This window comes from Streptomyces sp. NPDC006711 (assembly GCF_042869775.1).
In the GTDB taxonomy this organism is placed as follows: domain Bacteria; phylum Actinomycetota; class Actinomycetes; order Streptomycetales; family Streptomycetaceae; genus Streptomyces.
Window position 1 is genome coordinate 595,669 of the sequence record NZ_JBIAGO010000003.1, and the last position, 50,984, is coordinate 646,652.

The following is a 50,984-nucleotide window of genomic DNA, read 5'->3' on the forward strand; positions in this document are numbered from 1 at the left end:
CGGCACGCCCAGATCCAGGTGCAGCACGAGATCCGCGCCGTACGCGTGGCCCTCCAGACCAGCCGCGCCGAACTGCCCACGCTCGGAGTGGCCCCGGCCGTCATCGAGAACACCATCAGGATGTACGCGATGGAGCTCGAACAGCTCGGCCGTCTCGCCCGGGGTGTGCGGCTCATCATGGAGGCGCTGATGGACGACGGCGCCCCCGCGCGCAGATCGCCCGCACAGCGCAGGTGACGCACCGGCCGGTGCGGGTAGCGCCCCGGCCGGTGCGGGCGCGGCCGGTGACCCCGGTGCGGGCGCGGCCGGTGGCCCCGGTGCGGGCGCGGCCGGTGGCCCCGGTGCGGGCGCGGCCGGTGGCCCCGGTCACGACATGCGATCCCTCCGGGCGCGTGCGAGCGTGGAGGTGGCTCTACCCACATGCCCACCAGGGGGCGACCAGCATGAGCAAGAAGCAGACCCGTCAGAACCGGGGAGCGCGCACCGGCGGCCACGACCGCGGTGCCACCACCACCGACGCCGCCGAGCAGGCGAAGAACCCCGCCCAGCCCGAGCGCACGCACCCGCTGTCCGAGGCCTCCCACAAGCAGCCACGGAAGTTCGGGCACAACTAGGCGCACCATCAGGTGAGTTGACCGAAGCGACCGCTCGTCGGCGCTCACCCCCGCACCCGTTCGCGGTTTCGCGACACCACCCCGCAGGCACGCGGGTGGTGTCGCGAAACCGCCGGAAAGGGGCTGCCTGGCCCTGCTGGAGTGGAGCGACACCTTGTGTTGCCCCCACCCAGGACGGGACTCATGCCCACAGCGACCGCCACTTCCGCTCCCCCGGATCTCGCCGCCCCCGCGCCCCGCTCACCGCTCGTCTCCTGGCTTGCCGTGCTGTCGCTGATGCTGGGACTCTTCTCGATCGTCACCAGCGAGATCCTTCCCGTCGGCCTGCTCACCGAGATCGGGTCCAGCTTCACCATCTCCGACGGCATGGCCGGCCTGATGATGACCCTGCCCGGCCTGCTCGCCGCCGCGTCCGCGCCACTGGTCACCGCGGCCACCGGGCGCGTCGACCGGAGGCTGATGCTCGGCGCGTTCGTGCTGCTGCTCGCGCTGGCCGACTTCCTGACAGCGGCCGCGACCAGCTACTGGGTCATGCTGGTCGCCCGGGTCATGGTCGGCGTCACCATCGGTGGCTTCTGGTCGATCGGCGCGGGCCTCGCCGGCCGGCTCGTGCCCCCGCGGTCGGTGGCGAGGGCCACCTCGGTGATCTTCGCGGCGGTCCCGCTCGGCTCGGTGCTCGGGGTGCCCGCGGGCACCTTCATCGGCGACCTCGCGGGCTGGCGTACGGCGTTCCTCGTCATGGGGTTCTTCACGCTGGCCGTCCTGGTCCTGCTGCTCCTGGTGGTCCCCCCGCTGCCCGCCCCGCGCGCCACCCGCCTGCGCGTCCTCGCCACCATGCTGAAGCGTGTGAACACCCGCTTCGCCCTGCTGACCACCTTCCTCATCGTCCTCGCGCACTTCGCCACCTACACCTATGTGACGCCCTTCCTCGAGCGGGTGACCCAGGTGGGCGCCGGACTCATCACCGTCCACCTGCTCGTCTACGGAGTGGCGGGCATCGCCGGGAACTTCGTCGGCGGGGCGTACGCGCCCCGTCACCCACGTGCCACCTTCGCGGCGGCCGCCGCGACGATCGCCTGCGCCACCCTGCTGCTCCCGGTGCTGGGGCGGTGGGACGTGGGGGCGGTGGTCCTTCTGCTGGTCTGGGGCGCCGGATACGGGGCCGTGCCCGTGTGCTCGGGGACCTGGTTCGCGAAGGCCGCTCCCGACGCCCCGGAGGCGTCCTACGTCCTGTTCACCGCGTCGTTCCAGGCCACCTTCTCCCTCGGGGCGCTGCTCGGTGGTGTCGTGGTGGACCACTCCTCGCCCTCGACGGTCATGGCGGCGGGCGGCGCGGTCGCCCTGCTCGCGGTGCCGGCGATCTGGTCCCATCGCGCGAGCACGGTGTCGTGGCCCGAGTCCTGAGACCGGACCCGGGCTCCGCCATCGTCCCCAACGCCACGGTCAGAACACGGAGTTGGCGACCCAGTGGTTGAGCAGTGCGGCGTCCCCCGAAGTCTCGACGGCGTCCGCCGTGAGGTCGAGGCGGCCGTACAGGAACAGCAGCAGATCGGCGGCGGACGCCTGGACCGTGGCGTCCGCCGGGCGCGTGTCCTGGCCGTCGGCGGGGTGGGGTTCGAGCCCGAATCCGTCGGGGCGCAGCCGGATCAGCCAGTCCCCCGCCCGGTCGAGGCAACGGAACCGGATGGCGGTGTCCTGGCCGCGCAGTTCGGCGGTCCTGGGCGCGAAGGACGCCGCGAAGGGCAGATTGACGAGGAATTCGTCCACCCCGTCCGCCGCGAGGGCCGCGTCGATCTCCGGCCGCACGCCGAGGGCGAGTTCCGCGTCGACGCGGTGCACCAGTGTCTCGAACAGCATCCGCCGGATCCAGAACCGGGCGTGGGGATCGGCGCCCCACACCCACATCGAGGCGTCCGGATCGGTGTCGGCGAAGACACCGGCGGCCACCCGCGAGCTCGCGGTAAGCCAGGCGGGGTAGCCGTCGTCGCTGGTCGGCAGGTCGAGTTCCGTGTCACGGCTGCGGGGCCGTTCCTGGACGAGTCCGGCGAGCAGCCCGGAGAACATGCGCTGGACGCTTCCGGTGTGCCGGATCAGATCGACGAGGGTCCAGCCAGGACAGCTCGGCACCGGCGTCGCCAGGTCCGCGCCCGCCACGGCGCTCACCAGGCGGTCGGTCTCCGTCATCACCGCGGCGCGGTGGACCGCCGCGTCGGCCGCCGCCCCTCGCGGGTGCCCCGCCGTGCGCCTGTGCTCGCTCATCTCGCTGCCCATGTCCATGCCCCTGTCCTCGTGTCCGTGCGTCGGCCGCACAGGTTTGCTTCGCGCTCGCGGGCGCCCGCCCTGTGCCGGGCGCCCGGGATCAGTCTGCGCCGGGGGATGCCATGCGGTGCACGCGGGTGGCTCGCGGGGGCGGTGGGGCGCGCCCGCTCGGCCACGCCGGGCCGACGGGACGGGCCGCGCGGTGTATGCAGGTGGGATGGATCCCAAGGCACCGCGTGTGGCACAGCTCCGTTCCCTGGCGCCCCGGCACGCGGTGATGGCGGTGCCGTTCGCGATGATCGCACTGGTCACCGTGGGCGACCTGCTGGCCCCGCCCGATGTGCACCTCGGCCCGTTCCTCGCCGCGGCCCCCGCCGTCACGGCGTCCTTCGCGGGCCCCCGGGCCACGGCCCTGATCGGGGCCGTCGCCGTCCTCGCGCAGGTGATCGTCTCGATGGTGCGCGGCAGCGTCACCGACCTCAACCACACGTTCCAGATCATCACGCTGGTCCTGATCTCGGTGTGCGTGACCGTCTTCGCCCATCTGCGTGAGGTGCACGAGAAGGAGCTGGTGCAGTTGCGTTCGGTGGCCGAGGCCGCCCAGCAGGTGGTGCTGCGGCCCCTGCGCGAACGGCTGGGGCCGCTGCGGGTGGCGAGCGTGTATCTGGCGGCGGCCGCCGAGGCCCGGATCGGCGGGGACCTGTACGCCGCAGCCCGCACCGCCGGTGGCACCCGGCTCATCATCGGAGACGTACGCGGCAAGGGGCTCGAAGCGGTCGGGGACGCGGCGCTCGTGCTGGGCGCCTTCCGGGCCTCCGCCCACCAGGAGGCCGACCTGCCCTCGCTGGCCGCCTACCTCGAACGGGCGGTCGCGCCCGGCCTTGAAGGCGTCCGGGCGCCGCACCCCGGCCCCGAGCCAGGACCCGGATCCGACGGTGACGCGCCCGCCGACTCCTACGCCGATGATCCGGGCGAGTCCTTCATCACCGCGGCCCTGCTCGACATCCCCGACTCCGGCCGTGCGCTCTCGCTCGTCAACTGCGGCCACCCGCCGCCGCTGCTGTTGCGCGGTGGCCGTGTGATCTCCCTCGATGTGGACCTGCCGGCGCCTCCGCTGGGTCTCGTGGAGTTCGCGGCGACCCGGCTCGGCGCGCAGAGCTTCCCGTTCGAGCCGGGCGACATCCTGCTCCTCTATACGGACGGCGTCCTCGAAGCCCGCGACGAGCGCGGTGTCTTCTACCCCCTGACCGAACGGGCGGCCGCGTGGCGGGGCGCCGGCCCCCGCGCCCTGCTGAGTTACCTGCGCGACGACCTTCTGGCACACGCGCCCACCGGGGCCCTCGGTGACGATGCCGCGATGGTGGCGGTCGAACGCCTCCCCCCAATCATCTGATGGTGCGTCAGAGACGGGCGTCCAGGAACTCCTTGAGAGCCGACCGGTCCATCGCTCCCGCCTCGATGCCCGTCGCCTCCCCGTCCTCGATCAGGACCACGGTGGGCGCGCCCGTGACACCGTAACGCCGTACGGGTTCGGGGCACCGCGCCATGTCGGCCTTGACCACGGTCAGCCGCCCCGCGTACTCGTCGGCGACGCCGCTCACGACCGCGTCCATCGCCCTGCACGCATCGACGGCCTTCGGCCAGGTGCCGAAGAAGTACGCGAGCACCGGGCCGCCGGCCAGATTCAGGATGAAGGAGAACTCCTCGTTCTCCCGTGCTTGGTGAACCCTGCTGGCCATGGTGCTCCTCGTCATTGCGGTCGCGCTGCGGCACCCATCATGACCCGCGCACGGCCGCGACCGGCGGGCACCCCGGGCCCGCGCGGCAGCCGGCCGTTCGCGTCGGTGCGCGGCCGCCGGGGGCGCGGGGCGGATACTGACGGCGCTGCGTCCGCCGCGCGTCCAAGGAGCCGGTCATGGTCCTGCCTCATCCGCTCAGCGAAACCCCCGCACGCGCCGTCACGCGCCGGGCGGTGCTGCTCGGCACGGCGGCCTGGTGCGCGGGTACCGCCGCCTGTTCCGGCGGAGCCATGCGTGCCTCGTCCGCCCCGTCGGCTTCGTCCGCCGCGTCCCCGTTCACCTCGCCCTCGTCCGCGTCCGGCTCCCGGGCGCCGGCCGCGAGCCCTCGTACGGCGCTGCCGCCGGCCGTGGCGTGGCGGCCCGGCGCAGGGGAGATCGAGCCCGCCGCCAAAGTCGCCGCCGTCCGGCTCGTCGAAGCGCTCGGGACGTGGCCTGCGGGGCAGGGCGGGGAGCGTGCGGCGGCGGGCCGGGCCGCCCGCCTGGGGATCCCCGAGGCCACGGCGTCCGAACTCGCCGCCCAGGCAGGGTCGTTGCGGCCGCCGGCCGACGCGGCGGTCGTCCGGGTGATCGACGCCCAGTACGGCGGGATCCTGCCCGACACGGCGAGTGTGCTGGTGGTCTGTGACCAGCCGGCCCTGACCGGAGGCGCGGTCCGGCCGGGTGGCACCACCGTCGACGTGCGCCTCAGCCGCACCGCCGACGGCTGGCGCGTCACCGCCCTGCACCCGGCGGCGCCGGGACCGGCCGTCGCTTTGAGCGCGGCGGCGCGCGACGTCCTGGCCCAGTCCCGGATCGAGCTGCCGCCCGCATCCGCCGCCGACATCCGAAGCGGCGCCGTGCACGACAGTGTGCTGCGGGCCATGCTCCACCTCGCGGGCTCCTACCGGCTGTCGGTCAGCGTCGTACGCTCGGGGCACCCCCTCGACGTGTTCGGCACCGACCGCCCGAGCGACCATCCGCGTGGCCGCGCCTTCGACGTATGGCGCGTCAACGGCCGCCCCGTCGTCGATCCCGCCACCTCGCGCGCCCTGATCACCGGCTTCATGCGGGCCGCGGCGGCGGCCGGGTCGTACAACGTGGGCGGCCCCGTCCAGCTCACCGGCGGCGCCACGGCGAACCAGTTCTTCAGCGACGACACCCACCACGACCACGTGCACGTGGGTTTCACCTCCTGACCTCACCACACGGCCACGGGCGCCCCCGCGTGGCTGACGGGCACGGTGTGGGTCACCCACCCGGTGTCCGTACGCAGGTGCAGCAGGAAGGACGTCGGTTCCGCCAGGTAGTGGGGCACCCCGCCGCGCAGCGCGAGACCGCTGTGCAGGTGGGTGCTGGGCGCGACGGCCAGGACGGTGCCGGCGAAGGCGGTGGTCACGGCGCGGTGCACATGGCCCGCCAGCACCCGTACGACCCGTGGATGACGTGCCACCACGGCGGCCAGCTCCTCGCCGTCGGCCAGCCGCATCCCGTCGAGGAAGGGGATCCCGACGGGCAGGGGCGGATGGTGCAGACAGACGAGCGCGGGGACATCCGGGCGGCGCTCAAGTACCGTGTCCAGCCAGGTGAGTTGGGCCTCGCCCAGCCGGCCGCCGGGCGAGCCGGGCGCCGTCGAGTCGGCGACGACGACGGTGAGGCCCGGGTGCTCCACCACGTAGCGCGTCTCGTGTGCGGCGCCGGGGGAGCCGAGGAAGGCAGTGCCCTCGAAGACCTCGCGCAGCGCCCGCGGATCGTCGTGGTTGCCCGCGACCAGATGCAGCGGCAGGGGGAACCCGGTGAGCAGGGCGCGCAGCGCCGCATACTCCTCGGCCCTGCCCCGGTCGGCGAGGTCGCCGGTGACGACCACGGCGTCCGGGGGCGGATCGAGTGTGAGGACACGGCCCAGCGCGCGGCTCAGCGCCTCGGCGGGCGGGCCGGCCAGCGGGCCTGTCGTGATGTGCGGGTCACTGAGATGAGCGATGGCCGAAGTCATTCCCGTACGCTGCGCCGCCGCGCCCCGCGCCACACCCGGTCACGCTGAGGGCGTAGGCGCCTCCCGTTCACTCGCCGGCGAACAACGACCGCAGGTGCTTGCCGTTGACCAGGGCGACCACGGCGAGCAGGAGCACTCCGCAGACCGCCTGTTCGGTCTTCAGCCACAGGGGGAACGCGCCGGGCAGGGCGATGATCGCGGCGATGGCCACAACCATGACGCCGGAGAGGATCCTCAGTCTGCGGTACGCCGAGCGCGAGCCGGCCGCCGCCCGCGTGACGCACAGATAAGTCACCACAGCGCTGAGGACGACGATGGAGGCGCGCACCCACACGGCCAAGTTCACCGCCGCCGAGTCGTCGCGCAGCAGGACGACGGCCCCCAGGGTGAGGACGCTGAGCGCGAGATAGCCCCCGACGAGCAGCCGCGCGCCCCGGAACGCCGCCCGGGTGCGGGGATGGTCCAGGTGCTCCGTGCGGACGCGGGCGGCTTGGGGGTGCGAGCTTGGGGCGGCGGTCATGGCGGGGTCCCTTCCTGTGCTGCCCGGCACCGGGCCGACGACGCGAAGCGGCGCGTGCGGGCGGACGCGGGGCTCCGGCCGGCCGGGGGCCGCACGTGGCACCGGCCACGGGGCCGCCCACCGGCCGGGGGCGTTGTCGGCGGCCGCCGTGCGCGGCCTTTTCCCAGGATCCGATCCGCGCGCCCCGCGTTCATCGCCCGGGCGGACGAGCCCTGGCGGGCCCTTCCTTCAGGGGCTCCTGCGGGCCGTCCCGTAGGGGCCGCGCGCGGGGGCCTCAGGGCAGGGGCCGACCGGCGGCCCCTTCCGCCGCCACGCTTGTGCCACCTCGGGGTGACGGCCCGCGAGGTTGCGCGCGTTCAGACCATCGCGACGGTCAGCAGGAACGCCGAGTCCTCCAGCGCCTCCACTGTGTGGGGCGCGCCCGGCACGGCCAGCAGATCACCGTCGCGGCCCTCCCAGCTGTCCCCGTCCGTGACCAGCCGGATACGGCCCCAGCACACCAGGAGCGTCGCCTCGCCCCCGATCACGTGTTCACTGAGCGAGCTCCCTTCGGTCAGGGCCATGACCGTCTGCCGCAGTACGCGTTCGTGGCCGCCGATGACGGTGGACGCGCTGCGCCCCGCGCCCGAGTCCCGGGCGGCCGTCAGCTGAGCGCGGGCGATCGCTTCCAGGGAGAACTTCTCCATGCCTTGGTCCCACTTCCTTGGGTGAGGGGCGCCGCCGGTCCCGGGGGCGCCGGCCCCGGGGCGTACGCCGTCACGTACAGGCCGACCCTGGCAGAACCGCGCGGCGGCGGCACGCCAGGACGCGCCGAAACGGGCGCGGGCCCCCGGTCCGGACGGGCCGTCAGGCGGACGGCACGCCGAGCCCTCGTACCAGCGCCGTCGTCGTGCTCTTGATCACCGCTTCGTCCGTGGCGGCGACGGGGGCGGTGTGGTTGGTGTAGATCGCGATGATCACGGGGTGCCCGGACGGGGGCCAGGCGATGGCGATGTCGTTGGCGGACCCGTAGGAGTCACTGGTGCCGGTCTTGTCGCCGACCGTCCAGTCCTCGGGCAGCCCGGCCCTGATGCGGGCGTCGCCCGTGGTGGTGGCACGCAGCCACGACGTGAGTTGGGCGCGGTCCTCGGGGACCAGGGCCCGGGTGAGGGAGACCCTGGCGAGGTCGCGGCCCATGGCCGAGGGGGTCGTGGTGTCGCGCCGCTCCCCGGGCTCCCAGCGGTTCAACTCCGGCTCCCAGCGGTCGAGGCGGGAGAACGGATCGCGCAGCGACCGGTAGTAGCGGGTGAGGCCGTCGGGTCCGTCGATCTGACGGAGCAACAGGTTTCCGGCCGTGTTGTCGCTCCGGGTGATGGCCGCGTGGCAGAGGCCGGCGACGGTCATCCCCTGCTCGCCCCTGCCCTCGGTGAGCGGGGAGTTGTCGACCTCGTCGGCCTTGGTCCAGTGGACGACCTTGTCCATGAGCCCCGGCTCCACGTGTCGCGCCCGGTCCAGGACGGCGGCGCACACCATGGCCTTGAACGTGGACAGGGCGGGGAACCGCTCGTCGCCCCGGTAGGAGAGGGTCCGGCCGGTGGCGGTGTCGAGGGCGAAGGCGCCGATGCGTACGTGATGGTCCGCCTCCAACTGCCCGATGGTGTCGGCCACTTGCCCGCCGTGCGTGGCGGGCGGGACCGCGGCCGCGAAGGTGTGGGCGGGCGCCGTGGCGGGGGCCTCGGCCGCCTGCGCCGTGGAGACGCCGGTGGTGGTGAGCACCAGGAGGGCGAGCAGTGCCGCAGGCCCCTTCGTGCGGGAGCGGCGCGGGAGGGCGGGGTGTTTCGTGTGGTCTCGCATGGCTCAAGCACAACAGCCGGGCACCGTCGCCGTCCAAGAGCCGTCCGGGCAACGCGGCCATAGCGATCCGCCTATCGCCGCTGGTTTCGCGGGTGTGCAGGGGCGCCGAAAAGGCTCGTCCTCGCCTCGCCGCCACGGCGCGCCCGGGCGGCCACGCGCACTACTGTCTCCGGCCCGGGCCGCCGTATGGTGAGTCGTCACCCATGTCCGGGCAGAGGGGAATCGATGGTGCGCAGGACCAGGATCATCCGGCACGCCGCCCTGGCGGCGGCCACCCTGCTGGTGTCGGCGGGGCTCGGGTCGGCGGCTTTCGCGGCGTCCCCGGCGGACCCGAACCCGGACGCGGAGCGGCTGAGCGCCTATTGGACCGCCGCGCGCCTGACGGCGGCGGTGCCCGACGAGGAGCGCGGAGGCGGCGGGCCGTCGGCGCGGGGCGACACGACCACCGTGGACGGTCCTCGGCCCGGGGAGTTCATTCCGCCGAGCAGCAGTTTCGACGGCATCCCGCAGGCCGGCACGTTCTTCTGGACCGACGACTCCGGTACGGGGCGTACGTGCAGCGGCTCGGTGGTCCGCAGCCCCGGCCACGACCTGGTCCTCAGCGCGGGGCACTGCCTCAAGGGGTACGCCGGCGCCTCGCCGCGCCGCCACCTCGCCTTCGTGCCGCAGTACCACGACGGCCTCAAGCCGTTCGGCGTCTTCCCCGTGCGGGACAACGGCGTGTACGTCCCGCAGGAGTACTACGACCGGGGTGAACACGCGGGCGCCGCCTACGACTTCGGGTTCGCGCTCACCGAACCCAATGAGGAGGGCGAGCCGCTGGAGGACGCCACCGGCGCGGTCGAGTTGCTCACCGGAACGGGGTACGCGCACACCCCGGTGCGGATGATCGGGTACCCCGGCGGCGCCCAGAAACCGCTGGAGTGCCTGAGCCGGACCACCAAGTGGGTCAGCGACGACCCGGCCGACCCGGGCACGTTCTCGCGCATCACCTGCGACGGTTTCGTGGGCGGCACCAGCGGCGGCCCCATGCTGGTGCCGTGGCACGGCGAGTGGGGAGTGGTCGGGGTGATCGGCGGCTACCACACCGGCGGCAACACGCCCCAGGTCTCCTACAGCGCGTACTTCGGCGACGCGACGCGGGCCCTGTACGAGGCCGCCGCCGTCGGGGCTCCCCCGGCCGGTCCCGGCTCCTCCTGACGGCCCCGGGGCTTCGCACGCCCCTCTTGCGATGATCGGGGTTGCCGCGCGAGCGGGTGAAGGGGGGCTCGTCGGCCTGGACTTGGCGCGCCGCCGCCGGTTACGAAGGGGTCGCGGGCATTCCCCTGCCCCCGTCACCAGGAGGCGACCCGGCCGTGCAGTGGTTCTCCTCGTCGGCCTACTGGCTCGGCAGGCTCGTGTTCCAGCGTTCCCTCGCCGTCGTCTACGTGGTGGCGTTCCTGGTGGCGGCCCGGCAGTTCCGGGCCCTCATCGGGGAGCGCGGGATGCTGCCCGTGCCCGCCTTCGTCGAGCGCGTGCCCTTCCGCCGGGCCCCCAGCATCTTCCAACTGCGCTACTCGGACCGCTGGTTCGCCTCCTGCGCCTGGGCGGGGGCGCTGCTGGCGGCGGCCGTGGCGGCGGGTGCGGCCGACGCGTTGCCGCTCTGGGCGGCCATGGTGTGCTGGGCGGTGCTGTGGGCGCTGTACCTGTCCATCGTGAACGTGGGCCAGACCTGGTACGGCTTCGGCTGGGAGTCGCTTCTCCTGGAGGCGGGGTTCCTCGCCGTCTTCCTCGGCAACGACGACGTCGCCCCGCCGGTGATCGTGATGTGGCTCCTGCGCTGGGTGCTGTTCCGCGTCGAGTTCGGCGCCGGCCTGATCAAGATGCGCGGCGACCCCTGCTGGCGCGATCTGACCTGTCTGTACTACCACCACGAGACACAGCCGATGCCCGGGCCTCTGAGCTGGTTCTTCCACCATCTGCCCAAGCCTGTCCACCGCGTGGAGGTGGCGGCCAACCACGTCGTCCAACTCGTGGTCCCGCTGGCCCTGTTCACCCCGCAGCCGGTGGCGGGCATCGCGGCGCTCCTCGTCGTGTGCACCCAGCTGTGGCTCGTGCTCTCCGGCAACTTCGCCTGGCTGAACTGGCTGACCATCGTCCTGGCCGCCTCCGCCGTGGACGGCCCCCGCGTCGCGAACTCCCCCGCGTTGGCCCCGCCTCCGCTCTGGTACGAGAGCGTGGTCCTCCTGGCCGCCGCCCTCGTCCTGGCGCTGAGCTACCGCCCGGCCCGCAACCTCGTCTCGCGCGGGCAGCGCATGAACACCACGTACGAGCCGTTGCATCTGGTGAATTCGTACGGCGCGTTCGGCAGCGTCACGCGGATCCGGCACGAGGTGGTCGTCGAGGGCGCGGCGCACCGGGGGCCTCCCGGCGCACCGGAGCCCCCTCATCCGCCGCCCGGCCCCCACGAGGCGCAGTGGTACAAGCAGCGCGAGGGGCGGGGCCACCCGGTGCTGCGGCCGGCCGGCCAGGAGATCTCCCCCGACACCCCGTGGCGGGAGTACGAGTTCCGGGGCAAGCCGGGCGATCCGCGGCACTGGCCGCGCCAGTTCGCCCCCTTCCACCTGCGGCTGGACTGGCTGCTCTGGTTCGTCGCCCTCTCCCCCTCCTACGGGGCCGCCTGGTTCGACGGTTTCCTCCTGCGGCTGCTCCTGAACGACCGGGACACCCTGCGCCTCCTGCGCCGCAACCCCTTCCCCGACCGGCCCCCCGTCTACGTCAGGGCCCGGCTCTACCAGTACCGGTTCACGACCTGGCCCGAGCGGCGCGAGACCCGTGCCTGCTGGCACCGCACCTACCTGCGGGACCTGACACCGGTGGTGCGGCTGCGAGACCTGCCCGAGGGTGTGTCACTCACCGGACCCGGTGAGTGACGCGGTCTTCCCCCGTCCGGGCTCCTTGATCATCGAGGCGAGTACCGTGTGCAGGTCCTCGCCCGGCTCGGGCCGCAGCGCCGTGGCGAGGCGGTCCGCGCGGTAGTGCCAGCGGTGGTCGAGGTCCTGGTGCACCGTGTCGTCGAAGGTCACCGTGCTGTCGCTGCCGAGCAGTGCCATCAGCTCGGCGGTCAGGTCGGACCAGGCCACGTGGCCGCTCACGGCGTTGGCCACGCCGTGGACGGGGGCGTCGAGGCAGGCGGTCACGGCGCGGGCGAGCGCGGCGGCGTGCACCCAGGGCGCCCCGTACCAGTCGTGACCGCCGGCGCCGGGGGCGGGCAGGCTGATGGGGCTCCCGGCGAGAGCGGCCTGGTACAGCAACCCCGTGGCGCCCCAGCGCAGTTGGTCGCGCAGCCGGTCGTGGGCGCCCCACACGATGGGTGAGCGCACGGCGCTCGCGCCGCCACGGCCCTCGGTGCCGGCCGCGTGGAGCAGGAGTGCTTCGCAGTCGAGCTTGGCCTGTCCGTACGCGCTGAGCGGTGCCCGCGAGGATGATTCCTCGGCGACCCGCGCCGCCTCGGGGCGGCCATAGGCGTCCACGCTGCTGACGAACACGAACGGGCCGCCGCGCCAGGCGTCCACCATGGCCCGCATCGCCGCCACGTCCACCTCGGGACGGGTGAACGTGCACGCCGCGTGGATCACGGCGTCGGCGCCCTCGACGGCGCGGCGCAGGCTGTCCAGGTCACCGAGGTCGCCCTCGATCACCTCGACGCCGTCGCCGCCGACCAGGTGCGCGGACTCGGGCCGGGCCAGGGCGAGGACGGGCCGCCCCTGGGACGCCAGTTCGCGCAGGACGAACGCGCCGACGCCACCCGTGCCACCGGTCACCAGGACCGTGCCGGCCCGCGTCCGGCGCGGTCGCCCGGCCGACGCCGACTTCGACGCCGACGCCGCGACGGCGGCCGTCCGCTCCGCCGCGCGCGAGTCCAGCAGCGCCGCGATGGCGCGGGGTGTACGGGTCTGCATGATGTCCAGGCCGATCAGCGGCAGCGTGAGCGCGGAGCGCAGACGTTCGGCGAGCTGGACGGCGGCCAGGGAGTGACCGCCGAGCGCGAAGAAGTCGTCGTCCGGCTCCGGCCTGCGGTCCAGGAGCTGCGCGAAGGCGTCCGTGACCGCTTGGATGTGGCGGCCTTCCGGTGCCTCGGGGCGCGGCAGGGCCGGCAGCCGCGCGCTGTCCACGGCGCCGTCGGGCGTACGGGGCATCTCGTCCAGCAGTGTGACGGCGGCCGGGACGAGTTCGCGCCCGAGGACCCGGCGCAGATGCGCGCGGAGTTGTACGGGCGAGGGGCCGCCGGTGCGGCCAAGGACGGCGTAGGCGACGAGGGGGCCGCCGTGCGGGTCCGGTACGTACGCCTCGGCGACCTCGGGGTGGGCCAGGAGGCGGGCCTCGGCCGGGTGGCCGGTCTCCGGGGCCGGCTCGGCGCGGCGGCCGGGCAGCTGGGACAGCCGGAGCGCGGGGTCACCCGCGACGGCCGTGAGCAGGTCGGCGTAGGAGGCGGCGAGGGCGTCCCCGGTCCCCTCGTCGAGGGCGGCCCGCGCGTACTGGACGAGGCTCTGGGGGTGTTCCGTGTCCAGGATGCCGAGCGTGAGGTCGAACTTGGCCTCACCCAGGCCGACTTCGACGGGGCCCGCGTCAAGTCCCGGAAGGCGAAGGGCTGTCGGCTCGCCGACGATGTCGGTGGTGACGCGCACCAGGGCGGTGCCGTCGTCGCCCCGTGCCTGGGCGCCGAGCCGTTCGAGGATCAGGTCGAAGGGCACCACGCGGTGCTGCTGGGCGGCCAGGAGCGCGTCACGTACGCGCTCGACAAGTCCGGCGAAGTCGGGGTCGCCGGACAGGTCGACGCGGACCGGGAGCGTGTTGACGCACAGCCCCACCAGGCCGCGCATGGCCTGGCCCTCGCGGTGGGTGGCGGCGCAGCCGATGACGAGGTCCGTCTCGCCGGTGAGGCGGTGCAGCGCGGCGAACGCGGCGGCCAGACCCACCGTGAAGACGGTGGCGCGGCGCTCGCGTCCCAGGGCGCGCAGGGCCGGAAGGACCTGCTCGCCCAGGGCGGTGGTGCGGGTCGCCGCCGGGTGCTCGGCCACGTCCGGGGGCGGGGCGCTCGGCCGGGGCAGCCGGGGCGCGGTGGCTCCGGCGAGCGCGCGGGTCCAGTGCGCGAGGCCGTCCTCCAGCCGGGCGGCCCCCGCGTGCTCGCGGCGCGCGAAGTCCGCGTACTGCGGCGGCTCGGGCAGCTCGCCCGCGCGGCCGTCGAGCGCGGCGGCGTAGAGAGCGGCGAGCTCCCCCGCGACCGTCTCCAACGAGCCGCCGTCGATGGCTATGTGATGGAACGTCAGAAGGACGGTGTGGTCCTCGGGTCCGTGCCGCAGGACCAGGGCGCGCGGCAGGGTGTTCTCGGCCAGGTCGAACGGGCGGCGGGCCTCCTCGGCGAGGAGGTCGTCGCCGTTGCCCGGCGCGTCGAGGACGTTCACCGCGATACGGGCGGGCGCGGGGAGCGCTTCCTGGTAGGGCTCATCGCCGTCGCGCCCGTAGCGGGTGCGCAGGATGCCGTGCCGGCGTACGAGTTCGGTCAGGGCGGTGCTCAACGCGTCCAGGTCGAGCGGGCCGCGCAGCCGGGTGGCGAACGGCACGCTGTACTGGGCGCTGTTCTGCCCGAGCCGTTCCATCAGCCACATGCGGCGCTGGGCGTGGGTGAGCGGGGCCGGGCCCGGGTCGGGGGTGACCGCGGGCGCCGGGGTCTGGGGACGGCCGGCGGCGCGGGCGCGGGCCCTGCGCAGCAGCTCTTGCTGGAGGGCGGCGGCGGAGGTGTCAGTGGCCATCGGTGTCCTCGGGCGCGTCGGGGCGCAGATCGGTGTGGGCGGCGAGCAGGGCGCGCTCGACCAGGTCGGCGTGGCCCGCCACGGTGGGGGCGGTGAAGAAGTCGGCGAGGGACAGTTCGACGCCGAGCTCTTCGCGCAGGTCCTCGGCGACGACGAGGGCGAGCAGGGAGTGGCCGCCGAGGTCGAGGAAGTCGGCGTCGGGGCGGGTCACTTCGCAGCCGAGCGAGCGGCTCCACACCTCGGCGACGGCCCCCTGGAGCGGTGTCAGCGGTTCGGCGGCGCCGCCCACCTCGACCGCCGTGCCGAGCTCACCGAGCGCGCGGCGGTCCACCTTGCCGGAGCTGGTGAGCGGCAGGTGCTCGACGAAGGTCAGCTCGTCGGGGACCAGGTGGGCGGGCAGGACGGCGCCGAGCCGGGCGAGCAGGGCCTCGGCGCGGGGCACGGGGCCGGATCCCGCGACCACGAACGCGGCGAGGCGGGCGTCGTCGGGGGTGGGGCGGCGCACGGCGACAGCCGCGTCGTCGACCTCCGGCTGCTCGCGCAGGGCGTGCTCGATCTCGCCGGGCTCGATCCGGAAACCGCGCACCTTGACCTGGTCGTCCGTGCGGCCGTGGAAGTCAAGGGCACCGTCGGGGCGGGCCGAGACGAGGTCGCCGGTGCGGTAGAGGCGGCCGAGCACCGGGTGGTCGACGAAGCGCTCGGCGGTCAGGCCGGGCTGCCGGGTGTATCCGTGGGCCAGGCGGCTGCCGCCGACCCACAGTTCGCCGCGCGCGCCGTCGGCGACGGGCAGGCCCGCTTCGTCGAGGATGTGGGCGGTGGCGCCGGCGATGGGGCGGCCGATGGGCACGGGCCCGTCGCAGTCGCGGTCGCTGACGCGGTGGGCGGTGGCGAAGGTGGTCGTCTCGGTCGGGCCGTAGCCGTTGACGAGTTCGACCCAGGGGAAGGCGCGCAGGACGGCACGGGCGTGCTGCGCGGCCATCGCCTCGCCGCCCACGACCACGGTGCGCAGCAGCGCGAAGACGCGCGAGCGGCGCGCGGCGAGCTGGTGGAAGAGCGCGGTGGTGAAGAACGCCACGGTGACGCCCTGCCGCTCCACCACCTTGGCCAGGTCCTCGAACGAGGGGCGTTCGGTGGTGCACACGACGACGGCGGCGCCGTTGGCGAGCGCCGCCCACACCTCGAACGTCGAGCCGTCGAAGGTGGCGGGCGAGTGCAGCAGCACCCGGTCGCGCGCGGTGACGGTGACGTAGTCCGGATCGGTGACGAGTTCGGCTATGGCGCCGTGGCGCACGGCGACGCCCTTGGGGCGGCCCGTGGAGCCCGAGGTGAACATGACGAACGCGGTGCCGTCCGGGTCGGGGCCCTCGCCGCTCACCCCCGCTCCTTCAGCCGGCTGCTCGTCGTCGGGCAGGGCCAGGACCGCGCCCGGTGTCGCGGCCGCTTCGAGCAGCTTGCTGTCGCCGACGGTCAAGGTGGCGCCGGAGTCCTCCAGCATGGCCTCGGTACGGGGCCTTGGGTGGCCCGGGTCGAGGGGCACGCAGGCGGCGCCCGCCCACCACAGGGCGAGCTGGGCGACGACGGTCCGGGCCGAGCGGGGCATCAGGAGCGCCACGGAGTCGCCGGGGCGTACGCCCTGGTCGTGGAGGTGGGAGGCGAGGGCGCGGGCGCGCGAGACCAGCTGCGCGTACGTCAGGGTGGTGTCGCCGTCCGCCACGGCGAGGGCGTCGGGGGTGTGTTCGGCGTGCCGCGCCACCAGGGCGGGCAGGCCGGTCCGGGCCACGGTCACGGCCGTTTCCTTCCGGTCGTCGGGGAGGGGCCCGGGGTCCTCACGTCAGGACCCCGGGGTGCGCGCCGCCGTGCGGCGCTTGTCGAGTACGGCGGCGATGGCCCGCAGATCGGGCTGGCGCAGCAACTCCGTGGCGCGCAGACGTACTTGGGTCGCCTTCTCCAGGGCTTCGAGGAGGCGGGCCGCGAGCAGGGAGGTGCCGCCCGCGCCGGTGAAGTTGTCCTCAAGGGTGGTCTCGGGGCGCCCGAGCAGGTCGCGGACGGTGGCGAGCACGAGCCGTTCGTCGTCGGTCGCGTCCTTGGGCACGGCGGCCTCGGGGGCGGCAGCCGCGGGTGCCTGTTCGGCCTGCTTCAGGAGGGCCGCGCGGTCCACCTTGCCGTTGGCGTCGAGGGGGAAGGCGTCCACCATGCGCACCGTGGAGGGCACGGCCTGCTCGGGCAGCCAGGCCCGGACGCCGGCGAGGAGGTCGTCAGCGGCGGGCGCCGCGCCGGGCGCGGGAAGGATGTGGGCGACGAGCCGGGCGCGGCCCTCGGCGTCGCGCGGCGCGGTGACCACGGCGGTGCGGACGGCGGCGTCGTGCTCGAACGCGGCCTCGACCTCGGCCGGTTCGATCCGTACGCCGCTGATCTTGACCTGGTCGTCGAGGCGGCCGAGGAAGACCAGCCGGCCGTCCTCCAGCATGCGCACACGGTCGCCGGTGCGGTACACGCGGTCCAGGTCGGCGAGTTCGGCCGGCGGGGCGGTGAAGCGGCGGGCGGTGAGCTCGGGGTCCAGATAGCCAAGGGCCAGACAGCTTCCGCCGATGCGCAGTTCGCCCTCCTCGCCGCGCGCGAGGACGTTGCCCTCGGAGTCGGTGACGACGACGGTCGCGCCCGCGATCGGGGTGCCGATGGGCGGTGGGGCGTCGGTGTCCGCGTCGGGGTCGGTGGCCCGCATGGCGTGGGTGGTGGTGACCACGGTCGCTTCGGCGGGGCCGTAGGCGTTGTGGACGGTGGCGGTCACATCGGGCCCGGGGCGCCGGCGCATGCGGTCGCCGCCGACCATGAGGTGACGGAGCTTCAGGTCCTGCGGCCAGGGGCGGTCGAAGAGCGGTTCGATCATGGGGGTGGCCGCGACACATGCCGTCACCTGCGCCGCGCGCCACCAGTCGGTGAGCGCGGCCGGGTCCCAGCGGACCTCGTCGGGCGCGGGTATGAGGGCCGCGCCGCAGGTCAGACCGGACCACAGCTCAAGCAGATGGGGATCGAAGGCGACACCGATCAGCAGCGACTGGCGCCCGCCGGGAGCGAGCCCGGTCTCCTCGCGGTACCAGTCGAGGAGCGCGGCCAGGGCGGGCTCGGCGACGGTCACCGCCTTGGGGCGGCCGGTGGAGCCGGAGGTCAGTACGGCGTACAGGGCCTCGGGCGGCGCGGTGTGCGCGCCGGGCGCGGCCGAGGTGAAGGCGGCCACCACACTCGCGGCGGCGTTGGCGCCCGCACCGGAGACCGGCAACTCGGTTTGCTCGGACGCTTGGTGATGGTCTGCCAGGACCTCGGGGTCGCCGATGAGGCAGACGACGCCGATGTCCTCGGCAACCGCGGCGATCCGGCGCTCGCCGGGGCGGGGGCCGAGCGGCAGATACACCGCGCCGATGCGGGCCAGCGCGATCGCGGTGACCACGAGGGCGGCCGAGCGGTCCAGGCAGACGCCGACGACGTCCCCGGGGCGCACGCGCCCGGTCAGGGCCTTCGCGACCGCGTCGGCCGCCTCGTCGAGCTGGGCGTAGGTCCAGCGGTGCTCGCCGTCGATCACCGCGGGGGCGCCGGGCGAGCGGCGTACCCACTCCTCGTAGCGCGCCAGGACTGTGGTGGAGCCGGCGAGGGGGGCGCCGCGCAGGATGCTCGGGGCGGCGCCGGAGGCGGCCTGGACCTGAGGGTCCGTCAACTGCTGGGTCATCACGACTCCTTCGGCGTGGCGAGGGCGGGGGCGGGGATGGCGGCGAGGGCGCGGGCCTGGTCGGCAAGGACCGGGTGCTGGAAGAGCAGCCGCAGCGAGGGGCGCTCACCGAGCCGGGGCTCCAGCCAGGCCGCGAGCTGCGCGGCGAGCAGCGAGTGGCCGCCGACGCGGAAGAAGTGCGAGCTCTCCTCGAAGCGGTCGTGTCCGAGCACTTCGCGCCAGCCCTCGGCGAGCAGCACGACGGCCGGGTCGTCGGACGCGGCGGGGTCCGTCATCGGGGCCGCTTCCTCGGCGGGCGCCTCGGGCGCGGACTCGGCCGCGAGCCGGGCCAGTGCCACCCGGTTCGGCTTGCCGCCGGCCAGGGTCGGCATGGCGTCGAGCAGCACCCAGCGGGCGGGCACCAGGGCGCCCGGCAGGCGGCGGCTCAGCTCGGTGTGCAGCGCCTGCTCGTCCCACTCCTCGACCTCGTCGGCGCGCTCGCGGAAGGCGACGAGGCGGGGACCGCCGGCGTTGTCGCGGTCCAGGACGACGGCGCAGGAGCGGCCGCCGAGCGCGGCCGACGCGGCGGCCTCGACCTCTTCGAGTTCGATGCGGTAGCCGCGCAGCTTGATCTGGTTGTCACGGCGGCCGAGGAAGCGCAGCAGCCCGTCCTCGCCGCGGTAGCCGAGGTCGCCGGTGAGGTAGACGCGTTCGCCGCCGAGGGCGTCGACGGTGACGAAGCGGGCCCCGGTGGCCTCGGCGTTGCCGACGTAACCCTCGGCAAGTCCGGCTCCCGCTATGGCCAGTTCACCGACCGCGCCGGTGGGCAGCGGCCGCAGCGCCTCGTCCAGGACGTGGATCCGCTCGCCGGGCAGCTCGGCGCCGAGCGGGATCTCGGCCCCCTCGGCCAGGCTGTCGCGGGTGATCTCGTACACGGTGGAGCTGATGGCCGCCTCGGTCACGCCGTAGACGTTGAGCACGCTGAAGGCAGGGCCCGCCTCGGCGTGGGCGTCGGTGTCGGCGAAGAAGGCGCGCATCACATCGGCCGGGATGCGCTCACCACCGAGGACGATCAGGCGCGGCGCCCAGCGGCCCTCGGTGAGCACCGCAAGCAGGTCCTGGCGGGTGGCGAGGAAGTAACTGGTGGGCAGGTTGGCCACGGTGACGCGGGCGGCGGCGAGCAGCCGCGCGAGTTCGCCGCCGGTCGGCACGTCCTGCTCGGGCACGACCAGGCACGCGCCCGCGTACAGCGAGGGCAGCACCTCTTCGAGGGCGACGTCGAAGGACGGCTGGGCGAACAGGAGCACCCGGTCGCCGGCCGCGAGCTCGAACCGCCGCGCGGCCCCGGTCAGATGGTTGACCAGCGCGTCCCGGCCGACCGCGACGGCCTTGGGTATGCCGGTCGAACCGGACGTGTGGATGATGTACGCCGCGCCGGCCACGACGTCCGCAGCGCGGGCGGCCGGCAGGACCGGAGCGTCGAGGTTCGCGCTCGGCAGGCCGTCGGGCACGGACACCGAGGCGCCCGGGGCGGTGAGGACGAGCGCGGGCGCGAGCCGGCCGAGCAGCAGCTCAAGACGGGCCGGCGGGTCGGACGGCGACAGCGGGCAGTACACCGCGCCGGTGCGCAGGCAGGCCAGCAGCGCCACCACGGAGTCGGCGCCGCGCGGCAGCACCGCGGCGACGGGCTGTCCGGCGGTGACGCCCGCCGTGCGCATCCGTTCGGCGAGCGAGGTGACCTGGGCGTCGAGTTCGCCGTAGGTGACCCTGCGGGCCCCGATCAGGAGGGCGGGCAGCGCGGGGTCCTGGGCGGCGGCCGGGTCGAGCGGGTCGCCCTCCCCCGTCACGGGCACCCTGGGCGCCGCCTCTTGGGGCGTGGCGGGGAGCGCGAGGTCGGCGAGCGCGGTGGAGGGCGCGTCGAGGTAGGCGCGCAGCAGGTCAAGGAAGCGCTCGGCGAGCAGCTTGGCCACGTCCTCGCCGAAGAGGTCGGCGTCGTAGTCCCACACCAGGGTCATGCCGGGCGCGCCGTGGCGCAGGCTCACCCCGCGCCGGTCGTCGGGCAGCAGCACCACGTCGAGGTCGAAGCGGGTGGTGCCGGTGTTGAACCCCTCGAACAGGGTGATCTCCAGGCCGGGCACGTCGAGTTCGGGCAGCGGCGCGTCGTGGGCGCTGAACATCACGCTGAACAGCGGGTTGTCCGCGCCCGATGTGTGCAGGCCGAGGGTCCGGGTCAGCTCCTGGACCGGCACCTCCTGGTGCGGCAGCGCCCGGATGAGGGTGTCGGTCACCTCGTCCATGGTGTCCTCGGCGCTCGCGCCGGGGTCGAGGTCGAGCCGCAGCGGGATGGTGTTGACGAACATGCCCACCGCGTCCTCGTAGCCGCGCGGGCGGTTGCCGACGGCGGTCCCCACCACCATCTGGCTGCGTCCGCTGTGGCGGCGAAGGAGTTCGGCGAAGAGCCCGAGCAGGGTGGCGAAGGGGGTGAGACCGCGTTCGCGGGTGTGGGCGCGCAGCCGCTCCGCGAGGTCGGCGCCGATCGACTGGCGCAGCTGGCCGCCGTGGTGGCGCCGCCGCGCGCCGGGCCGGGCGAGGCCGGGCAGCGGCATGTCGTACGAGGCGTCGCGCAGGGTGGTCGACCAGTACGCGAGGCTGGCGCTCAGCTCCTCGGCGCGGATGTCGCCGGCCCGGGCGCGTACGTGGTCGGCGTACGAGCTGGCCTCGGGCAACTCGATTGCCTCGCCCCGCACTTGGGCGCTGTAGACGCTGAAGACGTCGTTCAGGAGGATGGCGAACGAGTGGCCGTCGTGGATGAGATGGTGCTCGACGTGGATGAGCCGGTGCTGGTCGTCGGCGAGCTTGACCAGGGTCCAGCGCAGCAGGGGCGCGTCGAAGGTGTCGAGGGGGGTCTCGGCCTCGGTGCGCAGCAGCTTCTCGAAGGCGGCCTCGGGGTCGGCCTCCCAGGTGATGTCCACGGTGCGCAGCCGGGGCAGGCAGACGTCGGCGACGCGCTGGCCGGGCATGGCGCCCGGCACGGGCACGAGTTCCAGGCGCAGGCCGGGGTGGCGGGCGAGGGTGGCCGCGAGACCGCTGCGCAGCGCGTCGACGTCGAGGGTGCCCCACAGGTCGAGCGAGGCGGTGAAGTTGTAGGCGCGGCTGCCCGGCTGCACTTGCTCGTGCAGCCAGACGATCTCCTGCGAGGAGGAGAGGGGGAGCATGGGCGATCCCTTGGGTTGTCGGGTCGGGTGGCGCGGGGCGCGGTGGTGCGCCCGCGCGGGGTTGCGCCGGCCGGTCCGCGGATCGCGCGGCCGCCCGGATGCGGGGGTCGGTCAGGACGTACGCGCTCGTGCGGAGCGGGGTGTGTCGCGTCCGGGGTGCGGGGTCAGTGGACGGGGGCGTCGGCGGGCAGGGCCGCGCACAGCGCCGCGAACGCGTCCTCGGCGGCGGCGTCGTCCAGGACCGTGCGGTCCCAGACCATGCGCAGGTCGAGTTCGGGTCCTTGGGTGGCGGAGACGGCGAAGGGGGCGCGGACCTGGCGGCCGTCGATGTGGATCTCGCGTCCCGCCGTCCCGCCGAGGCGCAGGGGCGTGCGGTGGGCGGCGTCGTCCACGGTGAGCAGCCCGTCGAGCCGGCCCGACCAGGCGGAGCCGCCGGCCCGTGCCGCCCGCACCACTTCGTCGAAGGGCGTGTCGGCCCGGTCCAGGTCGTCCCACCACTGCGTCTCGGTCACCTCGGGCGCCGGGGTGGCATGGGTGCCGGCGGGGAAGACCACGGTGTTCAGGAAGCAGCCGAGGACGGGTTCGGCGCCGGCCGGGCGGCCGCCCCAGGGGTATCCGATGGGCGCGACCGAGCCGGTTCCGTACAGGGTCGCGGCCGCCGCCCGGCACGCGTCGAGCAGCGCGGGGAAGGGCACGCCGCCTTCGGGTGAGGGCAGCTTCGACGCGGCGGCGCCCGTGGGCAGCCCGTCGCTCACGCGGCGCGTTCCCGGCAGCGGGGCCCGCTCACGGGCCGGGCGCAGCCGCTCGCCCCAGTAGGCCAGGGCGCGCGGGGAGGCGGCGCGGTCCTCGGCGTCGAGCTGGCGCAGGACGGCGTCCTTGTAGGCGGCGAGTTCGGCGGCCGCGTCCGAAGGCGCGAGGTCCTGGGGGCCCAGGCGGTCGCGGTAGGCGGCGCCGAGTTCCGCCACGACGCGGGCCAGGGACTGGCCGTCGCACGCGGTGTGGTCCAGGACCACGGCCAGCAGCTCCTCGTCGGCGCCCGGGCCGTCGGCGGCCAAGTACAGGCGCAGCGGCGGGCCCTGGGTGGTCCAGGCGGCCAGCGTGCGGCGCAGCGCGTCCCGCGCGTCCTCGCCGGGCGCGGGGCTGACGTGCTCCAGGGGTATGTCCGCGGGCCCGGGCCGCAGCACGGGTGTGCCCCGTACGACGCCGGCCTGCGAGCGCAGGGCGGGGTGGCGGGCGGCGAGGTGGCCGGCGGCGGCGCGCAGCCTGGGCCCGTCGACGGTGCCGCGCGGGAAGGCGAAGAACATCGGCACGATGTCGGCGCGGCCGGCCGGGTCCAGGGAGCGCACGAGCAGGAAGCGCCGCTGGGCCCCGGTGGCGGGCAGCAGTCCCGCGGCCGCCTCACTCGCGTCGAGGCGCTGGTAGCGGGCGAGGTACTGGCCCGTGATGCTGGGGAGCACGTGGTCCTCTCTCGGGGTCGGGGACTCTGATGGACGGGCGGTGCGGGGGTCAACTGGCGCCCGAGCGAGGCGGGTTGACATGGAGACTCGCGGTCAGGCGACGGGGACGCTCTCGTCCTGGCCGGGGGTGACGTCCTGGCCGGGGGCGGCGCCCTGGCGAGGATCGGTGGTGTCCCGCGCGTCGTCGTCCACGGCGTGGGCGGGCGCGGGAAGGTCGCGCATCCGGCGCAGCGGCGAGAGCAGCAGGGGCAGCGGTACGACGAGGAAGCCGGCCGCGCAGATCCACAGGGCCGCGCGGGCGCCGAACGCGTCGGCCACGGCGCCGCCGACGAGCGCGCCCAGCGGCAGCGTGCCCCACATGACGAAGCGCAGGGTCGCGTTCATCCGCCCCAGCAGGCGCGGCGGGCACAGGGTCTGACGGAAGCTCACCTGCGCGACGTTGTAGACGACGGCGCCGAAGAAGACCACCGCCGAGCCGAGCGCGAACAGGGCCGCCCCCGCGCCCTTGCCCGACAGCGGCCACAGCAGGGCGAACGGTCCGCTGACCAGGGCCGACAGCCAGATCAGACGGGCCTGGCCGAAGCGGGCGGCGAGCCGACCCGCGCTCAGCGCCCCGGCGAGTCCGCCGACGGCCGACGCCGAGAGCATCACACCGACGGCGGCTGGCTGAAGGCCGAGGACACGGACCAGGAAGATGGTCTGGGTGGCCATGAGGACGGCGGTGAAGAAGTTGCCGAGCCCCGTCGTGCCCGCGATGACGCGCAGCAGCGGGTGGCCGAGCACGAAGCGCAGGCCCTCGGCGACCTCCTTGCGCAAGGACGCCCCGGGCACTGCCTCGGGCTTGGCCTCGGGCCTGCGGATGGCCAGCAGGAACACGGCGGAGAGGGCGTAGCCGACGGCGTCGGCGACGATCGCCAGGTGCGCCCCCACGAGCTGGACGAGTCCGCCGCCGAGGCCGGGCCCTGCCACCTGCGCCGAGGAACGCACCGTCTCGAGCGCGCCGTTTCCCGCCACCAGCTGTTCCCTGGGCAGGAGTTGGGGCAGATAGCTCTGGTGGGCCACGTCGAAGAAGACGGTCGCCACCCCGGTGACCAGGGCGACGACGTACAGCTGCGCCATGCTCAGCGCGCCCGCCGCTGCGGCGAGCGGGACGCTCGCCATGGCCAGGCAGCGGACCACGTCGGCGCGGATCATCAGCGACAGCTTGCGCATCCGGTCGACCCAGGCGCCCGCCGGCAGCCCGATGAGCAGGAACGCGGCGGTCTCGGCGGCGGTGAGCAGTCCCACCTGGAAGGCGGGTGCCTTGAGTTCGAGCACGGCCACCAAAGGCAGGGCGACCAGCGTGACTTGGGCACCGGCCTGCCCGGCCGCGGCTCCGGCGAGCAGGAAGCGGAAATCGCGCATGCGGAGCAGACCGTGGGGAGCGGCCCGGGACGAAGGGGACATGCACGAGACCTTCACCGCGTACCGATCAGTAGTCAAAAGAAACGGGACAGTTTCGGTCGTTTCTTGGGCCATTCTGACTCTCGATCAAGAAAATCGTAGGCCAGATCCGGGCAACGGCCGCATGAATCGCAGGCGTTGAGGCACGAAGGCAGAGGACTTCTCGCCCGGCGGGGCGAGCGATTCCCGGGGGCGGCAGGCCCTCACACCCCTTGAATGCAGGTATGTCCGAAACTCACCGCCCCCACACTTGCGGAAGGAACCAGATCCCCGCTCACACGTCGGGGGTGGTGGGCCCGCCCGGGCGCCCCGTCAGGCCTGGGCCGCCCCGAGGTCGAGGCTGTGCCGGTCGGTGGCGAGGACGTAGGGCACAAGCGGCAGGAACCCGATGCCCCGGTCCAGCCGCGCGAGCGTCGCCACGACCTCGGTCGCCTGCGGCTTCGCCGTCTGGCCCAGGGCCATCCTTCCGTGGTTGGTCCACGTGTGCGTGGCGCCGTCGCACGTGGCCACCGTCCCGCCGATGCCGTACTGCACGGAGCCCTTCACCACCGAGCTCGACACGACGACCGGACGCCCGTTCGCGGGCGGCGAGCAACGGTAGGTGCCCGAGAGCGTGACGGTGCCGTCCTTGGCGACCGTCCCGGTCGCGTTGGCGGTCACGGTGTCCGAAGAGGCCGCGGGGTCCGAGGCGGCGACGGCCGGGCCCGGGGCCACGGCGAGAAGGGCGCCGGCGGCGGCGACGGCCCCGGCGGTGACAAGACGTACGCGCATTGGCAGATCACTCCTGTGTCCCTGCGTTCCGGTGGAAGGTGCCGGGGTGGCGCAGTCCACACCCGCACTCGCGCCAAGCAATACCGCCCAGCGGTCCGCCACCCGGGGATTCCCCCCGGTCGGCGGCGTGTCCGCCAACGTCACCGCCGTGCCGCGCGGGACGGGGGATGCGCCTGCACACCGCTGGGACCGAGGCGCGAGGGGCCGCCCACGCATGACCGAAAGAGGGCCCCCGCACCGGCGACCGCGCGCGCCACCGGGCGGGCATGCTGGTTCTCCGGCCGATTTCGCGGGCCGTTCGTCGGGGGCCACAGGACACGATGGGAGCGTCAATTTGCGCACCGTGGGCGTGGAAGAGGAACTGCTCCTGGTCGACCCGGACACCGGAGTGCCGAGTGCCCTGGCGTCGGAGGTGCTGGCCCGACTTGCCAAGTGGGGCGACGAGGAGAGCGGGGCGCCGCCGCACGCGTTCGCCCGTGAACTGCAAGGACAGCAGCTGGAGTTCGGCACGCGGCCGCACACCGACATGGACGCGCTCGGCGCCGAGGTGGTGCGCCGGCGCCGCGCGGTGGCCCGCCACGCACGTGAGGCGGGAGCCTCGGTCGTCGCGCTTGCCACCTCGGTGCTGCCCGTCCGGCCCGCCGTCAACGCCGGCGTCCGCTACCAATGGATGGAGCAGCAGTTCGGTCTCACCACCCAAGAACAGCTCACCTGCGGATGCCATGTGCATGTGTCAGTGGCATCGGACGACGAGGGCGTCGCGGTCGTGGACCGGATCCAGCCGTGGCTGCCCGTCCTGACCGCACTGAGCGGGAACTCACCGTACTGGCACGGCAGGGACACCTTGTACAGCAGTTACCGCAGCCGGGTGTGGGGTCGGTGGCCCATGTCGGGACCCACCCCCGTCTTCGGTTCCGCCGAGCGCTACCACGCCCAGGTCGACGCCATGGTGACCAGTGGGGTGGTACGTGACAGAGGCATGATCTACTTCGACGCCCGGCTCTCCCACCGCTATCCCACCGTGGAGATACGCGTCGCGGATGTCTGTCTCGAGGCCACCACCACCCGGCTCGTCGCGTGTCTGTCACGTGCGTTGGTGGACACCGCCGCACGGGACTGGAAGGAAGGACGCGGACCGCTGGGACACGGGGTGAACCTGCTGCGGCTCGCCGCCTGGCAGGGGGCGCGCTCGGGGCTCGACGGCGAGCTGCTGCACCCGCTGACCATGCTGCCGCGCCCCGCACCCGTCGTCGTGTACGCGCTGCTCGACCACGTCCGGGAGGCACTTGAGGACACCGGCGACCTCGCCTGGGCCCGCCGGGCGATGGCGGATCTGCTCGCCCGCGGCAATGGCGCCCGCCTCCAGCGCGCCCTGTTCGCCCGCACCGGAAGCCTCAGCGGTGTGGTCGCGGGATGTGTGCGCCGCACCCTGGGTGAGCGCGAACCGAGGTACCCGGCACCGGAGCGGACGTGACCCTCACGGCGGGGTGAGACATCACTCGATGGGGTGTCATGGCCATGGGTCCATGCGGGCGTACGCACCTGAGCGGTCTCATCTGGTGTGAAGTGGGTGCCGCACACAGTGGAGACGCGTAACATCCGGCAGCAATCACGTACGCACACATCTCGGAGGTACCCCCGTGCCGGACAGCACCACGCTCCAGTCCCAGTACGCCGCCCAGATCCAGAGCGACCTCGACAGCAACGTCGCCGAACGCGAACAGATCGCCGCCCAGATCAGCGCGCTCCAGGAGCAGTTGAGCACCCTGGAGAACAACCACGCCCTGCTCGCGTCCATGAGCCAGGCGATCGGCGGCACGGCGGCGCCCGCGTCCCGCAAGAAGTCCAAGAAGGCCGCGTCCGCCCCCACGCCGAAGGTGCCGCAGGCCCGCACCGCGCCGAAGTCCGCCGCCCGCGCCACCAAGTCCGTCAAGAAGCAGGGCAGGACCGCCGCGAGGACGAAGGCGGCCGGCGCCACCACCACGCTGCGCGACCTCGTCGCGGCCCACCTCACCCAGACCGGCGAGCCGCGCTCGGCCGCCGAGATCACGGCCGCCCTCACCGAGGCACACCCGGGCCGCACCATCGCCGGCACCGTGGTGCGCAACACCCTCGAAAACCTCGTGGCCAAGGGCGAGGCGCAGCGCACCCGGCAGAACCGCTCCGTGTTCTACACGGCGCCCGACGCCACCGCCGCCGGCGCGTCCGCCCCCGCCGCCGACGCCGACGTCAAGAAGGAGGCGGACGCGGTCACCCCCGCGGCCACCAGCTGACCGGTGCGAGGTGCCGGTGCGTCCGGCACATGCGCGCTCACCGACCGGAGAGGTGACATGGCAGCCCCGTGCCTCACGCCACAGGGCTGCAGTCCGGGTGACCCCAGCCCTCTTCGCGCTTCATGATGGGAGTGCCGGCCGCATACGGTTTGCCGCAGGGGCAGCGGCCGGGGAACTTCGCCTTGATGGTGCGGGGCGTCCCCGACGAGGCCGGGCGCGCCTTGCCGGCCTGCTTGCGCGCGGTGGCGGGCCTGGCGCGCGTCGCGGTGGCCCTGGTCGGCGCCGGTACGGGCGGCTCCTGGTCACCGAGCGCGGTACCGGCGGCCCGCTGCGAGGCGGCCGCGTCACTCGCGGCCTGGTCCGCGATGGCGTTCAGCGGGTCACCGCCGACCTGGTGCGCGGGCACATGGACGAACTCCACATCCCGCTCGGTCAGCAACTCGTCGATGCGCTCGACGAGTTCACGGTTGGCGACCGGCTTGCCCGCGGAGGTCTTCCAGCCGTTGCGCTTCCATCCCGGCAGCCACTGGGTGACCGCCTTCATGGCGTACTGGGAGTCCATCCGCACCTGCATCCGGGTGCCCGCGTCGACGGCCTCCAGCAACTGTTCGAGCGCGGTGAGCTCGCCCACGTTGTTGGTGGCGGTGCCGAGCGGCCCCGCTCCCCAGCGCTCCGGCCGCCCCTGCTCGTCGGCGATGACCCAGCCCCAGCCGGCGGGGCCGGGGTTGCCCTTGGACGCCCCATCACATGCGGCGACAACAACACGTTCAGACATCGCGCCATCATCCCACCCACCTGCCCCGCACCCGAAATCCCGCCCGCGCCCGCGCTCAGCGGCGGCCCCAGGACTTGGAGGCGACGAGGTGACCGCGGTTGTCGCGCAGGGTGGCGGTGTCGCCACCGTTGTCCCACACGTAGGAGCGGCGGTTCTGGTACACGTCGGTCCGCACGTTGTGGCCGATGCCGGTGTGGACACGTACGGAGGCGCGGCCGGCGAGTGTGAAGCCACCGAAGGTGCAGGTGTGGTGCTGGCGGTCGGTGAGCGTCCACCCCCGCAGGCTGACGGAGGCGCGGCCGGTGTTGGTGACGGTGACCCACTCGGCGTTGAGGCTGCGCTGCGAGCCGTCGTCCTTGCCGGGGCTGTCGTACTGGATTGCGCCGAAGGTGACCGGCGAGCGCGGTGCGGCGGCGGCCGCGGTGGGCAGCGCGGTCACGGCGGCCAGGGCCGCGCCCGTGGCCAGGACGGCGAAGGTGCGGGATATCGAGCGTGCGAACATGGAAACCCCCAGTTCAGGACGGGTGAGCAGCGTGCCGCTCGCCCGCCCGGACGGTGCGTCGGTCCGGGTCATGTGACGGCTGGACATCCACACTGTGGACCTCGTCGGAACCGGAGGAGACGGATAGTTCAACGCGTAACAGAACGCGGACATCGACACACCGTCAGATTCCCCGGCTCACACGCCCCCGCGTACGCCCGCCCCTGCGAGCCCACCGCACAGGGCCCGCACAGGCTGAGATGCCAGGGGCCTGCCAGAGGCGAGGGTCAGGGCGGTGGGGGTCCGGCGGCGCTCAGTCGGGGGCGGGGGCCGGGATGCTGCGGTCGCGCGTCCAGGACAGCAGGTCCTCCAGGGGCCAGGCGGTGACGACCCGTTCCTGCGGGACGCCGCACTCCTCGGCCCGGGCGCAGCCGTAGATCTGCCAGTCGAGCTGTCCGGGGGCGTGCGCGTCGGTGTCGATGGAGAACAGCACGCCCGCCTCGACCGCGCGGGTCAGCAGCCGGCGCGGCGGGTCGAGGCGTTCGGGCCGGCTGTTGATCTCGACGGCGGTCCCCGCGTCGGCGCACGCGGCGAACACCGCGTCGGCGTCGAACTGGGACTCCGGCCGGCCACGGCCGGCCACCAGACGCCCGGTGCAGTGTCCCAGGACGTCCGCGAGCGGGTTGCTCACGGCGGCGACCAGGCGCCGCGTCATCGCGTCCGCGTCCATGCGGAGCTTGGAGTGGACCGAGACCACCACGACGTCCAGCTGGTCGAGGAGTTCGTCCTCCTGGTCGAGCGAACCGTCGTCGAGGATGTCGCACTCGATGCCGGTGAGCAGCCTGAACGGTGCCCAGCGCGCGTTGAGCGCGGCCACCACGTCCAGCTGGCGGCGCAGCCGCTCGGCGCTCAGACCGTTCGCGACGGTGAGCCGGGGCGAGTGGTCGGTGAGTACGGCCCACTCGTGCCCCAGTTCGGCGGCGGCGCGGCCCATGTCCTCGATGGGGCTGCCGCCGTCGGACCAGTCGGAGTGCAGATGGCAGTCACCGCGCAGCGCGGCACGCAGCCGCTCGCCGCCCACGGCGAGTGGCGCCGCCGCCTCGAGCTCCGCCTCGAGGCGCTGGAGGTAGCCCGGCACCTCGCCCGCCAGCGCCTCGCGCACCACACGCGCGGTCTTCGGGCCGATCCCCTTGACCGCCTCCAGCTGCCCGCCCACCGCGGCGCGCGCGGCGAGTTCGTCCCGCGCAAGCTCCTGGACCGCGTCGGCCGCGGTACGGAAGGCACGGACGCGGTAGGTGGCCTCCCGCTTGCGTTCGAGCAGGAAGGCGATCCGCTTCAGGGCCGACACGGGATCCATGGACACCTCCGGTGCGGCGCCGCGCGGGCGCCTATGCGGACGGGATCGGCGCGCGCCCCTGCCGGGCCCCGCCCTCCCAGCTTCCCTCAGGCCCGGCCCGCCCGCAGCCGCGCGGGGCGGGCGCGGTCCGTTCCGGTTGCGCGTGCGCCCCGCCGCCGTGTCGGCGCGGCCGCCACCGGAGGCCGGCCCTAGCCTCGCCAGAGTGGTCATGCGAAAAGATGGGCGGCGGGCCGGGCCCCGGAGGGTGTGGGCGGGTGGCGCGCTCCTCGCGGCGGCCGTCATCACGCTGCTGGCCGGGCTCTGGACGATTCCGCGCCCCTCCCCCGCCGCGCCACCCACCGAGCCGGCCGTATCCACTCCCGCGCCGGACGCCTCGGCGCGCGCCGCCACGCGGCCCCACGCCGGCTCCGCCGCCCACACCGGCCCGCCCGCCCGCACCGGGGCCGACACCGCGGACTACCGCCGCGTCCACCCCGCGGTGCCGAGGGACTGTGCCGCGACGCGCCGCCGCCCCGAGCCCCACGATCTGGTGCCCTCGTGCTCGTATCCCGTGGTGGGGGTCTTCGAGTGGCCCGGCGGACGAAGGACGTGCACGGCCGCCGTCGTGGACAGCGGGAACGGCGATCTGCTGGTGACGGCGGCGCACTGCCTGCCGTTGGACGGCGCGGTGTTCGTGCCCGGCCACCACGACGGCGTCGCTCCGCTGGGCAGGTGGCCGGTGGTCGCGGCGCTGGCCGACCCCCGGTTCACCACGGCGCGCCAGGGGGCCGAGCACTGGCCCTACGACTGGGCCTTCGTGCGGGTGGCGCGGGTCGGGGGAAAGAGCGTCCAGGAGGCGGTGGGTTCGGCCTTCCACGTGCCGCCGCACCCGGAGGAACTGCCGGCCGATCTCGACCGGGTCACGCTGATCGGCCACCCGCACAACCGGCCGGGCCAGCACGTCTGCACGGTGGACTCCGCGCCCGCCTACGGCGCCTTCCGGCAGGCGCGCTGCGCGGGGTTCTCCAGCGGGGTGTCGGGCAGCCCGTGGGTGATCTCGGCGCAGGAGGGCGACGGCATCGTGGTCGGGGTGCTCGGCGGCGCCGAGCACGGCGGCGGTTTCCTTTCCGACGTCTCCTACACCGCGCGCTTCGACGCGGGAGTCACCGCGCTCTTCGAGCAGGCGCAGGGGGTCGGGACCCAATCCGCCCACCCTGCCCCCTGAGTACCTGACGTCACATCAACTCGCTCTCGCCCGAGGCTTATTGGGGAATGCCCGCATGACCGGGCCGCCCGTCGGGGGATTCGACGGGCGGCCCGGGGTTGCGGGGCGCGGGTCAGTGCGCCGGGGCGATCAGCACTCGCGCAGGCCGGGGGCGGGGTCCTGGCCGGTCTTCACGCTGACGGCGGGGACGTTGCCCCAGGCGCCGTTGTCCAACTGCGTCCAGTACCAGATGTCGTTGCCACCCTGGTGCGGGTCGCCGTGGCCCCAGCACGCGAACCAGTTGAACCCGGTGGTCAGGGTGCCTCGGGTCGCCGAGCGGTAGGAGCGGTCGGCGTAGCCCTTCGCGCCGACCGCGTTGCCGCAGTAGAGCCGGCCGTCGGAGCGGACCCCGCACTCGGCCGCGGGCTTGGCGGCCCTGGCCGGCGCGGCGGCGGCCGCCGGAAGCCCGGCGGTGGCGAGACCGGCCGTCAGGGCGGTGGCGGAGAGGAACAGGGCGACCTTCTTGCGTGCGTTCATTGCGAACTCCTCGCGGATGTCGGATGCCAAATGTTGGCTGTCAGATGTTGGCTGTCAGGTGTCGGATGTCAGTTTTTGTCGGGCGTCGGACGCCGGGCCTCGGGCATCTGGCGCAGGTGTCGGAGCCGGCTGCTGCCAACCGGTGCGGGCTGGTGCGACCGGGTGCGCACTGGTGCCAACCGGTGCCGGGTGGCGCCTACCGGTGCGAGCTGGTGCCAACCGGTGCCGGCTGGCGCGCCGGGCGTTCAGGCGCAGGTGGGGACGCCGTCGAGCCAGGCAGGGCCCTGGATGTAGATGTTGGTGATCCAGGCGTTGTAGTCGGGCAGGTAGGACCAGGCGTCGTTGCGGTAGCCGTCGGCCTCGACGAGCTGGGCGTGCTTCTGGCAGCCGACCTTCACGCGGGTGGGGCCCGCGAACTTGTTGACGCGGGCGCTGGTCGTGGCGGGCTGGGTGTGCGTCCACACGTCGGTGCCCCAGGTGGAGAAGTTCCCGCTCCGGCCCGGGTCGCCTCCGATGCGTACCGCGCCGTTGTAGTCGCCGCCGAGCCGTACGTCGCTGACCATCACATGGGTCCCCGACTGGCGGGCCTCGACCATCTTGCCCGCGCCCAGGTAGACCGCGATGTGATGGATGGAGTCGGCGCCGCCCCAGGCCATCAGGTCACCCGGCAGCAGCGGCCCGGTGCCCTGGCCCGCGCCGAAACGGGCCGTCACGTGCGGGGAGCGGTACTGGCTGTTGGCGGTGCCGGCCAGGATGTCCTGTCCGGTGGCCTGGGCGTAGGCGTAGCGCACCAGACCCGAGCAGTCGAATCCCAGGCGCTCCGGGTCGTGGTCGCTTGCGGGGTCGGTGGGGTCCACCTGGCCGTAGGTGGCGCCGGGCCGCGGCCCGTGGCCGCCGCCCCACGTGTACCAGAGACCGAGCTGTGAGCAGGCCGCCCGCACCGCGGCCTCGGCGGCGGCGGAGGCGCCCGGTGCGAGTACGTCGCAGCCGCCGGCCGCCGCCCGGGTCGCCGCCCCTGCGTGGGGCGCGGCGGTGGCGGCAGGGGCGGTCGGGACGATGGCGCAGGCCGTCAGGAGGCCGGCGGTGGCGATGGCGCGGCGGGCTCTGGCAAGGGTGTGGTGGCGCATGTGTCGTTTCCCCGTTTCGTCGGATGCGTGCCGGATCGGTGATCGGTGCCCGGGGCAGCGGGATGCCCCCGTGCCGGACGGGATCACCTGCGGCGGTGGTTCGAGACTGGGCCGTGGCCGGGGCCGATGTCGAGGAGGCGGCCGTCTCCCGTAGGGCCGGGAAACGGGAAACACCTGGGAAACGGCTGGGCCCGGCGGTCAGTTGGGGGCCGGGCACAGCGGACGGAAAGGCACGTCGGGCAGCAGATGGGCCCAGCTTTCCGGGCCCGTGTCGCCCAACAGGCGGCACGCCTGGGCCTGTTGGCGGGGCACGTCGGTGTTCCACAGTCTGACGGTGCCGTCGTTGCTGCTGCTGGCCAGTGTCCCGGGCAGGGCGGGGTCGAAGGTGACGCCCCACACGGCGCCGGTGTGTCCGCTGAGGGTGGCGAGGTGCCGGGCGCGGACGGGGTCCCACAGGCGGACGGTCTGGTCGCTGCCGCTGGACGCGAGCGTCCGGCCGTCGGGGCTGAAGGCGACCGCGCGCACCGAGCCGCTGTGACCGGCGAGGGTGCGGGTCTTCGCGTGGCCCGCGAGGTCCCACAGGCGTACGGTCCCGTCGTTGGCGCCGCTGGCGAGGGTGCGGCCGTCGGGGGCGAACGCGACGGAGCGTACCGAACCGGTGTGCCCGCGCAGCACCGACCGGGGGCCGTGGCCGGGGTCGCGCACGTCCCACAGCCGGACCGTCAAGTCGTCGCTCGCGGTGGCCACCGTGCGCCCGTCGGGGCTGAACGCGACCGCGTTGACGAAGTCCTCGTGTCCGCCGAGCGTGGCGTAGGGGCGGCGGGTGGCGACGTTCCACAGGGTGGCGGTGCGGTCGGCGCTCGCGGAGGCGAGCAGGCGGCCGTCGGGCGAGAACGCCACCGCGAACACCGAGCCGTCATGTCCGGTGAGGGTCGCGTCCAGGCGGCCCGTCGCCGTTTCCCAGAGTCTGACCGTGCGGTCGGCGCCCGCCGACGCGAGCAGCTTGCCGTCGGGTGAGAACGCCACCGCGAAGACCGAGCCGTCGTGTCCGGTGAGGGTGGCGCGCAGCCGGTGGCGTGCCACGTCCCACAGCCGTACGGTGCGGTCGGCCTGCGCGGAGGCGAGCAGGGTGGCGTCGGGTGAGAACGCCGACTGCCACGCCTCGGTGAAGGGCCGGGCGGTGAGCGCCGAGCGGCCGGGGTCCCACAGCACGGCGGACTGGTCGAATCCGCCTGTCGCGAGGTGTTCGTCGGGGCCGGCGGCCACGGCGAGGACGTAGTCGGTGTGGCCGGACAGGGTGGCGACCACGCGGTGGTTCACGGCGTCCCACAGCTTCACGGTGCCGTCGCCGCTCGCGCTGATGACGGTGTCGCCGCTGCGGGTGAAGGCGACGGCGTTCACGTCGTCGCTGTGTCCGGCCAGGACGGCCCGGGTGGTGCCCTGGGGCAGGTCCCACAGGCGTACGGTGCGGTCCGCGCCGCCGGACGCCAGGGTGTGGCCGTCCGGGCTGAAGGCCACGCCGAGCACTTGGTCGCTGTGCCCGGTGAGGACCTGGGTGTGCTGACTGTCCGTCATGTCCCACAGCCGTACGGTGCGGTCCATGGACGCCGAGGCCACGCTGTGCCCGTCGGGGCTGTAGGCGACCGCCATCACCGCGTCGTCGTGGCCGGTCAGGACGGTTCGCGCGGCGCCGTCGGGCACGTTCCACAGGCGTACGGTGCGGTCCGTGCCGCCGGACGCCAGGGTGTGGCCGTCCGGGCTGAACGCCACGGAGCGGACGGCGCCCTGGTGTCCGCGCAGGGTGGCGGTCATCCGGTGGGTGGCCGCGTCCCAGAGCCGTACGGTGCCGTCGGCGCCGGCCGTCGCAAGGCGCGTGCCGTCGGCGCTGTAGGCGACGGCGGTGACGGCTCCGGTGTGGCCGCCGAGGGTCGCGGTCATCCGGTGGTCCGTGGTGTCCCACAGGCGCACGGTGGCGTCCGAGCTCGCCGATGCGAGCGTCCTGCCGTCGGGGCTGAACGCCACCGAGTTGACCGGGCCCGCGTGTCCGCGCAGCCGTCCGTCGAAGTACTGCGCCTGGGTGCTGAGCAGGGCGCCGCGTGCCTGCGGGGTGCGGCCGGTGCGGTAGGCGTCGGCGGCGAGCAGCATGGAGGCTTCGGGCTGCCCGGCGGCGAGGGTTCCCGACCGCACGGCCAGGGCCTGCGACTGGGCGGTGCGGCTCTGGTCGAGGGCGCGTCTGCGCTGCTGGAAGGCGAGGGATCCGGCCGCCACCGCGATGGCGAGGAGTCCGGCGAGGGTCGCGAGCAGGGCGCGGCGCACCTGGGCCTGGCGCCGCGCCTGGCGCTCCCCGCGCTCCTGCTCCGTCGCGCACGCTGCCAGGAACTCCCTTTCCACCGGCCCCAGTTGGCCGCTTCCCTGGGCGTCGCGCGCGCGGTCGCGCACGGCGGCGAGCCGGGTGCCGCGGTAGAGCAGGGACGGGTCGCGGCCGGCCTTGGCCCACTGGTTCGCCGCGTCGCAGACCTGCTGGCGCAGCACCAGGCCCGCGCGGTCGGCGTCGATCCAGTCGCGCAGCCGTGGCCAGGCACGCACGAGTGCTTCGTGGGTGATCTCCACCGTTTCGCTGCCGGCGGTGAGGAGCCGGGCGCGTACGAAGGCGTCGACGGCGCGCGCGCCGGACGCCGGGTCGCTCAACTGCCGCATGAGCGCGGCGCGTTCGACGGGCAGGCGGGTCTGTGCGGTGTCGTCGGCGACATGGACCAGACGCACCAGGAGTTGACGGGCCATCACCTGTTCGGCGTGGTCGAGGCGTCCGTACACCGACTCGGCGGTGCGGGCGACCGCTCCGTGGATGCCGCCGGTCGTCTCGTAGCCGGCCACCGTCAGGGTCCGGCTCGTGCGCTGCTGCCAGGTGACGAACAGGGCGTGTGCGAGCAGTGGGAGCGAGCCGATCGAGGCGGTGGCGTCGGCGCCGAGGTCTCTCAACAGCAGTTGGACCAGGCCGGGTTCGAGGCTGAGTCCGGCTCGTTCGGCGGGTCCCGTGATGGCTTGGCGCAGTTGGGCGCCGGACATCGGGCCGAGCGCGAACAGGCCGTGGGTGAAGACCTCCACGAGGCGTGGGTGGTCGAGGCAGCGTCCGCAGAAGTCGGCGCGCAGGCCGATCACGACGGCGGCGTGGCCAGGTGCGCCGTCGTGGGGCCGGGCGGTGGCCAGGGCGTGGAGCACGGCGACGAAGTCGCGGCGTTCCCGCTCGCTCTCGCACAGGGTGAAGGTCTCCTCGAACTGGTCGACGACCAGGACGAGGCCGGGCGGCCGGCCGTGGGCCGCCGACGCGTCGAGCAGCGCTCGGGGCCGACGGGCCAGCGTCTCGGGGGTGATCTGCGCGCCGGCCGCCGCGAGGACGTCCGCCGCGCAGCGCAGAAGTTCCTTGAGCGGGTGGGCGGTCGGTGTGCACACGACGACGGGCCACTGGCCGGAGCCGGGCGTGGGCAGTGCGCCCCGGCGCACTGCGGGCAGCAGTCCGGCCTGGAGGAGCGAGGACTTGCCCGCGCCCGATGGGGCGACCACCGCGAGCACACCCTGGCCCATGCGTTCGGCGAGTCTGCCGGTCAGTTCGGCGGTCGCGCTCTCGCGTCCGTAGAACCATTCGGCGTCCTGGGGCCCGTAGGCGGCGAGACCGCGGTAGGGGCAGGGGGTGGTCGCGTCGGCGCCGGCGTGCGCGGTGCGGGCCTCGGGGACGGTCGCCGCGGCGGGCAGCAGGCGTACGAGCGCGCCGCGCGCCTCCAGTACGTCGTCGCAGCGGCGGGCCACGTCGAGTGTGGGTGGCTTGCCGCCGTTCTCGATCTTGCTGAGGTACCCCTTGCTGTAGTGGATCGAGCGGGCGAGCCCGGTGAGGGACACCTTGCGCAGGCCTCGCAGCCGCCGCAGCTCCGCCGCGAAGGGGCCGGCCGTTTCGTCGTCCATTGGCACGGCATCCACCTTTCCGTGACGGACGGGGCGTACGCCTGAAAAGGGCGAACTTGGTCCGCTTACGGTCATCAATGTGCCCGCGTTCGGGCGGTGTTGGACGGCACGGGCCTCCGATCGGGCCCGGCGAGGAAACGCACCCGGGAAGCAACCTTTCGGCGCGATCTCCCATCTCCGCCGTCGAGTGGGGGAGTTCGGACACCTTCCGGCCACCTGGAACGGGGCCGATTGTTAAATCTGGGTTCCGGGAACACGGAACTCGATCTTCCCTCTTTACATGTCCATGCCAGGCATAGCAGGGTTCCGGCCAAGACCTCACAGTCCCCACGGTGCACAACAGCACCGTGCGTACGGGCGGTTGTGAGCCGACCGCCCCCGCACCTCTAAGGACCCCCCACCGTGCGTACACCCCACATACGCAGCCTGGCGATATCCCTGGCCGTCACCACGGCCCTCACCATCACGGCGGGGGGCGGGGCCACGGCCTTCGCCGCTCCCGCCGCCCAGGGGGCCACCGCCCCCGCGGCCACCGCCGCTTTCCAGCCGGTCATCGACGCGGCCCGCGCCGCGGCCCAGGCACACGCCTCGGCGACCGGCGTCGGCAAGGACGACACACTTCAGGCCAGCGACGTCCTGGTCGACCCGGACGGCAAGAAGCACGTCCGGTTCATACGCTCGCACCAGGGACTGCCCGTCCTCGGCGGCGACCTCGTCATCCACCTCGACGCGAGATCCGGCTACGCCGGTGTGACCCGGGCCCTGCGCCACCAGGTCACCGTTCCCACCACCAGCGCCAAGCTGACGGCCGCACAGGCCAAGGCGAAGGCCGCCGCCATCGCCAAGGGCACCGCGGGCGCCGCCAAGCTCGTGGTGGACGCCCGCGCCGGGCACGCGGCGCTCGCCTACCAGATCCAGGTGACGAACAGCTCGACCACCGAGTCCGGCACCCGCACCGTGGTCGTCGACGCCGCCACCGGCACGGTCCTCAGCAACACCCCGGCCGACGACTCCTTCTTCTCCCCCGGCGTCCAGGCCAAGCTCCGCAAGAGCGGCCAGAAGCTCAGCCCGGCCCTCGACGCCTCCTTGCCCGCTCCCCTCGCCTCGTCGAGGGCGACCGGTTTCCCGGCCTCGGCCGCCGGCACCGGCGCCTCCCTGTTCGTGGGCAGCGTGCCGCTGACCACCACGCAGACCGCCAAGAGCGCGTTCGCCCTGAAGGACCCGAGCCGGGGCCAGACCGAGACCCGCGACGCCGGCAACAAGCAGCTGGAGCAGTTCAGCGCGGGCAAGGCGTTCACCAGCACCACCAACCGCTGGGGCACCGGCAAGGTGAGCGACCGCTCCACCGTCGCCGTCGACGCGCAGTACGGGATCACCAGCACCCTGGACTTCTACAAGAAGACCCTGGGCCGCGACGGGATCAAGAACGACGGCGTGGGCGCCCACGCGATGGTGCACTTCGGCAGCAAGGTCGGCAACGCCTTCTGGGACTCCGACTGCGGCTGCATGCTCTACGGCGACGGTGACGGGCAGACCTTCGCGCAGCCCCTGGTCGTCCTCGACGTCACCGGCCACGAGCTCACCCATGGTGTCGTGGACGCGACGGCGAACCTCCAGCCGACCCGCGTCGACGCCGACGACAACCAGTTCGGCGAGCCCGGCGCGCTGAACGAGTCGCTGGCCGACATCTTCGGCAGCAACGTCGAGTTCGCCACCAACAACCCCAAGAACCCGCCGAACTACCTGATGGGCGAGAAGCTGGGGCTCCAGCAGAAGTTCCTGCGCCGCCTTGACAAGCCGTCCCTCGACAAGCTCGAAGGCACGGTCGACTACTGGTCGCCCGCGTCCTACGACACCGAGGTCCACGCGGGTTCCGGTGTCTCCTCGCACGCCTACTACCTGCTGGCCGAGGGCAGCGGCAAGAAGACCATCAACGGCGTCGCCTACGACTCGCCGACCTACGACGGCTCGACGGTGACCGGCATCGGCCGCGACAAGGCCACGGCGATCTTCTACCGTGCGCTCACCCGGTACATGGTCTCCACGACCGACTTCCACGACGCCCGCACCGCCACGCTGAGCGCCGCCGCCGACCTGTACGGAGCGTCCAGCACCGAGTACAAGACGGTCGACCAGGCCTGGGCCGCCGTCAACGTGACTCCGGCGAACGCCCCGTCCGCCGGCTGATCACGCACGTCACTGCCGCTCCACGGGTCCGTGGGGCGGCAGTGGCATGTCCACCGCCGGGCGCCGTCCCGGTGTCACCATCGGCGGACGTTCGGCATGCGTGGGCGCGGCAGCGGTGTCAGGGTCGGATGGCCGGGGTGCGCCCGGCGCCCGCGCCACCGGACGCGGCCCGACACGCATGAGGAGTCACCAGTGCGCCATCACATCGTCGCCGAACCGCTTCCCGACGGCACGCTCAAGGAGTGGCACATGGTCCGGGGCGAGGAAGTACAGGCCATGTGCGGACGGGACCTCGCCGAGGGCGCCCAGGAGATGCCCGACGACGCCTGGGGCACCGACCGCGCCCACCCCTTCTGTCACACCTGCGGTGCGCTCTATCTGCGCGAAGTCCCCTGACACGGCGCGGTGACGCGGGGATTGCTCCCGCGCGGTCCGGCTGCGCGCCGCGTCCGCGCGGGTCCATCCAGGGACGAGGTCGCGGGGAGTATGTCCGGCGTGCGCCGGGTACTCGCGTCCGGCAGGTGTGGTTCGGTCGCGGCGGCAGGAGGCACTTCATGAGCGGTACGGCGCAGAGTCCCGGGCGGGGGCCGGGGACCATCACCACCTCCGTGCCGGCCAGGCTCGACCGGCTCCCCTGGTCGCGCTGGCACTGGATGATCGTCATCGGGCTCGGCACCGTGTGGATCCTGGACGGGCTCGAGGTCACCGTCGTCGGGAACATCGCGAGCCGCCTCTCCGAGGACGGCAGCGGCCTCGCGATCACCGACGCCCAGGTCACGGGCCTGGGCGCCGCGCTGTATGTGGCCGGAGCCTGTTGCGGCGCGCTGTTCTTCGGCTGGCTCACCGACCGGTTCGGCCGCAAGAAGCTGTTCCTGGTCACCCTCGCGGTCTATCTCGCCGCGACCGCGATGACCGCTCTTTCCTTCACCGCGTGGTGGTTCTTCCTGTTCCGCTTCCTGACCGGTTTCGGCATCGGTGGTGAGTACGCGGCGATCAACTCCGCCATCGACGAGCTGATCCCGAGCAAGTACCGCGGCCGGGTGGACCTCATCATCAACGGAAGCTACTGGCTCGGCGCCATGGGCGGCGCGCTGCTGTCGGTGCTCGCCCTCAACACCGACCTGCTGCCGAAGAACATCGGCTGGCGCCTCACCTTCGCCCTCGGTGTGGTGCTCGGTCTCGTCATCCTGGTGGTGCGCCGCCATGTGCCGGAGAGCCCCCGGTGGATGTTCATCCACGGCCGTGAGGAGGGCGCGGAGCAGCTGCTCGACGACGTGGAGCGGGCGGTGGAACAGGAGAAGGGCGAGCGGCTGCCGGAGCCCGGGAGCTCGATCACCATCGAGCAGCGCACCAGCGTGGGCTTCTGGGAGATCGCCCGGACCCTGTTCAGCTCCTACCCCAAGCGCGCGGTGCTCGGCTTCGCCCTGTTCATCGGGCAGGCCTTCCTCTACAACGCGATCACCTTCGGGTTCAGCTCGATCCTGGTGAAGTTCTTCGCCGTGTCCAGCGGCAGCACCGGTTACTTCTTCGCCGTGATCGCCTTCGGCAACTTCCTCGGCCCGCTCTTCCTCGGCAAGCTGTTCGACACGGTCGGCCGTCGCCGGATGATCGCCGGCACCTATGTGCTCTCGGGCGCGCTGCTCTTCGTCACCGCGTGGTTCTTCGCGCAGGGGTGGCTGAACGCGACCACGATGACGGCGTGCTGGTGTGTGGTGCTGTTCTTCGCGTCGGCTGGCGCGAGTTCGGCGTACCTGACGGTGAGTGAGATCTTCCCGATGGAGACCCGGGCGATGGCGATCGCCTTCTTCTACGCGATCGGCACGGCCGCGGGCGGCATCTCGGGGCCGCTGGTGTTCTCGGCCCTGACGTCCAGCGGGGTGGTCGGTGACGCCGTCCTCGCGTTCAGCATCGGCGCCGCGCTGATGACGGCGGCCGGCGTGGTGGCCGCGTTCTTGGCCATCGACGCCGAGGGCAAGTCCCTGGAGGACATCGCCGCCCCGCTCTCCGCGCGGCTCGCCGCCCAGGGCGAGAAGGCGACACCGCCGGCGGCGCCCGCCGGGTGAGGCGGCGCCGCCCGCCCGGGTGTCGGCTCAGGCGTCTTGGTCCTGTACGACGAGGCCGCTGGCCCGCAGGGAGGTGATCAGCTCGGCGGGGGCCGTGGAGATGGAACCCGCCGCGTAGGGCGGCTGGGGGTCGTACTCGACCGCGAGTTGGATGGCCTGGGCGACCTTGGGACCGGCGATGCGGCCGGCGAGGTGGAGAGCCAGGTCGATGCCTGCGGAGACGCCCGCCGCGGTGGCGTACTTCCCGTCGAAGACGACACGCTCACTGCTGGGTATGGCGCCCAGCCGCTCGAGGTGGTCGAGGGCGATCCAGTGCGAGGTGGCGCGGCGTCCGTCCAACAACCCCGCCGCCGCCAGCAGCAGGGAACCCGAGCAGACGGAGGTGGTCCATGTGGACGCGCGGGCCGCGGTGTGGATCCAGTCGAGCACGGCCCGGTCGGCCAGCAGCTCGGCGGTGCCCGGGCCACCGGGCACCAGGAGGATGTCGGGGGTGGTGACTTCGGACAGGAGCCGGTCGGCCGTGAGCGCGAGGCTGCCCATGTCGGTGCGGACCGGACCGCGCTGCGCGGCGGCGAAGACCACCTCGGCTCCCGGCAGGCGGGCAAGGATCTCGTAGGGGCCGACGGCGTCCAGAGCGGTGAAGCGGTCGTAGAGCAGGATGGCGATCAGCATCAGGAATTCCTTGGGTCGGTGGCCGGTCGGAAGCGGTTGGGGGTTGGTGGGGGCGGGAGGGGAACGGCGCGCGGGGAGACCTGGCGCACCCTCTGTGAGGTGTCGTCATCGCAGGCTTGGGGCGACGTCCTCGGTCCTGTCGTCGACCGTGGATCGGAGTTCGCCGACGGACAGCGGCCGCAGGTGCTCGTACCGGTCCCCGAGGCGCCCGGCAATGACGAGATGTGAGGCCACCGCGAGCAGATGACCGGTGCTCGTCCATGGGACCTGGGACAGCTCGCGCCGAGATCGCGCCGCAGGCCGGGCTGCGCCACCAGCAGGACGGTGCCGTCCAGCGCGACGAGCATCGCGCCCGCCACGCTGACCGAAAACGCCAGGTGCCGCCGCACAGGCGCGGTCACGAGTCCACCGGGCCCAGGTGAGCGTCCAGCGCCGCCGCGACGAGTTGATCGACTTGATCGACCTGGTCGCCACGCGGTGCGCCGCCGGTCGGTTCGGCGTCGAGGGCGAGCCGCAGACTGCCCCAGGCCCACAGCTGGGCGATACCGTGCAGGCTCGCCCACAGGGCAGCGGCTGTCACGGGCGGTGGTGGCCCGGTCGCGGCCGGCCCGTCGGCGTGGGCGGTGTCCCGCTCCGCTCGGCATTGGGCGACGAGAACGACGACGCGCTCGAACAGCGGGAGAGTCGCCTCCCGCAGCCGTGGCCCGTCCGACATGTGCTTGTCGCTGTCGAGCAGATCGTGACGGAACATCAGCTCGAACATGCCGCGGTACTCCAGCGCGTACCCCACGTACACCCGCGCGATGGTCCGCAGCTGAGCCCGGGGGGACGCCGTGTCGGCGATCGCGGCCGCGAACCGGGCTCCGAGATCTTCGAAACCGCGCCGGGCGATCGCGGAGAGCAGGGCGTGATGCGTGGGGAAGTACCGGCGCGGCGCCCCGTGCGACACCCCCGCCCGGCGGGCGATCTCGCGCAGCCCCAATGACGCGGAGCCCTCGGTCGTCACGAGCTCCACTCCGACGTCGATCAACCGCTCCCGAAGGGAACTCTCATCCTCCATAGACACTGTCTACCAGCGTATGTAGACAGTGTCTACCCCCCGACTTTCAGACTGAGCACCCGATCCCTCCCGGTGGAGCCGCATTGCGTGCTGCCGTGAGCGATACACCCTGACGGTTGCGTTGCCCCTTCACTGCGGTTACAGTCTCTAACTAACGGCACGCCACATAACAAAACCGGGTGCGCGCATGCCCCCGGCCCTAGAAGGGCTTCGACATGAACCACACCGAAAGCAACCTGCACGTGGTCCTCGGCTCCGGTCCGGCCGGGACCACGCTCGCCGCCGAGCTGGTCCGCCGGGGCCACCCGGTCCGCCTGGTCGACCGCTCCGGCACGCTCACCGCGATGACGGGTGTCGACCGCGTGAAGGGCGATGTGTCCACGCTCGAAGGGGCCACCGCGGCCATCGCGGGCGCCGAAGTCGTCTACCACTGCGTCAACGTCGCCTATCACCTCCAGGTCGACGTCATGCCCCGTATCCAGCAGGCCGTGCTCGATGCCACCGAAGCGGCCGGGGCGCGCCTGGTCGTGCTCGACACGCTCTACCCGTACGGAGAGACGCACGGCGATGTCATGACCGAGGACACCCCCTGGCGCGCCACCACGCTCAAGGGCAGGATGCGCGCGGAACTCGACGAGAAGTACCTGGCCGCGCACCGGGGCGGCCGCGTCCGTGTGGCGCTCGGCCGGTCCGCCGACTTCGTCGGGCCCGGCGTCCTCAACTCCACGCTGGGCGCGTCCGTCTTCCTCCCGGCGCTGACCGGCGGCGAGGTATTGACCCTGGGCGACATCGACCTGCCGCACAGCTACACCGACATCCGCGCGGTGGCCGCCGGGCTCGCCACGCTGGGCGAGAGCCCGCGCGGCGACGGGCGCGTGTGGCACCTTCCCACCGCATCGGCCCTGACCACCCGTGAGGTGCTGGGCATGATCGAGGACCGCGTCGGCGCCGCGCTGAAGGTGGTCACCCTCGACGAGGCGCGCCCCTTCGGCCCGTTCGACCAGGTCTTCATGGACGCCTACGCCGAGATGTTCTACCAGCACACCGAGCCGCAGATCATGCACTCGGGGGCCTTCGAGGCCGCCTTCGGTGCCATCCCCGTCCCGATGGGCGACACCCTGGACGCCACATTGACGTGGTACCGCGAGCTGCTTGCCGAGCGTGCGTGAGGGCCGCGCGCCGGGAGCGGAGCCGATCCGCTACTCGATGACGATCTCGAAGGGGATGTTGCCCCGGGTCGCCTTGGAGTAGGGGCAGGCGGCGTGGGTGAGCTCCACGAGCTTGGCGCCGCTCTCGCCCTCCAGGTGCCCGGGCAGCTCCACGCGCATGACGACCCCGATGCCGAAGCCGCCGTCGGCGGGGTCCTTGCCGATGCCCACCTCGGCGGTCACCGAGACGTCCTTGACGTCCAGCCGCAGCTGACGCGCGACGGAGCCCATCGCGCTGGCGAAGCAGGCGGCGTACCCGGCGGCGAACAGCTGCTCGGGGTTGGTGCCCTCGCCGTTGCCCCCGAGGGCCGGCGGGAAGGCGAGCGGCAGGTCGAGCCGGCCGTCGGAGCTGACAGTGCGGCCCTCGCGGCCGTTGGCGGTCGCCACCGCGGTGTAGAGCGCGTCCATGGATCGGTTCCTCTCGTATCGGCGGGCGCGAAGCGGTGTCCGCGCTCGCCCGGGTCCGTCAAAGCTCTGTGCTGCGCGGCCTGCGGGGCGTCACATCCGCTGCCCCTCGGCCACGCCATCAACTGAAGCACACAATTCAGTTGCGCACAACTAAATGGCGCCGGTGCTAGCCTGGGCGCATGGTCACCACACCGCCCGCCCATCCGCACGAAGAGGACTATCTGCGGCTGGACCTCCAGCTCTGCTTCTCGTTGCAGGCGGCCTCCCGCGCCTTCACCGGCGTGTACCGCACGCTCCTGAAGGACCTGGGCCTGACCTATCCGCAGTACCTGGTGATGCTGACCCTCTGGGAACACGGCGAGCTGCCGGTGAAGGGGATCGGCGAGAAGCTGCGGCTGGACTCGGGCACGCTGTCACCGCTGCTCAAGCGCCTCGAAGCGGCCGGCCTCCTGGAGCGCCGCCGCAGCCCGGCGGACGAACGCTCCGTCACCGTCCGCCTCACCCCGAAGGGCAGCGGTCTGCGGGAGCGCGCACGCACCGTGCCGCACCACATCGCGCGGGCCGTGAACCTGCCCCCGGAGGACTTCCACACCCTGCGCACCCTCCTGGCCACCCTGACCGAAGGGCTGGACGCGGCGGGGGCGGCGCCGTGTGGTACGACGTGAGGTGGCGGCGACGCGGCTTAGAGGCGAGCACGGGAGACATCACATGACACGTCCGGTCACCATCGTCACGGGCGGCAGCCGGGGCATCGGCGCGGCGACCTGCGTCCGGCTCGCGAGCGAGGGGCACGACATCGCGCTCGGCTACGTCAGCGACGAGGCGGCCGCCCGCGAGGTCGCCGACGCGGTACGCGCGGCCGGGGCCCGCTGCGTCACCGTACGGGGTGACACCGCTCAAGAGGCGGACGTGGAGCGGCTGTTCGACACCGCGGCGGCCGAACTCGGGCCCGTGAGCGCGCTGGTCAACAACGCCGGCGTCACCGGACCGCTCGGCCGTCTCACCGAGACCCGCACCGAGGATCTGCGCCGGGTGATGGACGTGAACGTCGTGGGCTACCTCCTGTGCTGCCGACGGGCCGCGCGGGACATGGCCGCGCGCGGCGGGGGCGCCATCGTCAACATCTCCTCCGCTGCGGCCACCCTCGGCAGCCCCGGTGACTACGTCCACTACGCGGCGTCGAAGGCGGCCACCGACGCGATGACGGTCGGCCTGTCCAAGGAGCTCGGACCGGACAACATCCGAGTGAACGCGGTCGCCCCCGGCATCATCGACACCGACATGCACGCCACGATGGGCGACCCCGGCCGTCCGGCCCGGGCGGCCGCCGGCATCCCGCTCGGCCGCCCCGGCGAGGCGTCCGAGATCGCCGCCGCCGTGGCCTGGCTGCTCTCGCCCGAGTCCTCGTACACCACCGGCGCGATCCTGCGGGTCTCCGGCGGACGCTGAACCGGGCGCCTCAGGGACCAGGGAGGGCGGCCATGGCCGTTGACGAGACGGCGGGGCCCTTTGAGGCGGCCACCGGGGACGGGCCCGCGCTTCGCGGCCCGGACCGCGAGGCAGCGGTACGGGCCGCCTTCGACGGGCTGCTGCGCATCCGCCGGGTGATGGCCGGGCCGGACGCCTCGGGCCCCGCCGAGTGGGAGCGGCTGCGGCCGGTGCGGGCGGTCGCCATCGCCCTGGAGGCCTCGGGGATCGAGCCGTCCGCACTCGACGAGGAGGGCCGGCGGTGTGCCCGCGGATACCGCGTCAGCGCCGCCGGGGCGCCGGCGACCGTCCGGGTGGAATGGCTCGGCCCGCCCGGAACCGGCGCGGAATACACGGCGAACGAAGCACTGCGCCGCTGCGCCGAAGTGCTGCGCCCGCTGGGCTGGCTGGCCCTGGAATACCGGGGGCCGCGCCGCCACCACTACCTGGAGGTCGAACCCGCCGGGTGAGGCCCCGGCCGGTTCGCGGCCCGGCGCCCGCTGCCGCTACAGTGCGATATTCGTTAGAACGTTCGGGGCGTGGGGGAAGCGTGAGTGCACAACTGCGGGACACCGCAGGCGAGTTGGCCGGCCTGCTGTGGCGTGAGCACACGGTGTACCGGGAGCGTTCGGGTGGCGTCGTCATCCGCGCGGCCCATGTGGAACGCTGGATCAGCCTCTCCCCCACCGGCGGCAGGGACCAGGTCCTGATCCGCGCGGGCCGGATCCTGGAGGGCGGCACCACCGCTCCGGCCCGCTCGGAGACGGTGGCGAGCCTGACCGCGGGCACCGGTCAACTCGCGCTGATATGCCGTCAGTTGCTCGCCGAAACCACCCCGGGCCCGGCGCCCCGGCCCGCACGGAAGCGGCGGCCGGGCCGCACGAAGAAGAAGGCGAAGGCGGCGCGCCGGGGCCGGCACACCGGCTTCGTCTCCTGGCTGGTCATCCTCGCGATCGCCGCCGCCGTGGCCGTGTTCCTGCGCGACCTGCCCGCGACGCCGTGAGGCCGTGAGGCCGGCCCCGCCCCTCAGACCGCCCGCGCCTCCAGGATCGAGGGCAGGGCCGGGGTGGGCAGGACACGCTCCAGCCTGAACCCGGCCCCCGCGAGCAGGTCCTCGAACTCCTTGGCCGTACGCTCCTTGCCGGTGACCAGCATCATCATGATGATGTCCAGCTCGACGGCGGGATGCGGGTCGCCGTTGTCCGGCAGCACCGAATCGACCACGAGAAGGCGCGCGCCCGGCGCCACCGCCGCGCGGACCGCGCCCAGGATGCGCGCGCATTCCTCGTCGCTCCAGTCGTGCAGGATGCGCTTGAGCAGATAGATGTCGCCGCCACTCGGCACGGCCGCGAAGAAGTCGCCGCCCCGTACGCTCCAGCGCCCGCGCACCTCTTCGGTGTCCAGGACGTGGTCGGCCACGGTGTCCGGCTGGTCGAACAGGACGCCGGTCAGGGCGGGTTCACGCCGCAGCACCGCGTGCAACAGGCCGCCCCGGCCGCCGCCGACGTCCACCACGGTGCCGGCGGCGGGGAAGGGGTAGCTCGCCGCGATGAGATCGTCGGTGCGGTCCGCCATCGAGGCCATCCCGGCGTCGAAGAGTTCGCGCTGGTCGGGCGAGACGGCGAGGTGGTCGAAGAACGGGACCCCGTAGGCCGCCTCGAAGGAGGTCCTGCCGGTCCTTACGGCGTCGGGGATGCCGTCCGCGGCCCGCCGGAACATCTCGTCGGTGAGCAGCAGGGCCGCCGTGCGCTGCGAGCCCGGCACGTCGCTGCGCAGTGCCTGGCCGGCGTCGGTGAGTCCGAAGGTGTCCTTCTCGTCCTGGGTGAAGAGCCCGTGCATCGCGAGCAGGCGCAGGACGCGCCTGAGCGTGCCGGCGTGCAGCCCGCGGGCCGTGGCGAGTTCCCCGGCGGTGCGGGGCCCGTCGGCCAGCAGGTCGGCGACGCGGTGCTCGGCCACCGCCCTGACGGCGGCCGAGTGGATGTGTCCGTACAGCAGCTGGTTCAGTGGTGAGGGGGTGAACTGTCCGGTGGGGCCGGTCGGTTGGTCCGGGCTTGTCGCCAAGGGTTCGCTCCTGTCATCACGAGGTTCGCCCGCCCATCGTCGCAGTGCGCGCAGTCGAGCGCGCTCCCGACCCGCCCCGGGAGCGCGCCGGGAGCACGGGGGCGCCATGAGCCGGGGCACGGGAGCGTCACGAGCCGGAGCGCGGGAGCGTCACGAGCCGGGGCACGGGAGCGTCACGAGCCGGAGCGCGGGAGCGTCACGAGCCGGGGCGCGGCGACGCCGTGCCCACGCGCATCACTCCCGGCGCCGTGCCCCCGCGTATCACTCTCGGCGCCCGCACGTCGGGGAACCAGGGAACTCCCGGCGTGCGGGAGGGGCCGCTGATAGCTTGACGCGTCCGCAAAAGCGCGTCGCAGGGGGACGATCAGCAGTGCACAGGTTCTCGCGTACCACCGGCCTCGCCACCGTGGGGCTCACCGCCGTCCTTCTCCTGTCGGGGTGCGGCAGCGGTGGGTCGGACGCGGCGTCGAACAAGCCGTCGGGCGGCCCTTCGGGCAGCGCGTCGGGGGCGGCGGCCGCGAGCGCCACGCCGACGGCCGGGGCGACGTCGGGGGCGGCGGCGCCCGGCGGGACCGGTGCCTCAACTCCCGGCGGTGGCAAGGGACATGGGCCGGCCTCGCAGGCGTCGCCCGCGACGGCCAACGGCCTCGACGGCAACTGGGTGGCCGTGACGCGCGGCAAGCCCGTCGCGCTCGTCATCAAGGGCCGGACCGCGTCCGTGCTCGGTGAGCACCAGTGCACGGGCACGGCCGACGGCAAGCCCGCGGCGGTGACGCTGCGTCTGACCTGCACCGACGGCGACACCACCCGCACCCGGGGCACGGCCAAGGTGAACGGGGCCCACCTTGAGGTGAGTTGGGCCGGGTTCGGCAAGGACGAGTTCACCCGGAACAAGACGTCCCACTGAGTCCCGCCGCCCGGCCCGCCCGCTCACACCCGCGCGAACCGGGCCTCCTCGGCCACGGCGGGCCGGCTCGCCACCGGCGTCGGCGGCACATCGCCGAGCGCCCGGTCCAGGTCGCTCCACAGGTCCTCGATGTCCTCCAGCCCCACCGACATGCGCAGCAGCCGTTCGCTGACACCCGATGACCTGCGGTCGTCCTCGGGCACGATGCGGTGGCTGATGGAGGCGGGGTGCTGGATGAGGGTGTCGACGCTGCCGAGGCTGACGGCGGGCGTGATCAGGCGCACCCGGGCGATCACCTCGTGCGGGTCGGTCAGCGTCTCGAAGGCCACCATCGCGCCGCCCACCTTCGGGTAGTGGACGCGCAGCACGCGCGGGTCGGCGGCGAGGCGGGCGGCGAGCGCGGCGGCGGTCGCGGACGCGGCGCGCACCCGGACCGGCAGCGTGGCGAGCCCGCGCAGCAGCAGATAGCCGGCGAGCGGGTGCAGGACGCCGCCGGTGGCGAACCGGATCTGGCGCAGCCGGCGGGCGAATGCCTCGTCGCAGGCCACCACTCCCCCAAGGACGTCCCCGTGACCACCGAGGTACTTGGTCGCGCTGTGCAGGACCAGCCGGGCGCCGCTGAGGGCGGGACGCTGGAGCACGGGCGTGGCGAAGGTGTTGTCGACGAGGAGCGGCGCCGTGCCACAGGCCGCGGCGAGCGCGCTCAGGTCCACTTCGGCGAGCGTGGGATTGGCGGGGCTCTCCACCATGACGAGCGCGGTGTCGGGACGGACCGCGTCCGCGACGCCCTCGGGATCGGTCCAGGTGACCTCGGTGCCGAGCAGCCCGGCGGTCAGGAGGTGGTCGCTGCATCCGTACAGCGGGCGCACGGCGACGACGTGGCGGTGGCCTGCGGCGTGCTGGGCGAGCAGGACGGCGGACAGGGCGGCCATGCCGCTGGCGAAGGCGACGGCGGCTTCGGTGCCCTCCAGGGCGGCGAGCGCCGACTCGAAGCGGGCCACGGTCGGGTTGCCGAGCCTGCCGTAGACCGGGGGGCCTTCGGGGGCCTCGCCGGTGGCGGCGAAGGCGTCGATCCTGGCGGCCTCTCCCCTGCTGTCGTAGGAGGGGTAGGTGGTCGACAGGTCGATCGGCGGGGCGTGCAGTCCGAGGCCTGCGAGGTCTTCGCGGCCGGCGTGCACGGCGAGGGTGTCCACTGCTCTGGCGTCCGCTTCACGCGGGGCTGTGTCGGCGTCCATGGGCTCACTGTGAACAGTCGCCGGGCTCTCGGTGCCGTACTCCGTGTTACGTTCGGGCCATGGCCGAATCCGTCGTACTCGATCCGGTGGACCTGCACATTCTGCGCCTTCTCCAGAACGACGCACGTACGACCTACCGCGATCTGGCCGCCGAGGTGGGCGTGGCGGCCTCGACCTGCCTGGACCGGGTGGCGCGGCTGCGGCGGGCCGGGGTGATCCTCGGCTATCAGCTGCGGGTCGATCCGGCGAAGCTGGGGCGGGGTCTCCAGGCGCTGCTTTCGGTGCAGGTGCGCCCGCATCGGCGCGATCTGATCGGCCCGTTCGTGGAGCGGGTCAGGGCGCTGCCGGAGTCGCGTTCGCTGTTCCACCTGACCGGTCCCGACGACTATCTGGTCCATGTGACCGTCGCGGACACCGCGGATCTCCAGCGTCTGGTCCTGGACGAGTTCACCTCGCGCCCCGAGGTCGCCCGGGTGGAGACCCGGCTCATCTTCCAGCAGTGGGACTGCGGCCCACTGCTGCCGCCGGACTAGGGGGTGTCTGGTGGACCATGGCCGGCGGCGCGGCGTCTGGCACGGCACCTCGCGGCGTTGCCGAATCGCCCCGATAGCTCCGCTATCGAGACGCTCCGGCGCCTTGCGATGCACCGCACCA

General features: G+C 73.6%; 44 protein-coding genes and 1 pseudogene (1 of these 45 running past the window's edge). 20 read left to right on the forward strand and 25 right to left on the reverse strand.

Going from position 1 to position 50,984, the window contains the following annotated elements; all coding sequences use genetic code 11:
• The 3 genes from ACFYM2_RS10390 to ACFYM2_RS10400 form a co-directional block, all read left to right on the forward strand.
• Positions 1–237, forward strand: the 3' portion of a protein-coding gene (locus ACFYM2_RS10390) for a hypothetical protein (protein ID WP_350228868.1). The gene continues 168 nt to the left of window position 1, outside the view; 237 of the gene's 405 nt are visible here — the last part of the coding sequence; its start codon lies off the left edge, out of view; it ends in the stop codon at positions 235–237.
• Positions 238–443: 206 nt separating this feature from the next.
• A complete protein-coding gene (locus ACFYM2_RS10395) occupies positions 444–614 on the forward strand; it encodes a hypothetical protein (protein WP_359006177.1) in 171 nt (56 codons plus the stop codon).
• A gap of 183 nt (positions 615–797) precedes the next feature.
• The gene (locus ACFYM2_RS10400) at positions 798–2,018 is read left to right on the forward strand and encodes an MFS transporter (protein WP_388835037.1); all 1,221 of its coding nucleotides are present in this window, start codon (positions 798–800) and stop codon (positions 2,016–2,018) included.
• Between the two features lie 39 nt (positions 2,019–2,057).
• On the opposite strand, the gene ACFYM2_RS10405 is transcribed toward ACFYM2_RS10400, so the two are convergent.
• Positions 2,058–2,891 carry a maleylpyruvate isomerase family mycothiol-dependent enzyme gene (locus tag ACFYM2_RS10405; RefSeq protein ID WP_388835040.1) on the reverse strand — a complete coding sequence of 278 codons (834 nt, stop codon included), beginning with the start codon at positions 2,889–2,891 and terminating at the stop codon, positions 2,058–2,060.
• Positions 2,892–3,090: 199 nt separating this feature from the next.
• On the opposite strand from ACFYM2_RS10405, the gene ACFYM2_RS10410 reads away from it, so the two are divergent.
• Positions 3,091–4,266, forward strand: coding sequence for a PP2C family protein-serine/threonine phosphatase (locus ACFYM2_RS10410; protein WP_388459581.1), 1,176 nt, complete (start codon positions 3,091–3,093; stop codon positions 4,264–4,266).
• 7 nt (positions 4,267–4,273) lie between these two features.
• Here the strand turns inward: ACFYM2_RS10410 and ACFYM2_RS10415 are convergent, their stop codons facing one another.
• On the reverse strand, positions 4,274–4,612 hold the full coding sequence (locus ACFYM2_RS10415; protein WP_359006166.1) for a thioredoxin domain-containing protein: 339 nt from the start codon (positions 4,610–4,612) through the stop codon (positions 4,274–4,276).
• Between the two features lie 176 nt (positions 4,613–4,788).
• Here ACFYM2_RS10415 and ACFYM2_RS10420 point away from each other — a divergent pair, with 176 nt between their 5' ends.
• On the forward strand, positions 4,789–5,847 hold the full coding sequence (locus ACFYM2_RS10420) for a hypothetical protein (RefSeq protein ID WP_388835042.1): 1,059 nt from the start codon (positions 4,789–4,791) through the stop codon (positions 5,845–5,847).
• Between the two features lie 2 nt (positions 5,848–5,849).
• On the opposite strand, the gene ACFYM2_RS10425 is transcribed toward ACFYM2_RS10420, so the two are convergent.
• The 4 genes from ACFYM2_RS10425 to bla all read right to left on the reverse strand — a co-directional run bounded on the left by ACFYM2_RS10425 (position 5,850) and on the right by bla (position 8,994).
• Positions 5,850–6,641, reverse strand: a complete 792-nt coding sequence (locus tag ACFYM2_RS10425; RefSeq protein ID WP_359006160.1) for a phosphodiesterase — start codon at positions 6,639–6,641, stop codon at positions 5,850–5,852.
• A 67-nt stretch (positions 6,642–6,708) separates the two neighbouring features.
• Positions 6,709–7,161, reverse strand: coding sequence for a hypothetical protein (locus ACFYM2_RS10430; RefSeq protein ID WP_359006157.1), 453 nt, complete (start codon positions 7,159–7,161; stop codon positions 6,709–6,711).
• Positions 7,162–7,517: 356 nt separating this feature from the next.
• Positions 7,518–7,847: a LuxR family transcriptional regulator gene (locus tag ACFYM2_RS10435; RefSeq protein ID WP_359006155.1), complete on the reverse strand. Its 330-nt coding sequence runs from the start codon at positions 7,845–7,847 to the stop codon at positions 7,518–7,520.
• A 160-nt stretch (positions 7,848–8,007) separates the two neighbouring features.
• On the reverse strand, positions 8,008–8,994 hold the full coding sequence (bla, locus tag ACFYM2_RS10440; RefSeq protein WP_388459584.1) for a class A beta-lactamase: 987 nt from the start codon (positions 8,992–8,994) through the stop codon (positions 8,008–8,010).
• A gap of 225 nt (positions 8,995–9,219) precedes the next feature.
• On the opposite strand from bla, the gene ACFYM2_RS10445 reads away from it, so the two are divergent.
• Both ACFYM2_RS10445 and ACFYM2_RS10450 read left to right on the forward strand, forming a co-directional pair.
• Positions 9,220–10,194 carry a trypsin-like serine peptidase gene (locus tag ACFYM2_RS10445; RefSeq protein WP_388459585.1) on the forward strand — a complete coding sequence of 325 codons (975 nt, stop codon included), beginning with the start codon at positions 9,220–9,222 and terminating at the stop codon, positions 10,192–10,194.
• Positions 10,195–10,349: 155 nt separating this feature from the next.
• Entirely contained in the window at positions 10,350–11,906 is a 1,557-nt protein-coding gene (locus ACFYM2_RS10450) for a lipase maturation factor family protein (RefSeq protein ID WP_388835045.1), read from the forward strand.
• Here ACFYM2_RS10450 and ACFYM2_RS10455 read toward each other — a convergent pair.
• The 7 genes from ACFYM2_RS10455 to ACFYM2_RS10485 form a co-directional block, all read right to left on the reverse strand.
• The gene (locus tag ACFYM2_RS10455; RefSeq protein WP_388835048.1) at positions 11,883–14,786 is read right to left on the reverse strand and encodes a condensation domain-containing protein; all 2,904 of its coding nucleotides are present in this window, start codon (positions 14,784–14,786) and stop codon (positions 11,883–11,885) included. The genes ACFYM2_RS10450 and ACFYM2_RS10455 overlap by 24 nt on opposite strands.
• Positions 14,776–16,572 (reverse strand): amino acid adenylation domain-containing protein, encoded by a 1,797-nt coding sequence (locus tag ACFYM2_RS10460; protein WP_388835051.1) that lies wholly within the window; start codon positions 16,570–16,572, stop codon positions 14,776–14,778. The genes ACFYM2_RS10455 and ACFYM2_RS10460 overlap by 11 nt, the downstream gene beginning before the upstream one ends.
• A 45-nt stretch (positions 16,573–16,617) precedes the next feature.
• Positions 16,618–18,507 carry an amino acid adenylation domain-containing protein gene (locus tag ACFYM2_RS10465; protein ID WP_388835055.1) on the reverse strand — a complete coding sequence of 630 codons (1,890 nt, stop codon included), beginning with the start codon at positions 18,505–18,507 and terminating at the stop codon, positions 16,618–16,620.
• Positions 18,507–21,701, reverse strand: a complete 3,195-nt coding sequence (locus ACFYM2_RS10470) for an amino acid adenylation domain-containing protein (RefSeq protein ID WP_388835058.1) — start codon at positions 21,699–21,701, stop codon at positions 18,507–18,509. The genes ACFYM2_RS10465 and ACFYM2_RS10470 overlap by 1 nt, the downstream gene beginning before the upstream one ends.
• Positions 21,702–21,865: 164 nt before the next feature.
• A complete protein-coding gene (locus ACFYM2_RS10475; protein WP_388835061.1) occupies positions 21,866–23,158 on the reverse strand; it encodes a non-ribosomal peptide synthetase in 1,293 nt (430 codons plus the stop codon).
• A gap of 93 nt (positions 23,159–23,251) precedes the next feature.
• Positions 23,252–24,604 (reverse strand): MFS transporter, encoded by a 1,353-nt coding sequence (locus tag ACFYM2_RS10480; RefSeq protein WP_388835064.1) that lies wholly within the window; start codon positions 24,602–24,604, stop codon positions 23,252–23,254.
• A gap of 309 nt (positions 24,605–24,913) precedes the next feature.
• A complete protein-coding gene (locus tag ACFYM2_RS10485) occupies positions 24,914–25,372 on the reverse strand; it encodes a DUF6299 family protein (RefSeq protein WP_359006125.1) in 459 nt (152 codons plus the stop codon).
• A gap of 334 nt (positions 25,373–25,706) precedes the next feature.
• On the opposite strand from ACFYM2_RS10485, the gene ACFYM2_RS10490 reads away from it, so the two are divergent.
• Entirely contained in the window at positions 25,707–26,846 is a 1,140-nt protein-coding gene (locus ACFYM2_RS10490) for a glutamate--cysteine ligase (RefSeq protein WP_388459593.1), read from the forward strand.
• Positions 26,847–27,012: 166 nt separating this feature from the next.
• Positions 27,013–27,645 carry a hypothetical protein gene (locus tag ACFYM2_RS10495; protein ID WP_388835067.1) on the forward strand — a complete coding sequence of 211 codons (633 nt, stop codon included), beginning with the start codon at positions 27,013–27,015 and terminating at the stop codon, positions 27,643–27,645.
• Positions 27,646–27,718: 73 nt separating this feature from the next.
• Here the strand turns inward: ACFYM2_RS10495 and ACFYM2_RS10500 are convergent, their stop codons facing one another.
• From ACFYM2_RS10500 to ACFYM2_RS10510, 3 genes are all read right to left on the reverse strand, one after another.
• A complete protein-coding gene (locus ACFYM2_RS10500) occupies positions 27,719–28,420 on the reverse strand; it encodes a ribonuclease H (protein ID WP_388835071.1) in 702 nt (233 codons plus the stop codon).
• A 55-nt stretch (positions 28,421–28,475) separates the two neighbouring features.
• A complete protein-coding gene (locus tag ACFYM2_RS10505) occupies positions 28,476–28,922 on the reverse strand; it encodes a lamin tail domain-containing protein (protein WP_359006198.1) in 447 nt (148 codons plus the stop codon).
• A 292-nt stretch (positions 28,923–29,214) separates the two neighbouring features.
• Entirely contained in the window at positions 29,215–30,258 is a 1,044-nt protein-coding gene (locus ACFYM2_RS10510; RefSeq protein WP_359006115.1) for a PHP domain-containing protein, read from the reverse strand.
• 208 nt (positions 30,259–30,466) lie between these two features.
• On the opposite strand from ACFYM2_RS10510, the gene ACFYM2_RS10515 reads away from it, so the two are divergent.
• Positions 30,467–31,462 carry a trypsin-like serine peptidase gene (locus ACFYM2_RS10515; RefSeq protein WP_388835074.1) on the forward strand — a complete coding sequence of 332 codons (996 nt, stop codon included), beginning with the start codon at positions 30,467–30,469 and terminating at the stop codon, positions 31,460–31,462.
• Between the two features lie 129 nt (positions 31,463–31,591).
• On the opposite strand, the gene ACFYM2_RS10520 is transcribed toward ACFYM2_RS10515, so the two are convergent.
• From ACFYM2_RS10520 to ACFYM2_RS10530, 3 genes are all read right to left on the reverse strand, one after another.
• A complete protein-coding gene (locus tag ACFYM2_RS10520; RefSeq protein ID WP_350228894.1) occupies positions 31,592–31,978 on the reverse strand; it encodes a hypothetical protein in 387 nt (128 codons plus the stop codon).
• 245 nt (positions 31,979–32,223) lie between these two features.
• Positions 32,224–33,105 carry a C40 family peptidase gene (locus tag ACFYM2_RS10525; protein WP_388835077.1) on the reverse strand — a complete coding sequence of 294 codons (882 nt, stop codon included), beginning with the start codon at positions 33,103–33,105 and terminating at the stop codon, positions 32,224–32,226.
• A gap of 198 nt (positions 33,106–33,303) precedes the next feature.
• Positions 33,304–37,062, reverse strand: a complete 3,759-nt coding sequence (locus ACFYM2_RS10530) for a helix-turn-helix domain-containing protein (protein ID WP_388835080.1) — start codon at positions 37,060–37,062, stop codon at positions 33,304–33,306.
• Positions 37,063–37,464: 402 nt separating this feature from the next.
• Here ACFYM2_RS10530 and ACFYM2_RS10535 point away from each other — a divergent pair, with 402 nt between their 5' ends.
• The 3 genes from ACFYM2_RS10535 to ACFYM2_RS10545 all read left to right on the forward strand — a co-directional run bounded on the left by ACFYM2_RS10535 (position 37,465) and on the right by ACFYM2_RS10545 (position 41,312).
• Entirely contained in the window at positions 37,465–39,249 is a 1,785-nt protein-coding gene (locus ACFYM2_RS10535) for a M4 family metallopeptidase (RefSeq protein WP_388835083.1), read from the forward strand.
• A 192-nt stretch (positions 39,250–39,441) separates the two neighbouring features.
• Positions 39,442–39,645, forward strand: a complete 204-nt coding sequence (locus tag ACFYM2_RS10540; RefSeq protein WP_359006099.1) for a hypothetical protein — start codon at positions 39,442–39,444, stop codon at positions 39,643–39,645.
• A 158-nt stretch (positions 39,646–39,803) separates the two neighbouring features.
• Positions 39,804–41,312: an MFS transporter gene (locus ACFYM2_RS10545; protein WP_388835086.1), complete on the forward strand. Its 1,509-nt coding sequence runs from the start codon at positions 39,804–39,806 to the stop codon at positions 41,310–41,312.
• A 27-nt stretch (positions 41,313–41,339) separates the two neighbouring features.
• Here the strand turns inward: ACFYM2_RS10545 and ACFYM2_RS10550 are convergent, their stop codons facing one another.
• The 3 genes and pseudogenes from ACFYM2_RS10550 to ACFYM2_RS10560 form a co-directional block, all read right to left on the reverse strand.
• The gene (locus ACFYM2_RS10550) at positions 41,340–41,984 is read right to left on the reverse strand and encodes a DJ-1/PfpI family protein (protein ID WP_388459600.1); all 645 of its coding nucleotides are present in this window, start codon (positions 41,982–41,984) and stop codon (positions 41,340–41,342) included.
• Between the two features lie 156 nt (positions 41,985–42,140).
• Positions 42,141–42,331, reverse strand: a pseudogene (locus tag ACFYM2_RS10555) (MFS transporter); the annotation flags it as partial.
• A gap of 50 nt (positions 42,332–42,381) precedes the next feature.
• The gene (locus tag ACFYM2_RS10560; RefSeq protein ID WP_388835089.1) at positions 42,382–43,044 is read right to left on the reverse strand and encodes a TetR/AcrR family transcriptional regulator; all 663 of its coding nucleotides are present in this window, start codon (positions 43,042–43,044) and stop codon (positions 42,382–42,384) included.
• A 215-nt stretch (positions 43,045–43,259) separates the two neighbouring features.
• Between ACFYM2_RS10560 and ACFYM2_RS10565 the strand changes: the two genes are divergently transcribed.
• Positions 43,260–44,213, forward strand: coding sequence for an NAD-dependent epimerase/dehydratase family protein (locus ACFYM2_RS10565; protein WP_388835096.1), 954 nt, complete (start codon positions 43,260–43,262; stop codon positions 44,211–44,213).
• Between the two features lie 30 nt (positions 44,214–44,243).
• Here the strand turns inward: ACFYM2_RS10565 and ACFYM2_RS10570 are convergent, their stop codons facing one another.
• A complete protein-coding gene (locus ACFYM2_RS10570) occupies positions 44,244–44,660 on the reverse strand; it encodes an organic hydroperoxide resistance protein (RefSeq protein WP_350228901.1) in 417 nt (138 codons plus the stop codon).
• A 179-nt stretch (positions 44,661–44,839) separates the two neighbouring features.
• Between ACFYM2_RS10570 and ACFYM2_RS10575 the strand changes: the two genes are divergently transcribed.
• The 4 genes from ACFYM2_RS10575 (at position 44,840) to ACFYM2_RS10590 (ending at position 47,130) form a co-directional block, all read left to right on the forward strand.
• Positions 44,840–45,325 (forward strand): MarR family winged helix-turn-helix transcriptional regulator, encoded by a 486-nt coding sequence (locus ACFYM2_RS10575; RefSeq protein ID WP_388835099.1) that lies wholly within the window; start codon positions 44,840–44,842, stop codon positions 45,323–45,325.
• A gap of 43 nt (positions 45,326–45,368) precedes the next feature.
• On the forward strand, positions 45,369–46,109 hold the full coding sequence (locus ACFYM2_RS10580; protein ID WP_359006082.1) for a glucose 1-dehydrogenase: 741 nt from the start codon (positions 45,369–45,371) through the stop codon (positions 46,107–46,109).
• Between the two features lie 32 nt (positions 46,110–46,141).
• Positions 46,142–46,597: a hypothetical protein gene (locus tag ACFYM2_RS10585; RefSeq protein WP_388459604.1), complete on the forward strand. Its 456-nt coding sequence runs from the start codon at positions 46,142–46,144 to the stop codon at positions 46,595–46,597.
• Between the two features lie 80 nt (positions 46,598–46,677).
• Positions 46,678–47,130: a hypothetical protein gene (locus ACFYM2_RS10590; protein WP_359006076.1), complete on the forward strand. Its 453-nt coding sequence runs from the start codon at positions 46,678–46,680 to the stop codon at positions 47,128–47,130.
• 23 nt (positions 47,131–47,153) lie between these two features.
• On the opposite strand, the gene ACFYM2_RS10595 is transcribed toward ACFYM2_RS10590, so the two are convergent.
• Positions 47,154–48,188 (reverse strand): methyltransferase, encoded by a 1,035-nt coding sequence (locus ACFYM2_RS10595; RefSeq protein WP_359006073.1) that lies wholly within the window; start codon positions 48,186–48,188, stop codon positions 47,154–47,156.
• A 370-nt stretch (positions 48,189–48,558) separates the two neighbouring features.
• On the opposite strand from ACFYM2_RS10595, the gene ACFYM2_RS10600 reads away from it, so the two are divergent.
• Positions 48,559–49,095 (forward strand): hypothetical protein, encoded by a 537-nt coding sequence (locus ACFYM2_RS10600; protein WP_359006070.1) that lies wholly within the window; start codon positions 48,559–48,561, stop codon positions 49,093–49,095.
• A 23-nt stretch (positions 49,096–49,118) separates the two neighbouring features.
• On the opposite strand, the gene ACFYM2_RS10605 is transcribed toward ACFYM2_RS10600, so the two are convergent.
• Positions 49,119–50,330, reverse strand: a complete 1,212-nt coding sequence (locus ACFYM2_RS10605) for a trans-sulfuration enzyme family protein (RefSeq protein ID WP_388459606.1) — start codon at positions 50,328–50,330, stop codon at positions 49,119–49,121.
• A 59-nt stretch (positions 50,331–50,389) separates the two neighbouring features.
• Between ACFYM2_RS10605 and ACFYM2_RS10610 the strand changes: the two genes are divergently transcribed.
• The gene (locus ACFYM2_RS10610; RefSeq protein ID WP_359006064.1) at positions 50,390–50,863 is read left to right on the forward strand and encodes an Lrp/AsnC family transcriptional regulator; all 474 of its coding nucleotides are present in this window, start codon (positions 50,390–50,392) and stop codon (positions 50,861–50,863) included.
• Positions 50,864–50,984: the final 121 nt, after the last annotated feature.

Excerpts from the sequence above, each read along its gene's own strand:
- ACFYM2_RS10395 (WP_359006177.1), top strand. The coding sequence starts at position 444 with ATGAGCAAGAAGCAGACCCGTCAGAACCGGGGAGCGCGCACCGGCGGC.
- ACFYM2_RS10400 (WP_388835037.1), top strand. The coding sequence starts at position 798 with ATGCCCACAGCGACCGCCACTTCCGCTCCCCCGGATCTCGCCGCCCCC.
- ACFYM2_RS10405 (WP_388835040.1), bottom strand. The coding sequence starts at position 2,891 with ATGGACATGGGCAGCGAGATGAGCGAGCACAGGCGCACGGCGGGGCAC.
- ACFYM2_RS10410 (WP_388459581.1), top strand. The coding sequence starts at position 3,091 with ATGGATCCCAAGGCACCGCGTGTGGCACAGCTCCGTTCCCTGGCGCCC.
- ACFYM2_RS10415 (WP_359006166.1), bottom strand. The coding sequence starts at position 4,612 with ATGGCCAGCAGGGTTCACCAAGCACGGGAGAACGAGGAGTTCTCCTTC.
- ACFYM2_RS10420 (WP_388835042.1), top strand. The coding sequence starts at position 4,789 with ATGGTCCTGCCTCATCCGCTCAGCGAAACCCCCGCACGCGCCGTCACG.
- ACFYM2_RS10425 (WP_359006160.1), bottom strand. The coding sequence starts at position 6,641 with ATGACTTCGGCCATCGCTCATCTCAGTGACCCGCACATCACGACAGGC.
- ACFYM2_RS10430 (WP_359006157.1), bottom strand. The coding sequence starts at position 7,161 with ATGACCGCCGCCCCAAGCTCGCACCCCCAAGCCGCCCGCGTCCGCACG.
- ACFYM2_RS10435 (WP_359006155.1), bottom strand. The coding sequence starts at position 7,847 with ATGGAGAAGTTCTCCCTGGAAGCGATCGCCCGCGCTCAGCTGACGGCC.
- bla (WP_388459584.1), bottom strand. The coding sequence starts at position 8,994 with ATGCGAGACCACACGAAACACCCCGCCCTCCCGCGCCGCTCCCGCACG.
- ACFYM2_RS10445 (WP_388459585.1), top strand. The coding sequence starts at position 9,220 with ATGGTGCGCAGGACCAGGATCATCCGGCACGCCGCCCTGGCGGCGGCC.
- ACFYM2_RS10455 (WP_388835048.1), bottom strand. The coding sequence starts at position 14,786 with ATGGCCACTGACACCTCCGCCGCCGCCCTCCAGCAAGAGCTGCTGCGC.
- ACFYM2_RS10465 (WP_388835055.1), bottom strand. The coding sequence starts at position 18,507 with ATGACCCAGCAGTTGACGGACCCTCAGGTCCAGGCCGCCTCCGGCGCC.
- ACFYM2_RS10470 (WP_388835058.1), bottom strand. The coding sequence starts at position 21,701 with ATGCTCCCCCTCTCCTCCTCGCAGGAGATCGTCTGGCTGCACGAGCAA.
- ACFYM2_RS10480 (WP_388835064.1), bottom strand. The coding sequence starts at position 24,604 with ATGTCCCCTTCGTCCCGGGCCGCTCCCCACGGTCTGCTCCGCATGCGC.
- ACFYM2_RS10485 (WP_359006125.1), bottom strand. The coding sequence starts at position 25,372 with ATGCGCGTACGTCTTGTCACCGCCGGGGCCGTCGCCGCCGCCGGCGCC.
- ACFYM2_RS10500 (WP_388835071.1), bottom strand. The coding sequence starts at position 28,420 with ATGTCTGAACGTGTTGTTGTCGCCGCATGTGATGGGGCGTCCAAGGGC.
- ACFYM2_RS10505 (WP_359006198.1), bottom strand. The coding sequence starts at position 28,922 with ATGTTCGCACGCTCGATATCCCGCACCTTCGCCGTCCTGGCCACGGGC.
- ACFYM2_RS10510 (WP_359006115.1), bottom strand. The coding sequence starts at position 30,258 with ATGGATCCCGTGTCGGCCCTGAAGCGGATCGCCTTCCTGCTCGAACGC.
- ACFYM2_RS10515 (WP_388835074.1), top strand. The coding sequence starts at position 30,467 with ATGCGAAAAGATGGGCGGCGGGCCGGGCCCCGGAGGGTGTGGGCGGGT.
- ACFYM2_RS10520 (WP_350228894.1), bottom strand. The coding sequence starts at position 31,978 with ATGAACGCACGCAAGAAGGTCGCCCTGTTCCTCTCCGCCACCGCCCTG.
- ACFYM2_RS10525 (WP_388835077.1), bottom strand. The coding sequence starts at position 33,105 with ATGCGCCACCACACCCTTGCCAGAGCCCGCCGCGCCATCGCCACCGCC.
- ACFYM2_RS10530 (WP_388835080.1), bottom strand. The coding sequence starts at position 37,062 with ATGGACGACGAAACGGCCGGCCCCTTCGCGGCGGAGCTGCGGCGGCTG.
- ACFYM2_RS10545 (WP_388835086.1), top strand. The coding sequence starts at position 39,804 with ATGAGCGGTACGGCGCAGAGTCCCGGGCGGGGGCCGGGGACCATCACC.
- ACFYM2_RS10550 (WP_388459600.1), bottom strand. The coding sequence starts at position 41,984 with ATGCTGATCGCCATCCTGCTCTACGACCGCTTCACCGCTCTGGACGCC.
- ACFYM2_RS10560 (WP_388835089.1), bottom strand. The coding sequence starts at position 43,044 with ATGGAGGATGAGAGTTCCCTTCGGGAGCGGTTGATCGACGTCGGAGTG.
- ACFYM2_RS10565 (WP_388835096.1), top strand. The coding sequence starts at position 43,260 with ATGAACCACACCGAAAGCAACCTGCACGTGGTCCTCGGCTCCGGTCCG.
- ACFYM2_RS10570 (WP_350228901.1), bottom strand. The coding sequence starts at position 44,660 with ATGGACGCGCTCTACACCGCGGTGGCGACCGCCAACGGCCGCGAGGGC.
- ACFYM2_RS10575 (WP_388835099.1), top strand. The coding sequence starts at position 44,840 with ATGGTCACCACACCGCCCGCCCATCCGCACGAAGAGGACTATCTGCGG.
- ACFYM2_RS10580 (WP_359006082.1), top strand. The coding sequence starts at position 45,369 with ATGACACGTCCGGTCACCATCGTCACGGGCGGCAGCCGGGGCATCGGC.
- ACFYM2_RS10585 (WP_388459604.1), top strand. The coding sequence starts at position 46,142 with ATGGCCGTTGACGAGACGGCGGGGCCCTTTGAGGCGGCCACCGGGGAC.
- ACFYM2_RS10605 (WP_388459606.1), bottom strand. The coding sequence starts at position 50,330 with ATGGACGCCGACACAGCCCCGCGTGAAGCGGACGCCAGAGCAGTGGAC.
- ACFYM2_RS10610 (WP_359006064.1), top strand. The coding sequence starts at position 50,390 with ATGGCCGAATCCGTCGTACTCGATCCGGTGGACCTGCACATTCTGCGC.